The organism is Pseudomonas sp. BF-RE-25, assembly GCF_019956105.1.
GTDB lineage: Bacteria > Pseudomonadota > Gammaproteobacteria > Pseudomonadales > Pseudomonadaceae > Aquipseudomonas > Aquipseudomonas migulae.
On the sequence record NZ_JAHBDB010000066.1, the window covers coordinates 1 to 54942 of the forward strand.

The following is a 54942-nucleotide window of genomic DNA, read 5'->3' on the forward strand; positions in this document are numbered from 1 at the left end:
ACTTGCGCTTCCGATCTCTCGTTAGCGGGAGGCGAATTCTACAGCGTTACTCGCTGCTGTCAACACCTCTTTTTCTCCGCTTTCGACCGAGAAGATCGAACCGTCAAAAGAGCCAAACAACACCGCTCTTTCAACTCCTTCTGGGCTTCGATAACCTGAAGCAACTCGCTGTCGAAAACTGCGTAACTCTTTGTTTGCCAAGGAGTTTTCCGTTTCGACTGCGCCGGAAGTGGGGCGAATTATAGACTTCCAGAATCTGCCGTCAACCCCTAATTTAGCCTTTCTATCAATAACTTGCAGAAAGCCTGAAAACAGCGAGCTTTCCTCTATATAGAAGAGCAAAACCACGCCCTCTATATAGAAGGACTCCTCAAAGCACTCCAGCGTCCTTTAATGCAGTCACCGCACAAGCGTCCAGTCCCAACACCCGCTGCAGCACCGCCATCGTATGCTCGCCCAGTAAAGGAGGCGCATTGCGGTACTCCACCGGCGTCTCGGACAGACGAATTGGGCTCGCCACCTGCGGCACCATCCCTGCCAAGGCGTGAGGCAGCTCAATCGCCAATCCGCGCGCCTTTACCTGAGGGTCGGCAAACACCTGAGCCAGATCATTGATCGGACCACACGGTACGCCTGCCCGCTCCAACTGCGACACCCACTCAGCAGTAGTCTTGAACACCGTAGCCTGGCGAATCAACGGAATCAGCACCGCACGGTTCGCCACCCGCAGCTTGTTGGTGGCAAAGCGCGGATCATCCGCCCACTGCGGCTGCCCGGCCACTTCCGCAAATTTGCGGAACTGCCCGTCATTACCCACGGTGAGGATGAAATCGCCATCTGCCGTCGGAAAGTCCTGATACGGCACGATGTTCGGATGTGCATTACCCAGCCGCTTCGGCGCATTGCCTGTCGTCAGGTAGTTCATCGCCTGGTTAGCCAGACACGCAACCTGGACATCCAGCAACGCCATATCGATATGCTGACCGCCACCGTCATGATCCCGATGCGCAAGCGCTGCGAGAATCGCCACGGTCGAGTAAAGCCCGGTCAAAATGTCCGTCAGCGCCACGCCGACTTTCACCGGCCCGGCACCATCGTCCCCTTCTGGTCGCCCCGTCAAACTCATCAGGCCGCCCAAGCCCTGGATCATGAAGTCATAACCCGCGCGCTTGGCGTAAGGACCCGTCTGGCCAAATCCGGTGATCGAGCAGTAAATCAGATTCGGATTGGCCTCCTTGAGTGATTCATAGTCCAGCCCATAAGCCGCCAGACCACCGACCTTGAAGTTCTCGATCAGGATGTCTGACTTCGCCGCCAGCTCACGCACCAACTTCTGCCCCTCCGGGCGAGTGAAGTCGATGGTCACCGATTGCTTGTTGCGATTGGCCGACAAGTAGTAGGCGGCCTCGCTGGTGTTCTCGCCATAGGCGTCCTTCAGAAAAGGAGGCCCCCAGGCGCGCGTGTCATCGCCATTGCCCGGACGCTCGACCTTGATCACCTCGGCGCCAAGGTCCGCCAGTATCTGACCGGACCACGGCCCGGCCAGCACCCGCGACAAATCCAGTACCCGTAGATGCGAAAGCGCGCCCATGGCCGTTCTCCTATTAATAGAACGCCTGGAGGCCGGTCTGCGCACGACCAAGGATCAGCGCATGGACGTCATGCGTACCTTCATAGGTATTCACCACTTCCAGGTTGACCAGGTGACGCGCCACGCCGAATTCATCGGAGATACCGTTACCACCCAACATGTCACGCGCCATACGAGCAATGTCCAGGGACTTGCCGCAAGAGTTGCGCTTCATCATCGAGGTGATTTCGACCGCAGCGGTGCCTTCATCTTTCATGCGACCCAGGCGCAGGCAGCCTTGCAGAGCCAAGGTGATTTCGGTCTGCATGTCAGCCAGTTTCTTCTGGATCAATTGAGTAGCAGCCAATGGACGACCGAACTGCTGACGATCCAGGGTGTATTGGCGAGCGGTGTGCCAGCAGAACTCGGCCGCACCCAGCGCACCCCAGGAAATGCCATAACGTGCCGAGTTCAGGCAAGTAAACGGGCCTTTCAAACCACGGACGTCAGGGAAGATGTTCTCTTCAGGGACAAACACGTTGTCCATGACGATCTCACCGGTGATGGATGCACGCAGCCCCACTTTGCCGTGAATGGCCGGCGCGCTCAGGCCTTTCCAGCCTTTCTCCAGAACGAAGCCACGGATGTCGCCCTCGTCGTCCTTACCCCAGACCACGAATACATCGGCGATCGGGCTGTTGGTGATCCACATCTTGCTGCCGGTCAGGCTGTAGCCGCCTTCCACTTTGCGTGCACGGGTAATCATCGCGCCCGGGTCGGAACCGTGGTTAGGCTCGGTCAGACCGAAACAGCCAATCCACTCGCCCGAGGCCAGTTTCGGCAGATACTTCTGCTTCTGGGCCTCAGTACCGAATTCATTGATCGGCACCATCACCAAAGAGGACTGCACGCTCATCATCGAGCGATAACCCGAATCGACGCGCTCAACTTCACGAGCAATCAGACCGTAGCTGACATAGTTCAGACCGCTGCCGCCATATTGCTCAGGGATAGTTGCACCCAGCAGGCCGACTTCACCCATTTCACGAAAGATCGCCGGGTCAGTCTTTTCATGACGGAAAGCTTCAAGAACACGTGGCGCGAGCTTCTGCTGAGCGAATTGCTCGGCAGTGTCGCGGATCATGCGCTCTTCTTCGGTGAGCTGTTGATCCAGCAGCAGGGGATCGATCCAGTTGAAGCTAGCTTTACCGCCCATGAGTGTGTCCTCTCGAATCGGGTCAAATAACGTGGACTGATCCTAGGCCGGGTTCGGCGTTACCACAAACGAGGATTTTGCATACTGTTGTGCTAATTTCTCACTCCGAAATATCGCGAAGCAGTTTTTTGTACGATGTATTAGTGAGGTTGACGTACATGCGCAGGAAGATCCCCAGCACAACCGCCCTGGTCAGCTTTGAAGCAGCGGCACGCCACGAGAGCTTTACAAAGGCAGCCCAGGAACTTTCCCTCACTCAGGGAGCGATCTGCCGACAGATCGCCAGCCTTGAGGAGTTCTTGAGTGTGGAATTGTTCCGACGCTCGCGACGTGGAGTGAAGCTGACTGAAGCCGGACTTTCCTACAGCCGTCGGGTAGCAACACAGTTGGACGCCGTAGAGCGCGACACCCTGTCAGTGATGGGCCAACAGGGTACCAACGTGATTGAGCTGGCGGTCGTACCAACCTTCGGCACCCAATGGCTACTGCCAAGACTCAAAGACTTCCAGCAAAAACATCCGGAAGTGACGGTCAACCTTACTAACCGCACACGCCCGTTCCTGTTTGCCGACACAGACTTCGATGCCGCCATTTACTTTGGCGATGCGGACTGGTCAGGCACTGAATCCCACAGGCTGATGGGCGAAAATCCCATGCCTGTGTGCAGCCCCAACCTACTGGGCAATAGGACAAGCCTCACACCCGCAGAAATCGCCGAACTGCCCTTGCTGCAACAGACCACCCGCCCCTATGCCTGGCGCCAATGGTTCAACTCGCAAAACCTTAATATCCCCCGCGACATGACAGGGCCGCGCTACGAGCTATTCTCCATGCTTGCCCAAGCGGCGATGCATGACATGGGGATCGCCTTGATCCCGCCGTTCCTGATTCAGCGCGAACTGGCGGAGAAGCGCCTGGTGATTGCCAACGCTCAGGCGCTGTCCAGCATCAAGGCGTATTACCTGATGATTCCTGATCGAAAGGTCGAATCTGCGTCTTTGAAGGCATTTCGCGACTGGCTGGTAAATCAGGCACAAAGCTACAGCCTAGAAGGATAAAGGCTTAGCCCCATTAGCTGACCCCGTAGTCAATAAACTGAAAGCCCTACAGATATAAGTATTTGTCGCATATTCGCAGACTGTACCGAGAAGCTGTACAAACGTCCCACAAGCGCCTGAAAACGTGGCCTTGAGCCGCTATTGGATGGCAATAACACTGCATTCACCGTACCGATGTGTAATTTCTTGAATTTTGGCGAAAAGCCTTACAAGGCACGGCCTGCAAGGGATTGAAGCGGTTGGTTGCGACATTCGGTCACGGGGTGACTTGTAGTTAATTTTCCGTCACCCGTCATAATCCCTTGAAGGGCACAAAGTTCGCCTGCAAAATGCCGCGCCCCGCCCTGATTTGGCGGGATCGTGCTGATCGGCCGCCCCAGCCGCACCATCCGAAGTGCCTGGGTTTACTCAATAAGATCACGCAGGAGATTTGACGTGCACATTGGTGTTCCTCTCGAAACCCAGACGGGTGAAACACGGGTTGCTGCAACCCCGGAAACCATCAAGAAGCTGATCGGCCAGGGTCATAAGGTCACTGTGCAAAGCGGCGCCGGCATTAATGCCAGCGTTGTCGACAGTGCTTATGAAGCGGCAGGCGCAACCATTGGCAGCGCCAACGATGCGTTTGGTGCCGAGCTGATTCTCAAGGTGGTCGCACCCAGCGACAGCGAACTCGCTCTGATCAAGAGCGGCACCGTTGTGGTGGGCATGCTCAACCCGTTCAGCAATGAAACCATCGCCAAGCTGGCCGAGTGCGGAATCACCGCGTTTGCGCTGGAAGCCGCGCCACGCACCTCCCGCGCCCAGAGCCTGGATGTGCTGTCTTCGCAAGCCAACATCGCCGGCTATAAAGCCGTATTGCTGGCCGCTCACCATTACCCTCGCTTCATGCCGATGCTGATGACCGCTGCGGGCACCGTGAAAGCGGCGCGCGTGCTGATTCTTGGCGCCGGGGTAGCCGGTTTGCAGGCGATCGCTACGGCGAAACGTCTGGGTGCGGTGATTGAGGCGTCTGATGTGCGACCTGCGGTTAAAGAGCAGATCGAATCCCTCGGTGCCAAGTTCGTCGACGTGCCTTATGAGACCGATGAAGAGCGCGAATGCGCCGTCGGGGTCGGCGGTTACGCACGTCCAATGCCGGCGAGCTGGATGCAGCGTCAGGCCCTGGCCGTGCACGAGCGCGCCAAGCAGGCTGACATTGTCATCACCACGGCACTGATTCCGGGCCGCAAGGCACCGACGCTGTTGAGTGCGGAAACCGTGGCGCAGATGAAGCCAGGCTCGGTGGTCATCGACCTCGCCGCAGCCCAGGGCGGCAACTGCCCGCTGACCGTGGCCGATCAGGTTGTGGTCGAGAATGGCGTAACCATTTGCGGTCCTACCAATCTGGCCGGCGCAGTCGCGGCAGACGCTTCGGCCCTGTACGCACGCAACCTGCTGGACTTCCTGAAGCTGGTCTTCAACAAAGAAGGCCAGTTCGAAGTGAACCTAGAAGACGACATCGTCGCCGCGTGCCTGATGTGCCGCGACGGCCAAGTCATCCGCAAAAACGCCTAAGCAGGGATTCAGACGATGGAAGAGCTTATCTCCCCCGGTATCTACAACCTGATCATCTTCGTGCTGGCGATTTATGTCGGTTATCACGTGGTCTGGAACGTTACACCTGCGCTGCACACGCCGTTGATGGCGGTTACCAACGCCATTTCGGCGATCGTGATCGTCGGCGCCATGCTCGCCGCGGCGCTGACCGTTACGCCACTGGGCAAAACCATGGGCACGCTGGCCGTGGCCCTGGCGGCAGTGAACGTATTCGGTGGCTTCCTGGTGACCCGCAGGATGCTTGAGATGTTCAAGAAAAAAGCCCCGAAAGCCGTAAAAGAAGAGGCGCCTAAGTAATGAGCATGAACCTCGTAACGACGCTCTACTTGATCGCGTCCATCTGCTTCATCCAGGCCTTGAAAGGCCTGTCGCACCCGACCACGTCGCGTCGCGGCAACCTGTACGGCATGCTCGGCATGGCGTTGGCGATCCTCACCACCGTGGGCCTCATCTATAAGCTGGGCGCTGAGCTGGCCACCGCCGGTATCGGTTACGTCATCGTCGGCCTGCTGGTCGGCGGCACCGCCGGTTCGATCATGGCCAAGCGCGTTGAAATGACCAAGATGCCGGAACTGGTCGCCTTCATGCACAGCATGATCGGTATGGCCGCGGTGTTCATCGCGATCGCCGCTGTTGTTGAGCCGCAATCGCTGGGCATCGTCAAGCAATTGGGTGATTCGATTCCTGCGGGCAACCGTCTGGAGCTGTTCCTGGGTGCTGCCATCGGTGCAATCACCTTCTCCGGTTCGGTGATCGCGTTCGGCAAGCTCTCGGGCAAGTACAAGTTCCGCCTGTTCCAGGGTGCACCAGTACAGTTCGGCGGCCAGCACAAGCTGAACCTGCTGCTGGGTCTGGCGACACTGGCGCTGGGCATCACCTTCATGCTGACCGGCAATCTCAGTGCCTTCGCGCTGATGCTGGTGCTGGCCTTCGTGATGGGCGTCCTGATCATCATCCCGATTGGCGGCGCAGACATGCCGGTTGTGGTGTCGATGCTTAACAGTTACTCCGGTTGGGCAGCAGCGGGTATCGGCTTCTCGCTGAACAACTCGATGCTGATCATCGCGGGCTCGCTGGTGGGGTCCTCCGGTGCGATCCTCTCGTACATCATGTGCAAGGCGATGAACCGCTCCTTCTTTAATGTACTGCTCGGTGGTTTCGGCAATACGGCCGATGCCGGCCCGGCTGGCGCCAAGGAAGCCCGCCCGGTGAAATCCGGTTCGGCCGACGACGCGACCTTCCTGCTGACCAACGCCGATACCGTGATCATCGTTCCAGGCTACGGCCTGGCGGTAGCACGGGCGCAGCACGCACTGAAAGAGCTGACCGAGAAGCTGAGCCATCGTGGCGTGACCGTGAAATACGCGATCCACCCGGTGGCGGGTCGTATGCCTGGTCACATGAACGTGCTGCTGGCCGAGGCTGAAGTGCCTTACGACCAGGTGTTCGAGATGGAAGACATCAACTCCGAGTTCGGTCAGGCCGACGTGGTGCTGGTGCTCGGCGCCAACGACGTGGTCAACCCGGCGGCGAAGAACGATCCGAAATCGCCGATTGCCGGGATGCCGATTCTCGAAGCGTTCAAGGCCAAGACGATCATCGTCAACAAGCGTTCGATGGCCAGCGGTTATGCCGGCCTGGACAACGAACTGTTCTACCTCGACAAAACCATGATGGTCTTCGGCGACGCCAAGAAAGTCATCGAAGATATGGTCAAAGCCGTCGAGTAAAAACTGCTCCAGCGCAATACCCAAAACCTCAGCCTTTAGTAGGCTGGGGTTTTTTTATTCCCCGTGAAACCCGACCAAAGGCTCTAAATCAGGGGTCTGCATTCGACCATGGTAGCGGGAGGATTTTTTTTGAAATCACTAGACTGCACACCTTGCTTCCGTTGCCCGAGATAACAATCCATGTACCGTGATCGTATTCGCTTGCCTTCGTTGTTGGATAAGGTGATGAGCGCCGCTGACGCTGCCGCTCTGATTGAGGACGGCATGACCGTCGGCATGAGTGGTTTCACGCGCGCCGGCGAAGCCAAAGCCGTGCCTCATGCATTGGCCGAACGCGCCAAAGTCACCCCGCTGAAAATCACACTGATGACCGGCGCCAGCCTGGGCAACGACCTTGATAAACAGCTCACCGAAGCCGGCGTCCTGTCGCGACGCATGCCGTTCCAGGTCGACAGCACATTGCGCAAGGCGATCAACGCCGGCGAAGTGATGTTTATTGACCAGCATCTTTCAGAAACCGTGGAGTCGCTGCGCAACCAGCAGCTGAAACTGCCGGACATCGCCGTCATCGAGGCCGTGGCGATCACTGAGCAAGGCCACATCGTGCCGACCACTTCGGTGGGCAACTCGGCCAGCTTCGCGATTTTCGCCAAACAGGTGATCGTCGAGATCAACCTGGCGCACAACCCGAACCTCGAGGGTTTGCACGACATCTATATCCCGACGTATCGCCCGACCCGCACGCCGATTCCGCTGGTGAAGGTCGACGATCGCATTGGCAGCACCGCCATTCCGATCCCGCCTGAAAAGATCGTCGCGATTGTCATCACCAATCAGTCCGACTCGCCGTCGACGGTGCTGCCACCAGACGTTGATACCCAGGCCATTGCCGACCACCTGATCGACTTCTTCAAGCAGGAAGTGGCGGCTGGGCGCATGACCAACAAGCTTGGCCCATTGCAGGCCGGCATCGGCACCATTGCCAACTCGGTGATGTGCGGACTGATCGATTCTCCGTTCGAAGACCTGACCATGTATTCCGAGGTGTTGCAGGACTCGACCTTCGACCTGATCGACGCCGGCAAGCTGAGCTTTGCGTCTGGTAGTTCGATCACCTTGTCGAGCCGCCGCAACGCTGATGTGTTCGGCAACCTGGAGCGCTACAAGGACAAGCTGGTCCTGCGTCCGCAGGAAATCTCCAACCACCCGGAAGTGGTGCGCCGCCTTGGGATCATCGGCATCAACACTGCGTTGGAGTTCGACCTGTACGGCAACGTCAACTCTACCCACGTCTGCGGCACGCGAATGATGAACGGCATCGGTGGCTCGGGCGACTTCGCGCGCAACGCGCACCTGGCGATCTTCGTGACCAAGTCGATTGCCAAGGGCGGCGCGATCTCGAGCGTGGTGCCGATGGTCAGCCACGTCGATCACACGGAACATGACGTCGACATCCTCGTGACCGAGGTCGGTCTGGCGGACTTGCGCGGGCTGGCACCGCGGGAGCGGGCTCGCGTCATCATCGATAACTGCGTACACCCGGACTATCGCCAGGCGCTGGATGACTACTTCACCGCTGCTTGCGCCATCGGCGGGCACACGCCACATATCCTGCGTGACGCCCTGAGCTGGCACATCAACCTGGAAGAAACCGGTCGAATGCTGACGGTGTAATTGATACAGATAGCCGCTGTCGCAAACACAGTTTCGACAGCGGACTATTGCCAGGCAGAAATGTGTTTAAAACTGTACTGCTGTACTGGTCTTTTCCTACCGTAATGGCCTACCTTTTCGACCTGAATCACCAAAAATGCACCATATTGGTGCTGATAGGTACAGTTGCCTCAATTTAGACCAGTACACCACCCTTTAACAGTTAACTGGTCCCTCACAATACAGGTGAACTGTATCTAGAGAGACTGGTCAAACAAGAGGATCATTGGCATCAGTTAAACCACTACCTAATCCCGCCACAAGCGGAAGGATGAAAACCATGGAACGTACACTCAGTTCCGATCTGTTCTTCGAAGACACCGCTGCAAAAACCCAGGCTTCCATGCCTCTGCGCGTTATCGCCAACCTGATGCTGTGGCAGCGCCGCATCTCCAGCCGCCACCAACTGGCTCGCCTGGATTCGCGTCTGCTGGCTGACGCCGGGATTAGCGAAGCACAACGCTACGAAGAGCTGAGCAAGCCGTTCTGGCGCTAAGTAAGCGTCGCTGGCTCTGATCTTTAAGGTCAACCGCCAGCACCCGAATTGAACAAACAAGACCCGTCGTGGGAAACCACGACGGGTTTTGTCGTTTTGGGGTGATGAAATCCTCAAAACAATAAGCACACTCAAACACAGGTACAGTTTCACTTTAATCAAAACTGAACCAGTACAATTTCAGGCGTGTGTGTCTGTCTTGGCGAACCGGGCGGGATCATCATGAAATCCCGACCTGCCAGCAAAAGGACTGCACCATGGATCATCCACTGGATCTCCCCGCGACCACTTCGCAATCCAAGCCTCGGTTTACCTGGCTTGGAAGATTGTTCAGAGGCCTCGCCAGCAGCCTCGAAAGAGCCAGAACCCGGCGTTTACTGGCGCAACTCGACGGCAGGCAACTGTCTGACCTGGGCATCAGTCATTCAGATCGTGTCAAAGAATTGGATAAGCCGTTCTGGCGCTGATGTCCGCCTGAACAGACGGGACTGTGCGAATCGACACCTACAGGCCTAATATCAAGCCAGAACGTGGCGATGACTGCGCGACAGGCGTCTGACTCAACAGACACCGCGCCACCTCTCAATCGGTTTACCAAAAGGAGTTACACCATGTCCCGTCTTCGTCTGCTCAGCGCTGCAGCCCTGCTTGCCGTGGCTGCCAATTCCCATGCCACCAGCTTCGTCGTGACCACCGATGCCGTCGTCGGTGCACTCAAGGCTACGTCCGATGCCACTTCCGATGTCACCTCGTCCTTTCGCGATGACAAGATCGTGCGCGCGGCCCGTGACGACGCCGCCAGCTTCGTCGCCAGCGAAGGCGCCATTCGTGGCGTGAAACTGGAAAGCGCACTCGACCACATTCGCCACCAGGCCCCTCAACTGAACGCGACTGACGCACAACTGGCTCAGGCCATCCTGACGATCTAACCAGGCATCATCCATATCCGGGACACGCCCGACGTGTCCCGATGTTTCGGCGCTGGCTCTAAACCGGGCGTTGCGCTAGCCTTTGGACTCGCTTTCAACTGTCGAGTCTCATGCGTTTTCTTACCTGTCTGTTGATCACTCCGGTACTCATGGCGGCCAGTTGGGCAAGCCTGGCCCATGCCTTCGACCTGACGACGCAAGGCGTCGTAGCTACGGGCTATGCCACAAGCATGGTGACCTCCGCCCCCTTCGACCGTAAGCTTCTGCTCGCCGCCAGGGATGACGCCGCTTCATTTATCGCCAGTGACGGCCAACTGCGAGGCGCACAACTGGAGTCGGCCCTGATTTACCTGCGCCAGACCCAGCCAAAACTTCATGCAAGCGACCTTGAACTGGCACACGCTATTCTCGTCCAATAGTTATCCTCGTTCCTCCGGAGTCGTTCCATGCGTAGCCCGCTGATTGTCGCCACCCTTGGCCTGCTGCTGTTGGCCGATGTAACCCAGGCGCACACCCTGGTTGCCACCAGCAACATCCTCATCAATGCCACTCGCCGGACCCTTGATTTCACTTCCGATACCACGACGTCCATCCGTGACGCGAAAATCGTTCGAGAAGCCCATGACGATGCCGCCAGTTTCGTCGCCAGTGATGGTGATATCCGGGGCGCGCACCTGGAAGCAGCGCTCAACCTATTGCGCACCCGCGTGCCGGAAGCTCGGGACGCCAGTGATCAGGTCATCGCCGAAGCCATCCTCGCACTGTGAGGTCGCTAAATGCCTGGCTTCTGATGGGGGCCATGTTGCTGCTCGGCAACACGGCTCAGGCCGGACTGCAATTACAGCTCAAGACCGAAGGCCTGAGTCCCGCGCAACAGCAGGCCAGCCAGGCGCTGCTTGATGAAGCCATGCAGGCGTTGCCGCCGCGGTTCATCGAGCAGCTCGACCGACGCATCGACGTTGGCTGGACCGATGACATGCCGAGCAATGCCTACGGCCAGGCGTCGCTGGTGTCCGAACTCGACCTGAACCGCAACCTGCTCGCCAGCCTCACCGACGGCAGCGCCGCAACCAAGAAGACTTATCGCCCCCACGGCACCGTGCGCAGGGAAATGCTGGCCACGGTGCTGCACGAACTCACCCACATCTATGACCGCTCGCGTTTTTGGCCAGCCGCCGAACGCACGCTGATCCAGCACTGCACCCGGCGCACCAACAGCTCCGGCCTGATCGGCATTCCGGATGAATGCCGTGGCCAATCCGACCGACGCTTTACCCTCAGCGATGACCCGCGCCTGCTCGACCTCGCAGGCTGGCCGCAATACGTGGGCCGTCGCGGCGAGCGCGAACAGTACAACCGCCAGATCGCCCGCAGCCCGGACATCTACGAGACCAGCAGCCCCAAAGAGTTCGTCGCGGTGAACATGGAGTATTTCCTCCTCGACCCGAGCTACGTCTGTCGCCGCCCAGCGCTCTACCGCTACTACAAAGAACATTTCGGCTGGGCTCCCGCCGCCAAAGACACCTGCGGCAAATCGTTCGCCTTCCTCAATGCCGGTAACGACTTCGCCAAACAGCCTTTGGGCCAGGTCGATCCGGAGCGGGTGTATGCCGTGGATTATCTGTTGGCCGAAGCCAACCAGAACTGGGTCAGCCGCTGGGGCCACAGCATGTTGCGCCTGGTGATCTGTGCTCCCGGCCGGCCAAGAGGGCCGGATTGCCGGCTGGATCTGGATCAACACCTGGTGTTGTCCTACCGCGCCTTCGTCGGTGATGTACAGCTGTCGAGCTGGGATGGATTGGTCGGCAAATACCCGTCGCGCCTGTTCGTCCTGCCGCTGGCCCAGGTCATCGATGAGTACACCAAGACCGAATTGCGCAGCCTCGCCTCGGTGCCGCTGAACCTGTCGCGCAACGAGATCGAAGACGTGGTGGAACACGCCGCCGAGATGCACTGGAGCTACGACGGCAATTACTTCTTCCTGTCCAACAACTGCGCGGTAGAAGGCCTGAAGTTGCTGCGCAGCGGCACCAACAACGCGAAGCTGGTCGGGCTGGACAACATCATGCCCAACGGCTTGCTGGAAGTGCTCAAGGGTCGCGGCCTGGCGGATACCAGCGTGCTGGACGATCCTCGCGAAGCGCTGCGGCTTGGCTATCGCTTCGACTCTTTCCGAGATCGCTATCAAGCGATGTTCGAGGTGCTGAAAAAGCACCTGCCGATCAAACAGGACAAGGTCGAAGACTGGCTGGCCTTAAAGGCCGAAGAGCGTCGTCAATGGATTGATCAGGCTGACCTGCGCACCAGCGCGGCTTTGCTGCTACTGGAGCAGGCCGCTTTCCGGCAACAACTGGTGCTGGCCCAGGACGAAGTGAAGCAACGCTATCTCGGTGCCCGGGAATTGAAGAGCGGCGGTATGGACAAGGCCAATGCGACGTTGAAGCAGATTCTCGCCAACAGCGGCTTCCTCAGTCGTCCGGCGGAGCTGCTCGGTACCGGCGGTTATGGCTTGCCGCAACCCAGCGAGTGGCAACGCCTGGAATCGGAAAGCAGCCTGAGGCAAAAGCAGCTCCAGGCGCTGACTGGCGACCTGGACAAGGAAGTGAGAGCGTTGCTCGACCCGAGTCGCGCGGCGGAGATGGCTGCCAACGAAGCCAACCTGAAGCAGGTTGGCGAGCATTTGCGTAAATTGCACAAAGCGGCGGGCGGATTGGAATTGCCGTAGTGATTGCAGCCCACTGTAGGAGCGAGCCTGCTCGCGATGGACTTGAAAGCGACGGGTTCCGTCGGGAAACACGCGTTATCGTTAACAACCATCGCGAGCAGGCTCGCTCCTACAGTTTCATCACATCAGAGCACCCCTTCCAGAATTTCATAGACGATCCCGGTACCCACGGCGATCAGCACAATGTCGCCACCCGCGCGGCGCCATTCGTAACCCTGGTAATACGGCAGCCGGCTCAGCGCGCGATTATCCAGGCGCTCACCGTAATAACCGTGCGGCAACGGCCGACCACGCTCCAGATGAATGCCTGGAGGTGGCGGCGCCCCCCGTACGAAGTAGCCATGATTGTCATGAATCGTCTGGCGCACCGGACCAAAGTCCCGTGGCGGAGGGCCGCCGCGATGGTTGTCCTGGGGGCCGCGATGGTCATCGCCACGGTTATCGTAATGGCCCTGTTGCTGACCGCCGCGGTCGTGATCGTCGCGCTGATCGGCGCTGGCGTGCAGCAACGGGGTGGCACTGAGCATCAGCACGCCCAGGCTGGCAATCAGACGTTTCGGCATTTTCATCGGGTCTTTCCTCACGGCACACACAGCAAAAAGGGCTTCAGAACGTAGTCCTGAAGCCCTCGGTCTTGCTGTTTAGTCTGTACCGCTAGGCTCTAATTCCTCTGTATCAGGAACTTTACCTTCAGCTGACGCGGGCCTGACGCACGCCATCGGCCAGCGCCGCGCAAAGGCTCAGTACACCATCGACCGCCTGATCCGGCGTCGAGGCGTTGGCGATGTGATCGATCAACGCCGAACCCACCACCACACCGTCGGCCAGACGCGCGATTGACGCCGCTTGCTCCGGTGTACGAATACCGAAACCGATGCTGATCGGCAGATCAGTGTGGCGGCGCAGACGGGCCACCGCTTCTTCAACGTGCTCCAGCGTCGCCGCGCCGGCACCAGTCACACCGGCCACAGACACGTAGTAAACGAAACCGGAGCTACCGTTCAAGACCGTCGGCAAACGCACATCATCGGTCGTCGGGGTAGTCAGACGGATGAAGTCCAGACCGGCAGCCTGGGCCGGGTCGCACAGTTCGCCGTTGTGCTCGGGCGGCAGGTCGACAACGATCAGGCCATCCACGCCGGCCTCTTTGGCATCGGCGATGAAGCGCGGTACGCCGTACATGTGGATCGGGTTGAAGTAACCCATCAGCACCAGCGGCGTATCGCTGTTGCCTTCGCGGAACTCGCGAACCATTTGCAGGGTTTTCGCCAGGTTCTGTTTGGCGCCCAAGGCGCGGATGTTGGCCAGCTGGATCGCCGGGCCGTCAGCCATTGGGTCGGTGAAAGGCATGCCCAACTCGATCACGTCGGCGCCCGCACCAGGCAAACCTTTGAGGATCGCCAGGGAAGTGTCATAGCTCGGGTCGCCGGCGGTGACGAAGGTCACCAGGGCGGCGCGGTTTTGTTCCTTGAGTTCGGCAAAACGCGTTTGCAGGCGGCTCATCAGTGTTTCTCCTGCTGGGACTGCACTTGTTGAGAGTTTTCCATGTGGTGCATGACGGTCTGCATGTCTTTGTCCCCGCGACCGGACAGGTTGACCACCATCAGGTGATCTTTCGGCAGGGTCGGTGCGCGTTTGAACACTTCGGCCAAGGCATGGGCGCTTTCCAGTGCAGGAATAATCCCTTCCAGGCGGCAGCATTTGTGGAACGCTTCGAGGGCTTCGTCGTCGGTCACCGAGGTGTATTGAACGCGACCGATGTCATGCAACCAGGCGTGTTCCGGGCCGATGCCTGGGTAGTCGAGGCCGGCGGAGATCGAGTGGGCGTCGATGATCTGGCCGTCGTCATCCTGCAGCAGGAAAGTGCGGTTGCCGTGCAATACGCCCGGTACGCCGCCATTCAGGCTGGCCGCGTGCTTGCCGGTCTCGATGCCGTAACCGGCCGCTTCGACACCAATGATTTCGACGCTCTTGTCGTCAAGGAACGGGTGGAACAGGCCCATGGCGTTGGAGCCACCGCCGATGCACGCCACCAGGCTGTCTGGCAGACGGCCTTCCTGGGCTTGCAATTGGTCACGGGTTTCCTTGCCGATGACGGCCTGGAAGTCGCGAACCATCGCAGGGTAAGGGTGCGGACCGGCCACGGTGCCGATCAGGTAGAAGGTGCTGTCGACGTTGGTCACCCAGTCACGCAGCGCTTCGTTCATCGCGTCTTTCAGGGTGCCGGTGCCGGCCACGACCGGGATCACCTCGGCGCCCAGCAGTTTCATGCGGAACACGTTGGCTTGCTGACGCTCGATGTCGGTGGTGCCCATGTAGATCACGCAGTCGAGGCCAAAACGCGCCGCCACGGTGGCCGTCGCCACGCCGTGCATGCCGGCGCCGGTCTCGGCGATGATGCGTTTCTTGCCCATGCGCCGCGCCAGCAGGATCTGGCCGATGCAGTTGTTGATCTTGTGCGCGCCGGTGTGGTTCAGCTCTTCACGCTTGAGATAAATCTTCGCGCCGCCACAGAACTCGGTCAGGCGTTCAGCGAAATAGAGTGGGCTTGGACGTCCGACATAGTCGCGCTGGAAGTAGGCCAATTCTTCTTTGAATGCCGGATCTTCCTTGGCCGCTTCGTACTCGCGGGCCAGATCGAGGATCAACGGCATCAGGGTTTCGGCGACGTAGCGGCCGCCGAACGAGCCAAACAGGCCGTTGGCGTCGGGGCCGTTGCGCAGATTAGTCTGGGTCATGGGTCGCTCCGGTTGAATGGGTGAGATGAAGCTTTTGAAAAGAGAGTGGGCTTAACTCTACCCCTGACGCCTCAGGCTGAAAACCGATAAGATCGCCGCAACCTGTCAGGAAAACTCACAGATCCCATGAGCCACGACCTTCCCCCGCTGAACGCGCTTCGCGCCTTCGAAGCCACTGCCCGCCTGAACAGCGTCAGCCAGGCCGCCGAACAGCTGCACGTCACCCATGGCGCAGTCAGCCGGCAATTGAAAGTGCTCGAAGAGCATCTCGGGGTGAGTCTGTTCATCAAGGAGGGTCGCGGCCTTAAACTCACAGATGCCGGCGTGCGTTTGCGCGATGCCAGCGCTGAAGCCTTTGAGCGCTTGCGCACGGTCTGCGCCGAGCTGACCCAAAGCACCGCCGACGCGCCGTTCGTGCTCGGCTGTTCGGGCAGTCTGCTGGCGCGCTGGTTTATTCCGCGTTTGGGTCGGTTGAATGCTGATCTACCGGACCTGCGCCTGCACTTGTCCGCCGGAGAAGGCGATCTCGATCCCCGTCGTCCGGGGCTGGACGCTTTGCTGGTGTTCGCCGAGCCGCCATGGCCTGCGGACATGCAGGTTTACGAATTGGCCAGCGAACGCATCGGCCCGGTCATGAGCCCACGCTTCGCCGATTACGAACTGCTTCAACAGGCGCCAGCAAGCGCTCTGTTGAAGCAGCCGTTGCTGCACACCACTTCCCGTCCGCAGGCCTGGCCAAGCTGGGCGCAGCAAAGTGGCCTCGACGCCAAAGCGTTGAAGTACGGACAGGGTTTCGAGCATTTGTATTATTTGCTGGAGGCGGCAGTGGCCGGTCTCGGTGTCGCGATTGCCCCTGAACCTTTAGTCGCCGAGGACTTGAAGGCAGGGCGCCTGGTTGCGCCGTGGGGTTTCAGCGAAACCCCGGCGCAACTGGCGTTGTGGCTACCCAAACGCGCCGCGGACGGACGCGCTCGGCAACTGGCGCAGTGGCTCAAAAACGAACTGCGCCAAACAGATTAGTCACCGCGTTTGCACAGCAAGTAAGCCGCAAGCAGACCCAGTGCGCCCACCGCGACACCGGCTGTAGTCCAAGGGTGTTCCTGGGCGTAGTCCCGAGTGGCGATCCCGGTTTCACGGGTTTTGACTTTGACTTCTTCGTACGCATCGCCGAGCAAATGACGCGAATGCTTGAGGGCGCTCTCGGCGTTGGCTTTCAACGCCTTGAGGGTTTTACGCGACTCGTCCGAGGCGTCGTCCTTCAGGTTCTCCAAAGACTTCAACAGACTCTCGATCTCGGCTTCCATGCTTTGCAATGAGGCTTTACGTAAAGAGGTATTGGCCATGGTGGCTCTCCTGCATTGATGATGAGTGACGTGTGTTGGTTGGGACTTCAGAGGTTCAAGAAAGTGCAGTAAATCTGAACTTCTGCCTCTTGAAGGCCGGCAGAAGTAATACGAAAAATCACTGCTAGGCTGTATTTCACACCCTGAGGAGAACGCCCATGACTGACCATCACACTTACAAGAAAGTCGAACTTGTCGGCTCATCCACCAGCAGCATTGAAGACGCCATCAACAACGCGCTGGCCGAAGCCAGTAAAAGTCTCAAGTACATGGAATGGTTCGAAGTGACCGAAACCCGCGGACACATCAAGGACGGCAAGGCAGCGCACTTCCAGGTGACGCTCAAGGTCGGGTTCCGGATTGCCAGCAGCTAAGATTGAGCTAGTCTTCTGAACTTGCGCGCTGGCCGAGTGCCATAGGGAATGGCAAAGCGCTACATGAGTGCATCCGGCTGATGGCTGGATGCTCCCTTTGATCCGACCAGGGAATGCGACCGATGAAGAAGTTTATGTTGGCGGTAGGTTTGTTGAGCCTTGCGGGCGCGGCGTTTGCTGACGGCAAGCCATGCGAAGAGCTGAAAGCCGAAATCGCAGCGAAGCTGGATGCCAGAGGTGTGTCGAACTACTCACTGGAAATTGTAGATAAAGGCGCTGCTGCTGGCGGAAAAGTCGTCGGCACCTGTGAGAAAGGCACCAAGGAAATCGTCTACAAACGCGGATGATCCCCCTTCAATTCACTGTAGGAGCGAGCTTGCTCGCGATGGACCATAACGATAGCGCGTGTTTTCTGAATAAACCCGGGCGCTCTCTCGTCCATCGCGAGCAAGCTCGCTCCTACAGGTCTCAGCCCTTCATGACTTGCGCCAGCAACTCATAGGAATGCACGCGATCGGCATGTTCATACAGGTCGCAGGTAAAAATCAGCTCGTCTGCCTGGGTCTGCTCGATCAATACGTCCAGTTTGGCGCGGATCTTCTGTGGGCTGCCCACCATCGCCAGTCCCAGGAAATCATGCACCGCGTCTTTCTCATGGGGCAGCCACAGGCCATCCATGGTTTTCACCGGTGGACGCTGGACCAGGCTTTGACCACGCATCAACGCGAGGATGCGCTGGTAAACCGATGTCGCCAGATACTCGGCCTGCTCGTCGGTGTCAGCCGCTACCAGCGGAACGCCAAGCATCACGTAGGGCTTGTCCAGTACCGCTGAAGGCTTGAAGTGATTGCGATAGACGCGAATCGCCTCATGCATGAAGCGCGGTGCGAAATGGGAAGCGAACGCGTAGGGCAAACCGCGCTCACCTGCCAGTTGTGCACTGAACAGGCTCGACCCCAACAACCAGACCGGGACGTTGGTGCCGGTGCCCGGCATGGCGATGATTCGCTGGTCTGGCGTGCGTGGACCGAGGTAGCGCACCAGCTCCGCCACATCTTCGGGGAAATCATCGGCACTGCCGGAACGCTCGCGACGCAAGGCGCGTGCAGTCATCTGATCGGAACCGGGGGCGCGGCCCAGGCCCAGGTCGATCCGGCCCGGATACAGGCTTTCGAGGGTGCCGAACTGCTCGGCGATCACCAATGGCGCGTGGTTGGGCAACATTACGCCACCTGAACCGACCCGAATGGTCGACGTGCCGCCGGCCAGATAGCCCAGCAACACCGAAGTCGCGGAGCTGGCGATGCCGTCCATGTTGTGGTGCTCGGCCACCCAGAAGCGGTTGTAGCCAAATTTTTCGACGTGCTGCGCCAGGTCCAGGGAGTTGCGCAGCGACTGGGCCGCGCTGCCGTTCTCGCGCACGGGCACCAGATCAAGGGTCGAGAATTTGATATCGGACAGTCGTTTCATAAACCTGCTTCTCCAGTTGAGGTCGCAGGTTTTTTCTTGCAAACGAAAACCTGCCGAATCCATAAGCGTGCTTCATGCAATGAGGGCATATACCCGAGTTTCAATAGTCGAGACAAAAAAACCTACGAAAACGGTAGGACTAATGAATTCAGGTGAACTTTGCACCGCCGTCTATCCTCAGAACCCTGGCAACCGAAAACCACGAAGGCGCGATGCTTCGCGCCGGATCTTGAGGAGGCAGACATGGCTATTACCAAGAAAGCATCGGCGCATTGGGAAGGTGACCTGAAAACCGGCATCGGCTCGATTTCCACCGAAACCGGTGTTCTCAGAGAAGCGCCCTACGGCTTCAAGGCACGTTTCGAAGGCGGTAAAGGCACCAATCCGGAAGAGCTGATCGGCGCGGCCCACGCCGGTTGTTTCTCCATGGCTTTTTCGATGATTCTCGGCGACGCCGGTCTCAAGGCTGACAGCATCGATACGAATGCCGAGGTCACGCTGGACCAGGTCGACGGAGGGTTTTCGATCACTGCGGTGAAGTTGATCCTGAAGGCGAAAATCCCTGGGGCGACCCAGGCGCAGTTCGAGGAATTGAGCAATAAAGCCAAAGAAGGCTGCCCGGTGTCCAAAGTGCTGAATGCGAAAATCAGCCTGGATGCGACGCTGCTCTAGACCCGTCTTATCGGGCAAAAAAAATCGCAGCCTTCGACAGGCTGCGATTTTTTTGCGCTGAAACAAAACCCGGCTGGCGTCCCTGTGGTCGAATAAATGACAGTAGTGAAAACGCATCAACCTGCGTGCTGCTTCAAAGGAGCTTCAACCATGAAACGTTTTGCCCTGGCGATTATCTGCAGTGTGCTGGCCACTTCGGCACTCGCTGCGCCCAAGGATTGCGAAGAACTCAAGAATGAGATCGAAGTGAAGATTCAGGCGAATGCCGTGCCCTCCTACACGCTGGAAATCGTGTCGAAGGAAGAGGCCGCCCAGCATGACGCCGCGATGGTCGTCGGCACTTGCGACAACGGCACCAAAGCCATCATTTACCAGAAGAACGACAGTTGATCCGCCTCACATGAGGCAATAGGACTCTCGGTCTTCAGCGACGATTTCCCGCTTGGAGTTGTACAAACGAGCGCCGGGAGTGAACGCTATCGAACGGCCTTCCAGCACATAACGCTGGCCTGCTTCGAAATGATCGTAGTTGATGGTCAGGTAGCACAACCGTTCCGTGGGACCGCTCATCACACCAAAGCCCCCGCCACCGGGCACTTCAAAGTCGAATCGAACGACCAGCTCATGGCTGCCGGGCGTCACCTGGAAGAAACGCCCGTCGCGCAGTCGCTGCTTGTCCAGTCGTTCCGCCATCAGCAACTTATCGTTCGGGAATGGCGTAGAAAACTCGACCCAGGCCATCTGAGGATTGACCGCTGGTAACGGGCTCTGGCAACCGGCAAAGGCGCTTGCCGCGAGCAATAGCAATAACCTGCGCATGACGAATGTCCCGATGTTTGGTCATTCAGCATAACGCCGATCAGGTCCGTTGACAGCCTGCCGGTGTGCCTTGGCCTATCACTTTTCGCTGTTGGTCATAGAGCTTGGCCCACGGCCGAAAACCGATATTCCCTGCTTGCAGCTGATATTTCTCACCCGCGTTGAAATTGTTGAATTTCACATTCAGTTGGCAATCGCGCCATAGCGGCTCGGCGTCCGGCCCGATGTTGCTCGGATCGACCGGGAACAGATAACGCACCGTCAATTCATGACTGCCGGGCTGGACCTCGAAATAGCGCTTGTCGGTGGAGGCCTTGTCATCGACTTCCAGCGCTTGCAGTGCGGTGTCTTCCTGCGGTGTATCGAGATCGATCCACGCTTGAGACGGATCATGGTGAGGTAATCCGAATCCTGCACAGCCTGTCAGCAACAACAGGCCTCCCGTCAGCATCATCTTGCGCATAGCGGAGCTCCAGTCAGGCGGGATAGTCTTGCGGGAAGACTCTCCAGGGATGATTTTATTTTGATCAGGCCGCTTCCAAGCCTTGGGTTACTTGATCGCGTTTTGCGTGTTTTGTTTCCGGGTGTGTTGTTTTTGTTGCTCAACGGTTGCGCCAGCGTCAGCTATTACGGCCAATTGGCCAGTGGTCAGCTGCAATTGCTGCGGGCTCGGGAGCCGGTTTCCGACGTGATTGCCGACCCCTCCCGCGATCAAAAGCTGCGTGCGCATCTGGCCCAGTCGCAAAAGGCCCGGGCGTTTGCCAGCCAGCAGCTGCATCTGCCGGATAACCAGAGCTACCGTTTGTACGCCGACATTGGCCGACCGTTCGTAGTCTGGAACGTGTTCGCCACGCCGGAATTTTCCCTGACGCCGCAAAACCACTGCTTTCCCGTCGCCGGTTGCGTCGCCTACCGCGGCTATTACAACCAGAGCGCGGCCCGTGGTGAGGCGGCGTTGCTGCGACTGCAAGGTATGGACGTGTCGATCGGCGGCGTCGAGGCCTATTCGACGCTCGGCTGGTTCAACGATCCGATTATCAGTTCGATGATGGGTTGGGGCGATGAACGGTTGGCAACGTTGATCTTCCATGAACTGGCGCATCAGCGCCTTTATGTGAAGGACGACACGGAGTTCAACGAGTCTTTCGCCACGTTCGTTGAACAGGAAGGCACTCGGCAGTGGCGTGCCCATCGCGGTTTGGCGCCGGACAACGGCGCCCAGGCGCAGCGACGGGATCAGTTCATTCAGTTGGTTCTGGATACGCGCTCGCGACTGGAAAAACTCTACGCCCTGCCGCTGCCAACCGAGCAGGTGAGGCAACGCAAAGCAGCAGAATTCGAGCAATTACGCGCCGAATACCGGCAGATACGCGACAACCAGTGGGCTGGAGATAAACGCTATGACGCGTGGATCAACGCGCCGATGAACAATGCGCGGTTGTTGCCGTTCGGTTTGTACGATCAGTGGGTGCCGGCGTTTGCGGCGTTGTTCCGGCAAGCGGGTGGGGATTGGGTGAAGTTTTATGCGGCGGTGGAGAAGCTTGGTGCTTTGGAGGTTACTGAGCGCAAGGCGGCATTGAAGGCGTTGGCGGAATCGAACACTTCCGGTGATTGAACGGCCCCCTTCGCGGGCAAGCCTCGCTCCTACGGATGTTCATCAGCCCTTGTAGGAGCGAGGCTTGCCCGCGAAGAGGCCCTTAAAGGTCACAACCAGATTGCATCCCACAGTGGATAATTCCCTACCTTCTCAACCAAACCCGCACGCAACGGGTTAGCGACGATGTAGCGAGCAACCGCCTGCAAGTCCTCTTCCTTTCGAATGGCGCGATCATGATAACCGTGTTGCCAAACCGGACCTTGGCGGCCAACTGAACGATTAAGCGTCACTGCAATGCGTGATTTGGTCCGAGCCATCAACTTGGGCAGCTGAGTATTTTGTAGCTCGATCAACCAATGGAAATGATCAGGCATGACGACCCAAGCTAGCGACGTCGCAAACTCTTCTCGCTCTACCGTTCGAAAAGCATCAACCACCAAACGCCCATTGTAGAAGTCGCGGAACAACGGTTCTCGATTCAAAAGCACCGCTGTCAGTAGGTAAATCTGCCCGGACTCCGAATATCGTCCTGTGCGCAATCGGTGAGCGTGTTTTAACTCCGGCAATGATGATCCTCCTTGATCGTGGCATGCCTCTTCAGGCTAGAACGACAAGCAGGATTTTGAGTAAGAACAGTTGATCAGGATGTGTATCGGAGGACGCCTTCGCGGGCAAGCCTCGCTCCTACAGGTTCAGCGTCGTTCACGATATGGGCGAACGACGCTGAACCTGTAGGAGCGAGGCTTGCCCGCGAAGGCGTACTTGCTAGCGCTGCAAAAACGCCCGATGCATCTCATCCAGCGTTTCAAAATGATAGGTCGGCGCTTCTGCGCTCAGCTCTTCGCGACTGCCAAACCCGTAACCCACCGCCGCCGCATCCAGCCCATTGCTGCGCGCGCCGATCAGGTCGTGTTTGCGGTCGCCGATCATCAAGGTGTTGGCCCGGTCCAGGCCTTCTTCCGCCATCAGGTGGGCGATCAACTCGACTTTGTTGGTCCGCGTGCCATCCAGCTCGCTGCCGTAAATCACCTTGAAGTGTTTGCCAAAGTCGAAGTGCCGGGCGATTTCCCGGGCGAAGATCCACGGCTTGGAGGTCGCGATGTACAGCTGACGCCCTTGCCCGCCGAGGGTTTCGAGCAGCGGCGTGACGCCATCGAATACGCGGTTTTCGTAAAGGCCGGTGACCTTGAAGCGCTCGCGATAGAAATTCACCGCCTCCCACGCCTTGGGCTCGTCGAAGTCGTAGAACTGCATGAACGCCTGCAACAACGGCGGGCCGATGAAGTGTTCAAGCTTGGTCAGGTCGGGTTCTTCGATACCGAGTTTGCTCAGGGCGAACTGGATCGAACGGGTGATGCCCTCGCGCGGGTCGGTCAGGGTGCCATCGAGGTCGAACAAAACGGTTTGGTAATGCATGTTGAATCCTGAATAAGGGCGCGGGGTCAGAGCTGATCGTAGCCTTCGGCCAGATGCAGGTCCTTGAGCTTCACGTAATTCGCCGCGCTGTAGGTGAAAAAGGCTTTTTCCTTGTCCGTCAGCGGGCGGACCTGTTTCACCGGACTCCCCACATAGAGAAAACCACTGTCCAGGCGCTTGCCCGGTGGCACCAGGCTACCGGCGCCGATGATCACATCATCCGCGACCACCGCACCGTCCATGACGATGCTGCCCATGCCGATCAACACCCGGCTACCCACGCTGCACCCATGAAGCATGACTTTGTGCGCGATGGTCACGTCGTCGCCGATCAGCAACGGAAAGCCATCGGGGTTGAACGGCCCGGCGTGGGTGATGTGCAGTACACAGCCGTCCTGCACACTGGTGCGCGCACCGATGCGGATGCGGTGCATGTCGCCGCGGATCACCGTCAGCGGCCAAACGGAGCTGTCATCGCCGATTTCGACGTCGCCGATCACCACCGCCGAACTGTCGACAAAAGCGCCTTTGCCCAGCAGCGGCGTGTGGTTCTGATACTTGCGAAGGGTCACGATAGGGTTTCTCTCTGTTGCCGATAGCTGCGGTGAGCGTCGATTGTAATTAAGATGGCCGCATGTTTCTTCCAGCCAAGGTGCCAAACGTGAGCGTGAACAACCCTCTTTTGCAGTCCTACGACCTGCCGCCGTTCTCGGCGATCCGGGCCGAACACGTGCAACCGGCCATTGAACAGATCCTGGCTGACAACCGCGCCGCGATTATCGAGATCCTCAAAACCCAGGGCAAACAACCGACCTGGGCCGGCCTGGTGCTGGCGATGGACGAGCTCAACGATCGTCTCGGCGCAGCCTGGAGCCCGGTCAGTCACCTGAACGCCGTGTGCAACAGCCCCGAGTTGCGCGAAGCCTACGAATCCTGCCTGCCAGCGCTCAGCGCCTACTCCACCGAGCTGGGCCAGAACCGCGAACTGTTCGAGGCCTTCGAAGCCTTGGCCAACAGCCCGGAAGCCGCCGGTTTCGACGTCGCGCAGAAAACTATCCTGGAACACTCCCTGCGTGACTTCCGCCTGTCGGGTATCGACCTGCCAGAAGCCGAGCAGAAACGTTACGCCGAAGTACAAAGCAAGCTCTCCGAACTGGGCAGCCGCTTCTCCAACCAACTGCTCGACGCGACTCAAGCCTGGACCAAGCACGTTACCGACGAAGCCGCCCTCGCCGGCCTGACCGATTCGGCCAAGGCACAAATGGCTGCGGCAGCGCAGGCCAAAGATCTGGAAGGCTTCCTGATCACCCTGGAATTCCCGAACTACTACGCGGTGATGACCTACGCCCAGGACCGTGCCCTGCGCGAAGAAGTCTACGCCGCCTACTGCACCCGTGCGTCGGACCAAGGCCCGAATGCCGGTCAGAACGATAACGGGCCGGTGATGGAAGAAATCCTCGACCTGCGTCAGGAGCTGGCAAAGCTGCTGGGTTTCGCCAGTTTCTCGGAGCTGAGCCTGGCCACCAAGATGGCCGAATCCAGCGATCAGGTGCTCAGCTTCCTGCGCGATCTGGCCAAGCGCAGCAAGCCGTTCGCCGCTCAGGATCTGGACCAGCTCAAGGCTTACGCCGCCGAACAAGGCTGCCCGGACCTGCAAAGCTGGGACAGCGGTTTCTACGGTGAAAAACTCCGCGAACAACGTTACAGCGTTGCCCAGGAAGCCCTGCGCGCTTACTTCCCGATCGACAAAGTGCTGGGCGGTTTGTTCGCCATCGTTCAACGTTTGTACGGCATCGAGATCGCCGAACAGAAAGGCTTCGACACCTGGCACCCTGACGTTCGCCTGTTCGAGATCAAGGAAAACGGCCAGCACGTCGGCCGCTTCTTCTTTGACCTCTACGCCCGCGCCAACAAGCGCGGCGGCGCATGGATGGACGGCGCCCGCGACCGTCGTCGCACGGCTGAGGGCGTGTTGCAAAGCCCGGTGGCCAACCTGGTGTGCAACTTCACCCCGGCCGACAGCGGCAAACCGGCGCTGCTGACCCACGACGAAGTGACCACCCTGTTCCACGAATTCGGCCACGGCCTGCATCACCTGCTGACCCGCGTCGAACACGCCGGCGTATCCGGCATCAACGGCGTAGCGTGGGACGCGGTCGAGTTGCCAAGCCAGTTCATGGAAAACTGGTGCTGGGAGCCGGAAGGCCTGGCGCTGATCTCCGGTCACTACGAAACCGGTGAGCCGCTGCCGCAGGACCTGCTGGGCAAGATGCTCGCCGCGAAAAACTTCCAGTCCGGCCTGATGATGGTGCGTCAGCTCGAATTTTCGCTGTTCGACTTCGAACTGCACGCCACACACGGCGATGGCCGCAGCGTGCTGCAAGTGCTCGAAGGCATACGCGACGAGGTCTCGGTCATGCGTCCGCCGGCTTACAACCGCTTCCCGAACAGCTTTGCGCACATCTTCGCTGGCGGTTATGCGGCGGGTTACTACAGCTACAAATGGGCTGAAGTACTCTCGGCAGACGCCTTCTCGAAATTCGAAGAGGACGGCGTGCTCAACGCCGAAACCGGCCGCGCCTTCCGCGAAGCGATCCTCGCGCGCGGTGGTTCGCAGGAGCCGATGGTGCTGTTCGTCGACTTCCGTGGCCGTGCCCCGTCGATTGACGCACTCTTGCGCCACAGCGGCCTGAGTGAGGACGCAGCAGCATGAGCGAGGGACCTGTGAAAACGAAAAAACGCTTTATCGCCGGGGCGGTCTGCCCGGCCTGCAGCGAGCCGGACAAATTGATGATGTGGAGCGAGGACGATGTCCCGCATCGTGAGTGCGTGGGCTGCGGTTATTCCGACACGTTGAATGAACAAGGCCTGTCCGTGCCCAAGGAATTGGGCACACGGGTCAACACATCGGCGCTGAAGGCGCCGGACGCCAAGGTTCAGGCCGTGCAGTTTTTCCCAAACCCGAAGCTGAAGAAAAAGCCTGACGAACACTGAGTGCAGCAATGACCTCCCGCAGTGCAATGCTGTGGGAGGTGCTGTTACTCAACGTGGGCCGATTTGAACCAGCTTTTCATCGAGCAGGCCGCGAACGGGCTTGTACTGCATTCCCCGTTGGCCAGGGCCGTGCGCAGCTTCTCGGCATCCGCCTGCATCATGTAACGAATACCGTCCTTGAAATGGGTGCTGTCGCCAAAGCCACCTTGAGTCATCTCGTTCAGGGCGTCTTCCTTGCTCCAACCCTGCACCACTACCCGGTACATGGCGGCCATCAGGCCGGTCCGGTCCGAACCATGCTTGCAGTGCATCAACACCGGGCCCTTGGCTTCGGCGGCTTGAATGGTGCGAAGGGCCTTGAGCACATCCGCGTCATCCACGTGGTTGGTGCGATAGGGCAACTGCACCTGGTCTATACCGGGCGTGGCCAGCCAGCTTGAATCCGACTCGGGCAGGAAGTTGATCACGGTGGCGACCTTGAGTTTTTCCAGCAACGGGACGGCTCCGCGGTCAGGCAATGCACTGCGGTAGAGCGTTGGAGACATCTGGAAGAGGTTGTACTGCACCTCGACCGATTGAGCCCACTCCGCAGGACGGGGTGCGACCGCATCGTCAGCGTGGGCGAGCGTCAGATTGAGGAATGCGACCAGCGACAGGCACATCGCAGGGATAAGACGTAGGGACATGCTCGGCGACCGTATGCAAAAAGGCGGGATGACGACGCCAGATTGAGCCCTGATCAGTCAAAGACCTGTGAGCCGTCTGTCAAAGAATCGTGAATCATCCATTTATATACGATTGATCAACCATGGACGACGGTAGTTTCATGCCCCATTGCAACTAAGCCTGTATGAATCTCACACAGGCTTAGTTAATAAACAGGCTTAAGGGTTGACGATACTGGAATACGCTTTCGCCAAGGCCAACAGTTTCTCCTTATCATCACTGTCGATATCGCCGTCACCGTCCACATCGCTATTGACTGCTTTGATAGTGAAGGACCGGCCACCATCACTGGAGACCGCCGTCACGTAGGCGGAGTCCACCAGGGACTCGGTCGACAGCTCATTCACGGCGTCCCACCCCAGCTCCTTGCGAGCCAGTTGCATCGATACCTGAGCTTCTCGCGGGTTGACAATACTTGGCGCCAGCAATTGTAAAAAGATACCGCGCTGATTAAATAACGACATTTATTAATTCCATTTAATAAGTAAATACACGAAACTTCGTGCGAAGCGAATACTACTTATCAAGTTAGCATCGGGGCTATTCGATATTTGTTTCCCGGCGTTGCACCAAGTTGTACTTATCAATCAATTCCATAACAAATGGTCATCCTGCTTTGCCAGAGCGCCAAACGGCACTGGCCGGTTCGCTCAACCTTCGATACTGTATGCACATACAGCTACGAGTATCGTCCGATGAGCACTCCCTTGCCACCCCGCGGTCGCGGCACCGCCACCAACCCGCACAACCGCTTCGCGCCAAACCGCTCGGTGGCGGAGGACGATGGCTGGTATCAGGAGGCGCCGATGACCCAGGGCACCGAGGTGCGCATCGAGACCGCTAAAACCATCATCACCCGCAACAACTCGCCAGACTTGCCCTTCGATCGCTCGATCAATCCCTATCGCGGTTGCGAGCATGGCTGCATTTATTGCTACGCACGGCCCAGCCACGCCTATTGGGACATGTCGCCGGGGCTGGATTTCGAAACCCGATTGATCGCCAAGACCAACGCCGCCGATGTGCTGGAAGAACAGCTGTCCAAACGCGGCTATCAATGCGCGCCGATCAACCTGGGCTCCAACACGGATCCTTATCAGCCGATCGAACGCGAACACAAAATCACCCGCAAAACCCTGGAGGTGCTGCTGCGTTACCGTCACCCGGTGACCATCATCACCAAGGGCTCGCTGATTCTTCGCGACCTGGACCTGCTGGCCGAACTTGCCGAGCAAAGGCTGGTGGCGGTGATGATCAGCCTCACCACGCTGGACGATGAACTCAAACGCATCCTCGAACCGCGTGCCGCAGCGCCCAAGGCCCGTCTCCGGGCGATCCGGGTGATGCGTGAAGCCGGGATTCCGGTGGGGGTGTTGTGTTCGCCGATGATTCCGATGATCAACGACAGCGAGCTCGAAAGCCTGTTGACCGAGGCACAGGCGGCCGGCGCGCAAAGTGCGGCCTACATGATGCTGCGCCTGCCACTGGAAGTGGCGCCGTTGTTCGAAGAATGGCTGGCGGCCCACTATCCTCAGCGGGCGGCCCATGTGTTGAGCCTGATCCGCCAGAGCCGCGGTGGCGAGCTCTACGACAGTCGATTTGGTAGCCGGATGCGGGGCGAAGGTCCATTTGCCGACCTGCTGGCGCAACGCTTTGCCAAAACCATCAAACGCCTGGGGCTCAATCAGCGAGAAGGTTTCAATCTGGATTGCGAAGCCTTCTGTCCGCCGGGTCGCCAGATGTCGCTGATTTAAGGACAATTGGCCTATGGTGAGTAATGGAAAACGTGCGACGCATTTAGGCTGGTCACGTTTTTTGTGATCTGGAACACACGTTATAGAGCGGTTCATTCAGTTTCAGTTAAGATTCGGCCGCTACCTTGTTCATCGAGTGACTGACGGGTCGAGATTTCCGGCCTGGATGTTTTTTATACAGCCACTGGCTTCACACCGGACAAAACGGGAAAATTCCCTGACTCCGCCAATGAGGATGAATTCATGAGTGACAAGGATAAACAGCCGTTGGCTGCGTCGGCTTCAGCCCAAACCGAGGCAGAAACCGCCGATGCAGCGTTGAAGCATATTGTTGACGGCTTTTTGCATTTTCATCATGAGATCTTTCCGCAGCAGGAAGAGCTCTTCAAAAAACTCGCCACGGCTCAACAGCCAAGGGCGATGTTCATTACCTGCGCCGACTCGCGCATCGTGCCTGAACTGATCACTCATAGTTCGCCGGGCGATCTGTTCGTGACCCGTAACGTCGGCAACGTCGTACCGCCTTACGGTCAGATGAACGGTGGCGTATCCACGGCCATCGAGTACGCGGTGCTGGCGCTGGGCGTGCAACACATCATCATCTGCGGCCACTCCGATTGTGGCGCGATGCGTGCGGTGCTCAATCCCGACAGCCTGGAAAAGATGCCCACAGTCAAAGCCTGGCTGCGGCATGCGGAAGTCGCGAAAACCATGGTGCACGACAACTGCAACTGCACCGACGAAAACGAGACCATGCACATCCTCACCGAAGAGAATGTCATCGCCCAATTGCAACACTTGCGTACCCACCCCTCGGTAGCCTCGCGCATGGCGAACGGTCATCTGTTCATCCATGGCTGGGTCTACGACATCGAGACCAGCGCCATCAAAGCTTATGACGCCGATCAGGGTCGTTTCCTGCCGCTCGATGGCAGCCATCCGATACCCGTGGCGACGCCCAAAGCGCGCTTCTAAATCTTCCTAAAAATCTGTGTGGTTTGACCCCGGCCGCTGTTTCAGCGGTCCGGCCTTGCCATGCCTGAAGAAAACTTCGGGAGAATCACCATGCGTGCAGCGCAACTCAAAGCTGTTCTGCCACGGGAGCTGCTCGCTTCAGTGGTCGTGTTTCTGGTCGCCCTGCCCTTGTGCATGGGCATCGCCATCGCCTCGGGCCTGCCACCCGCCAAAGGCCTTATCACCGGGATCGTCGGTGGTCTGGTGGTGGGCTGGCTTGCCGGCTCGCCACTACAAGTCAGTGGCCCGGCGGCCGGGTTGGCCGTTCTGGTATTCGAACTGGTGCGCCAGCACGGCATCGCCATGCTTGGGCCGATCCTGCTACTGGCGGGTTTCCTGCAACTGGTGGCCGGGCGCTTGAAGCTGGGCTGCTGGTTTCGAGTGACGGCGCCGGCGGTGGTCTACGGCATGCTGGCCGGGATTGGCGTGTTGATCGTGTTGTCGCAGGTGCATGTGATGCTCGACTCGGTGCCGAAACCTTCCGGGCTGGATAACCTGGCCGCCTTCCCCGCTGCCGTGGCTCAAGCCCTGCCTTCTTTTGGATGGCAAGCCGGTTTGCTCGGGCTCGCAACGATAGCGGTGATGTGGCTGTGGGAAAAACTCCGCCCACATTCCCTGCGCTTCATTCCGGGAGCGCTACTGGGCGTAGGTCTGGCGACGGTCGCCAGCCTGATGCTCGCCTTGCAGGTCAAACGCGTGGAAGCCCCGGCCAATCTGGCGGAAGCCATCGACTGGCTGAAACCCGAAGACTTGCTCAACCTGGCCGACCCGACCTTGCTGATCGCCGCTTTCGCCGTGGCCTTCATCGCCAGCGCCGAAACCCTGCTCTCGGCCGCAGCGGTAGACCGTATGCACAGCGGTCAACGCTCGGACTTTGACCGGGAGTTGTCGGCTCAGGGTGTCGGCAACATGCTCTGCGGCCTGCTCGGTGCGCTGCCGATGACCGGCGTGATCGTGCGCAGTTCGGCCAACGTGCAGGCCGGCGCCACCACACGAATGTCGACGATATTCCATGGCCTGTGGTTGCTGGCGTTCGTGTTGCTGCTGTCGAGCGTGCTGCAAAGCATTCCCGTGGCGAGCCTGGCGGGTGTGTTGGTTTACACCGGTTTCAAATTGGTGGACCTGAAAGCCTTTCGCAGCCTGGGCCGATACGGCCGGATGCCGATGTTCACTTACGCGGCGACAGCGCTGGCGATCATCTTTACCGATCTGTTGACGGGCGTGCTGATCGGCTTCGGTCTGACGCTGGCGAAACTGGCGTCGAAGGCCTCACGGTTGAAAATCAGCCTGATCGATCTGCCCAAGGACGGCGAAATGGAATTGCGACTGATCGGGGCGGCGACCTTTCTCAAGGTGCCGGCACTGACTCAGGTGCTGGGGACCATCCCCGCCGGCGCGACGGTGCACGTGCCGCTCAATAACCTGAGCTACATCGATCATTCGTGCCTGGAATTGCTTGAGGAATGGGGGCGGGCCAATGCGGCCAAGGGTTCGACGCTGCTGATTGAGGCGCGGGGGTTGAAGCGCAGGCTGGAAGGGCGGTTGCGGACCACCACCGGAGTAGGCTCCACCGCATAACCTTGTAGGAGCCAGCTTGCTGGCGATGAACGATAACGTGGTCTGTCAGATAAACCGCGTTTTCGTTCATCGCCAGCAAGCTGGCTCCTACAGAAGAGGGTTATGCGGCAGGTTGGTCCAGTTCGAGACCTACGCCCAGCCGGCGCGACATGCATGGCCAGCGTTTCCACGCAGCGCCGGTATCCGGGCTGCTGAGCTTCGCGCGGTAGGCTTCGACCGACTCCAGCGCAAAGCTTTCATCGTCGAGCATGTTATCCACCGCGTGGTGCACCACTTCGTCCAGTTGGTTGGCAAATTCCTCACCGATCAGTTGGTGAGCGATCAGGTTGGCGACAGTCATGTCCAAGGGGATCAGTGGCTGGCCAAAATGCTTGATGTACAGGTCGTTGACCTCTTCGACAAACCGATGAGCCAGATAGGCTTCGTCCAGCAGGCTGTCCAGTCCGACGTGCCCTGCCATGATTTCTGGCGGCTGAAGGAAGTATTGCTCGGCAATTTTCAGCACCGGTTTGATCTGTGACTCGATACCCGCTTCCCTGGCGACTTCATTGGCTGCATCCAGCAGATCAGGAACTTCATCGATATAGGCGGCGACAAAACGCGTCAGCACGCCATTGGCATCCGCCTCCGGCAGTTGGATCGATGGGTGTAGATGAGGCAGTTTGCTTTCCAGCTGACGTGTCAGCAGGCCGGTCTCGGCTTCATGTTGTTGGGCTTTTTGGATCTGCTCGCGCAATGCGGCGGTGTTCATGAAAACTCCAGGAAACAAAGGCAATGAAATAGGGAAGACATAACTTAGCTGGCATCCAAAATCTGCTAAGACGCATTTGTCATAAATATTTCATCCTTGAGACGTCAAAGTTATATCGATGTGCCACCACTCATCTGCATCCTTCTCCATTCGTGACCTAGAACGCAAGTCCCAGCTGTTTCAGATGATTTACGCCCTCACATTGCGAGGTAGCAGTCGCTGTCTATACTCGGGTTGGAATGGAGTTAGCTGATGACGTCCGACTGCACACGCAGCAAGACCCGGCGATTCAAGTTCGTAGTCTGAAAAAGCCGCTCCCTTGCCGCAGGTGAAAGCCGGCGGGATAACAAGAACGATAAGGGGAACCCGCAATGATGCGACATCCACACGTCTGGATGGGCCTCCTGTTGTGGTCGATTTTCAGTCAGGCACAAGCGGCCTGGACTGTGAATATGGCGCCGGGAGCGACTGAAATCAGTCACGCAGTATTTGACCTGCACATGACCATTTTCTGGATCTGTGTAGTGATCGGCATCATCGTCTTCGGCGCCATGTTCTGGTCGATGATCCTCCACCGCCGCTCGACCGGGCAGGTGGCCGCCAAGTTTCATGAAAGCACTACCGTCGAAATCCTCTGGACCATCGTGCCCTTCATCATTTTGGTGGCCATGGCGGTACCGGCGACGGCGACCCTGATCAAGATGTACGACGCCAGTGAGCCGGATATCGATATCCAGGTCACCGGCTATCAGTGGAAGTGGCACTACAAATACCTGGGCCAGGACGTCGAGTTCTTCAGCAACCTGGCCACTCCCGCCGACCAGATCCACAACAAGGAAGCCAAGGGCGAGCACTACTTGCTCGAGGTCGACAAGCCGCTGGTGCTGCCGATCGGCGCCAAGGTGCGCTTCCTGGTGACCTCCGCCGACGTCATCCACTCCTGGTGGGTGCCGGCCTTCGCGGTCAAGCGCGATGCGATCCCGGGGTTCGTCAACGAAGCCTGGACCCGCGTAGACAAGCCCGGTCTCTATCGTGGCCAGTGCGCCGAGTTGTGCGGCAAGGACCACGGCTTCATGCCGATCGTGGTCGAGGTCAAGGAAAAGGCCGATTACGAAAAATGGCTGGGCGAGCGCAAGGCCGAAGCTGCGCAACTCAAAGAACTGACCAGCAAGGAATGGACCCTCGACGAGCTCAAGGAGCGCGGCGACAAGGTCTATCACACCACTTGCGTGGCCTGTCACCAGGCCGAAGGCCAGGGCCTGCCGCCGATGTTCCCGGCGCTCAAGGGCTCGAAAATCGCCACCGGACCGATCAAGGATCACTTGGGCATTGTCTTCCACGGCAAGCCTGGCACCGCCATGGCGGCGTTCGGCAAGCAGCTGTCGGAAGTCGATATCGCAGCGGTCGTGACCTACGAACGTAACGCCTGGGGCAACAACAAGGGCGACATGGTCACGCCTAAAGAAGTGCTGGAGCTGAAACAGGCGGAAAGCAAATGACCCGGTCTATTGCGTACACCAGCAACCGGCCGGGGCACTGCGCCCCGGCCCGCCCAGCCTCTCTGTTTGCAGGAGACATGAAATGACGGCTGTCATCGATGACCCTGTCCATACCCATACCGAGCACGCCCATGGCCCTGCCAAAGGCCTGATGCGCTGGGTGCTGACCACCAACCACAAGGATATCGGCACGCTGTACCTGTGGTTCGCGTTCTCCATGTTCCTCTTGGGCGGTTCGTTCGCGATGGTAATTCGCGCCGAACTGTTCCAGCCGGGATTGCAGATCGTCCAGCCGGAATTCTTCAACCAGATGACCACCATGCACGGTCTGGTGATGGTCTTCGGTGCGGTGATGCCGGCCTTCGTCGGCCTCGCCAACTGGATGGTCCCGCTGATGATCGGCGCGCCAGACATGGCGCTGCCACGGATGAACAACTTCAGCTTCTGGCTGTTGCCGGCGGCGTTCCTGCTGTTGGTGTCGACCCTGTTCACCCCTGGTGGCGGGCCGAACTTCGGCTGGACGTTCTACGCGCCGCTATCAACGACCTATGCGCCGGAAAGCGTGACGTTCTTCATCTTTGCCATCCACTTGATGGGGATCAGTTCGATCATGGGCGCGATCAACGTGATCGCCACCATCCTCAACCTGCGCGCCCCCGGCATGACGCTGATGAAAATGCCGCTGTTCGTCTGGACCTGGCTGATCACCGCGTTCCTGCTGATCGCGGTGATGCCGGTACTGGCCGGTTGCGTGACGATGATGCTGATGGACATCCACTTCGGCACCAGCTTCTTCAGTGCTGCCGGTGGCGGTGATCCGGTGTTGTTCCAGCATGTGTTCTGGTTCTTTGGTCACCCGGAGGTGTACATCATGATCCTGCCGGCCTTCGGTGCCGTCAGCTCGATCATCCCGGCGTTCTCGCGCAAGCCGCTGTTTGGCTACACCTCGATGGTCTATGCCACGGCATCTATTGCGTTCCTGTCCTTTATCGTCTGGGCGCACCACATGTTCGTGGTGGGCATACCGCTGGTGGGCGAGCTGTTCTTCATGTACGCCACGCTGCTGATCGCGGTGCCGACCGGGGTGAAGGTGTTCAACTGGGCCAGCACCATGTGGCAAGGCTCGCTGACCTTCGAGACACCGATGCTGTTTGCCGTGGCGTTCGTGATCCTGTTCTCCATCGGCGGCTTCTCCGGGTTGATGCTGGCCATCGCCCCGGCGGACTTCCAGTACCAGGACACCTACTTCGTGGTCGCGCATTTCCACTACGTACTGGTGCCGGGGGCAATCTTCGGGATCTTCGCGTCAGCCTACTACTGGATGCCGAAATGGACCGGCCACATGTACGACGAAACCCTCGGCAAGCTGCACTTCTGGCTGTCGTTCATCGGCATGAACATGGCCTTCTTCCCGATGCACTTCGTGGGACTGGCAGGCATGCCGCGACGGATTCCGGACTACAACCTGCAGTTCGCCGACTTCAACATGGTGTCGTCGATCGGTGCGTTCATGTTCGGCGCCACGCAGATCTTCTTCCTGTTCATCGTGATCAAGACCATCCGCGGCGGCCCGCCAGCACCGGCCAAACCGTGGGATGGCGCGGAAGGCCTGGAGTGGAGCATCCCGTCACCGGCGCCGTACCACACGTTCACCACGCCGCCGGAAGTGAAATGAACACCGTCCTTGTAGGAGCCAGCTTGCTGGCGATGAATTCCACGCGGTGTGCCAGACACACCGCCATCGCTGGCAAGCCAGCTCCTACAGGGGTTTGTGTGGGGATTGGAAACCATGGCTGATTCTGTTTCGATGAAAAAACTGGTCACCCGCCTGTTGCTGGTGGTGGTGGCGATGTTTGTCTTCGGCTTTGCCCTGGTGCCGATCTACGACGTGATGTGCAAGGCGTTCGGCATCAACGGGAAGACCGCCGGGCAATACGAAGGCGAACAAACCGTCGATACCTCGCGGCAGGTCCGCGTGCAGTTTCTGTCGACCAACTCTGCTGACATGTCCTGGGATTTCTACCCCAAGAGCGATGAGTTGACGGCCAACCCTGGGGCGGTCAACGAGATGATCTTCATCGCCCACAACCCGACCGACCGGCCGATGAGCGCGCAAGCGGTGCCGAGCATCGCGCCGAGCAACGCGGCGGCGTATTTCCACAAGACCGAATGTTTCTGCTTTACCCAGCAAGTGCTGCAGCCCGGTCAACGGATCGAGATGCCGGTACGTTTCATCGTTGACCGCGACATGCCCAAGGAAGTGAAGCACCTGACGCTGTCCTACACGCTGTTCGATATCACCGCCCGACATCCACCGGTGGCTGTAAATACTGGCGGCTGAGCGTGCCCGATAAGGAGAACAATAAATGGCAACTCATGAGCACTATTACGTACCGGCCCAAAGCAAATGGCCGATCATCGCCACGGTCGGGATGTTCATCACCGTGTATGGCCTGGCCACCTGGTTCAACGATCTGAAAGCGGCGCGGCCGGAATCCCACGGCCCGTTGATCTTTTTCGTCGGTGGCCTGCTGCTGGCGTACATGCTGTTCGGTTGGTTTGGCACGGTGATCAAGGAAAGTCGCAGCGGTTTGTACAGCGCGCAGATGGATCGCTCGTTCCGCTGGGGCATGAGCTGGTTCATTTTCTCGGAGGTGATGTTCTTCATCGCCTTTTTCGGCGCGTTGTTTTATGTGCGCCATGTGTCCGGTCCCGCCTTGGGTGGCGAAGGCACCAAAGGCCTCGCCCACATGCTGTGGCCTGCCTTCCAGTGGACCTGGCCGCTGCTGAACAACCCGGACTCAAAACTCTTTGTGCCCCCGAAGGAAGTCATCAGCCCCTGGGGTCTGCCGTTGCTCAATACCGTGTTGCTGGTGAGCTCCAGCGTCACGATAACCATCGCCCACCACGCCTTGAGAAAGGGCCATCGCGGTGCGTTGAAAATCTGGCTGGCGATCACCGTGTTGCTGGGCTGCGCGTTCCTCGGCTTCCAGGCCGAAGAGTACATCCACGCCTATCACGAACTGGGCCTGACTCTGGGTTCGGGCATCTATGGCGCGACGTTCTTCATGCTCACCGGATTCCACGGCGCCCACGTAACCATCGGCACCATCATTTTGTTTGTGATGCTGATGCGAATCCTGCGCGGACACTTCGATAACGAGCACCAATTCGGATTCGAGGCAGCGAGCTGGTATTGGCACTTCGTGGACGTGGTTTGGATCGGGTTGTTCATTTTCGTCTACGTGTTGTAGGAGCGAGCTTGCTCGCGAAGGTATTTCAGTCGAAATCAACGTGTCTGACACACCTTCGCCAGCAAGCTGGCTCCTACAAGTTACCAAGGCGCAGTAGAGACCAACTGGCCGCTGAAAAAACCCCAGGCGATCAAGCCGACGGTAACAGCGGCCAGGGCAACACGGACACTCAAGGCAATGACGAGGCGGTTCGAGCTGCTGTCGTCCTTGACCAGAAAAAACAGGCCGCTGAACAGGCTGACAACCGTGGCAATCAGCATCAGGACGATGGCTGCTTTGAGCATGGTGGGACTCCGGGGGACAGGCGATGCACTTGAGTATAGCTATCGCGACCAATGACTTTCTGGCGACGCCATGAAGCGCTTTCGGCCGGGCATCGTGCCGACGCTGGTGGTCGCCCTCCTGCTGCCGCTGCTGGTATCGCTCGGCTTCTGGCAACTGGGCCGTGGCGCGGAGAAAAGCGCGCTGCTGCACACCTACGCCGAGCGCCGTGCCGCCGAACCGATGGCCAGCACCGAACTGCCACACACCGAAGATCCGGCCTTTCGCCGGGTTCGCCTGCACGGCCAGTTCGATGCCGCGCACAGCCTGTTGCTGGATAACCGTCAACGTGACGGCAAGGTTGGCGTCGAGCTGCTGCAACCGTTTCAGGACCAGGCGACCGGGCTCTGGCTGCTGGTCAATCGCGGCTGGCTGCCATGGCCGGACCGGCGCACACCGCCGCAATTCACCACACCCGCCCAGGCATTGAGTCTCGATGCCTGGGTCTACGTTTCCCCCGGCGCAACGTTTCAATTACACGCTGACCCGGACAGCACAACCTGGCCGCAGCTGATCACAGCGGTCGAGCCGACCAGGCTCTGGTCCGCGTTGGGCCGTGAAGGGTTTGCCTACGAATTACGCGCAGAAAACAGCCTTGCGACCTACCGCGCCGACTGGCCGATCGTTGCCACAGGGCCGGAAAAACACATCGCTTATGCCGTGCAGTGGTTCGCCATGTCGATCGCCCTGCTCGGCCTTTTTATCTACCTCGGCTGGCACAACGCAAAGGAGAAACACCATGGGAGCGGCCATGAATCCACCCAGCATGTCTGAAGCGAAAACGCCGGCGAACCGGCGCAAGGGTCGCTTGCAGCTGTTACTGATCCTGCTCGTGGTGATCGGCCCGATGATCCTCGCCACCGGCATGTACAAACTGAATTTCTGGGTGCCGGAAGGCCGCAGCTATCACGGCGAACTGATCGGCAACGGCCAGACCCGCGCCGACCTTGGCGTGCAGGCGCAGGAAGAGCGCTGGCAGCTACTGGTCACGGCACCGAAGGCGTGTGCGGTGGACTGCCAGCAACTGGTGTATCTGGCACGGCAAATCCAGATCGGCCTCGGTCGCGATGCGTCCCGCGCCAGTCATGCCATCGCCACCGCGCAGCCGCTGAACAGTGATTACGAGACTAAACTTCAACGCGAGTACCCGCAGTTGCAGCGTTATCCACTGGACCTGCCGACCTACACCAAAGGCGCTCAGAGCAATGACACGCCGCACCTGTGGATCATCGACCCCCACGGCAATCTGGTGCTGCGCTACGACCCGACGGTGAAGGGTAAGGACTTGCTCAACGACCTGCGCCATCTGCTGAAACTGTCGAACATCGGATAAGGGCATCGTCATGGCCAAACCTGGATTTCGCCTCGCGCTGTTTGCCACCTTGCTGGCACTGATTGTGGTGCTGCTCGGCGCCTACACCCGCCTGACCCACGCCGGTCTCGGCTGCCCGGACTGGCCGGGCTGCTACGGCTTTATCAGCGTGCCGAAAAGCGAAGCCCAGCTGGCGCATGCCGAACTGCACTTTCCCGATGCACCCGTCGAAGCGCACAAGGGCTGGAACGAGATGGTCCACCGTTACTTCGCCGGCACGCTGGGGCTGTTGATCTCGGTGCTGGCCGGTCGCGCGTGGGTGCATCGTCGTCATCCGGGGCAACCGGTGAAGCTGCCGTTGTTTCTGTTGGCGGTGGTGATTGCCCAAGCGGCGTTCGGCATGTGGACGGTGACGCTCAAGCTTTGGCCGCAAGTGGTGACGGGGCATTTGCTCGGTGGGTTCGCGACGTTGAGCCTGTTGTTTCTGCTGACCCTGCGCCTGTCCGGCGTGCTACCTGCGCTGACCGTACCCCGGCGCTTGCAGTACTGGGCGACGGCCGGGTTGTTGCTGGTCATCCTGCAAATCGCCCTCGGCGGATGGGTCAGCTCCAACTACGCGGCGGTGGCCTGCATCGACTTCCCGACCTGCCACGGGCAATGGCTGCCACCGGCGGACTTCGCCAACGGCTTTCACCTGACCCAGCACATCGGCCCCAATTATCTCGGCGGGCAGCTCGACAGCGATGCTCGCACGGCGATTCACCTGACTCACCGTATCGGCGCGCTGTTGGTGACAGTGGTGCTGCTCGGCCTTGCATGGCAACTGAAAGTCGTCGGCATGACGCGCCTGGCCGGGCTGGTGCTGATTGCCCTCGCCGCACAAATCACCCTCGGCATCAGTAACGTGCTGTTCCACCTGCCGCTGCCGGTGGCCGTCGCGCATAACGCCGGCGGCGCAGCGCTGCTGCTGACGATGGTGCTGGTCAATTATCACGCGCGAACCAGTCTGGTTCGGGTCAAGCAACCGACACGCTGGCGGTTCAGCCCGCGTAAACATTCAGCCGGGCCCATAACAATAAAAGGAGAAATGCCATGGCGACTCTGATCGGCGCACGTCACAACCAGGCGATCTGGCGTGACTACCTGGAGCTGACCAAGCCGAAAGTGGTGGTGCTGATGCTCATCACCTCGCTGGTCGGCATGTTCCTCGCGACCCGCGCCGGGGTGCCATGGACCGTGCTGGTGTTCGGCAATCTGGGGATCGCCTTGTGTGCCGGCGGTGCGGCGGCGGTGAATCATGTGGTGGACCGACGCATCGACGCGGTGATGGCCCGAACCCACAAACGCCCCTTGGCCGAAGGCAGGGTCTCACCGACGGCGGCGCTGACGTTCGCATTGGTGCTGGCGGTGCTGGGCCAGGCATTGCTGCTGGCCTTCACCAACCCGCTGACCGCTTGGCTGACCCTCGCCTCCTTGCTCGGTTACGCCGTGGTCTACACCGGTTTCCTCAAACGCGCGACGCCGCAGAACATTGTCATCGGCGGCCTCGCCGGTGCCGCCCCGCCATTGCTCGGCTGGACCGCCGCCACCGGCCACATCAGCGCCGAACCGTTGTTGCTGGTGCTGATCATCTTCGCCTGGACCCCGCCGCACTTCTGGGCGCTGGCGATTCACCGCAAAGAGGAATACGCCAAGGCCGACATTCCGATGCTGCCGGTGACCCACGGCGAGCACTACACCAAGATTCACATCCTGCTCTATACCTTCGCGCTGCTGGCCGTGAGCCTGATGCCGTATGTGATCCACATGAGCGGCATGCTTTACCTGATTTGTGCGTTGGGACTGGGCGCAAGGTTTCTGCAATGGGCCGTGGTGCTGTACCGTGGCACTCGACCGCACGCGGCGATCAACACGTTCAAGTACTCTATTTACTACTTGTTCCTGTTGTTTATCGCGCTGCTCGTAGACCACTACCTACTGTTGAACCTATGACTCGAACCCAGAAAACCGTCTTCATCCTTGTTGCCCTGATCGCACTGGTTCTGGGCCTGACCATCAATAAAGTGCTGTCCGGCAAAGGCCAGGGCGACCCGACCGCGTTGATCGACGCCGGGATCATCCTGTTGCCGCAAAGCCGCAACCTGCCGGACGTGACGATGACCGATCAGGACGGCAAACCGGTGGCGGTCAACGCGCTGAAAGACAAGTGGAGCCTGCTGTTCTTCGGCTACACCTTCTGCCCGGACATCTGCCCCACCACCCTCGCCCAACTGCGCCAGATCAAGAGCGAACTGCCGCCGGAGGCTGTGGATAAATTGCAGATCGTGCTGGTCAGCGTCGACCCGAACCGCGACACACCCAAGCAGCTCAAGCAATACCTGGGCTACTTCGATCCGCAGTTCCAGGGCCTGACGGCGACGTCGGTGGAAGACATTCAGAAACTGGCCAACGCGGTGAGCATTCCGTTCATTCCGGCGGACACCAGCAAACCGAATTACACGGTTGATCACAGCGGCAACCTGGCGGTGATCGGGCCGGACGGGACACAGCGCGGGTTTATCCGGGCGCCGTTGAACAACGCGAAGCTGGTGGCGCAGTTGCCGGTGATGCTCAACCGTAAATAAACCCCTTGTAGGAGCCGGCTTGCCGGCGATGGCGATCTCACGGACGTCATCGCCGGCAAGCCGGCTCCTACAAGATCCGTGTTTCAGGCAAAAAAATGGGGCGCATTCAATGCGCCCCATTTTTCGTTACAGCGTCAGATCAGAACGCCGGCACCACAGCGCCTTTGTACTTCTCAAGGATGAAGGCTTTCACTTCCGGGCTGTGCAGCGCGGCAACCAGTTTCTTCATGTCTTCGCTGTCCTTGTCGTCCGGGCGGGCAACGAGGATGTTCACGTACGGCGAGTCGCTGCCTTCGATGACCAGAGCATCCTTGGCCGGATCGAGCTTGGCTTCCAGCGCATAGTTAGTGTTGATCAGCGCCAGGTCGACCTGGGTCAGCACGCGCGGGATGGTCGCGGCTTCCAGTTCGCGGAATTTCAGGTCCTTGGCGTTCTCGGTGATGTCCTTGACGGTCGACAGGATGTTGTTCGAATCCTTCAACTTGATCAGGCCAGCCTTGGCCAGCAACAGCAAGGCGCGGCCGCCGTTGGTGGCGTCGTTCGGGATCACCACGGTGGCGCCGCCCGGCAGTTCGGTCAGTGCCTTGTACTTGCTGGAATAAGCGCCCAGCGGTTCCAGGTGCACACCGGCTACGGAAACCAGATTAGTGCCCTTGGCCTTGTTGAACTCATCGAGGTATGGCTGGTGCTGGAAGAAGTTGGCGTCCAGACGCTTTTCCGCCACTTGCACGTTCGGCTGAATGTAATCGGTGAAGACTTTGACCTTCAGGTCCACGCCTTCTTTGGCCAGGGCCGGTTTCACGAATTCGAGGATTTCTGCGTGCGGAACCGGGGTGGCCGCAACGGTCAGGGTGTCGGCGTGGGCAGAAAAGGCTGCAACGACAGCGAACGCGACGAGTAGTTTTTTCATTCAGCTAACTCCTTGTGAATATCCGCTTGCGGCGCCTGTTTGCGGCGCCCGCCAGCGAATGGCCTGCTCATAAATTATTTGCGCGAGAAGTGTACGACCAACTTGTCGCCAACCGTTTGCAGCACTTGAACCAATACCAGCAGCAACACCACCGTGACGACCATCACGTCAGTCTGGAAACGCTGGTATCCGAAACGGATCGCCAGGTCACCCAGACCACCGGCGCCCACCACACCGGCCATCGCCGTGTAGGACACCAGTGTAATAGCTGTCACCGTAATCGCCGCGAAGATGCCCGGGCGGGCTTCCGGCAGCAAGGCATTGGTGATGATCTGACGTGTCGTCGCGCCCATGGCCTGGGTCGCTTCGATGATGCCGCGATCCACTTCACGCAAGGCGGTTTCCACCAGACGCGCGAAGAACGGTGTGGCACCGACCACCAGCGGCGGAATCGCACCGGCGACACCCAGCGAAGTGCCGGTGATCAACACGGTGAACGGGATCATCACAATCAGCAAAATGATGAAGGGCAGTGAACGCAGGATGTTCACCACCAGCGACAACATCGCGTATACGCCTTTGGCTTCCAGCAACTGACGCGGGCTGCAGAGAAACAACAGCACGCCCAGCGGCAGGCCCAGCAAAACAGTGAACAACAGCGAACCGCCGAGCATCAGCAGGGTGTCGCCGGTGGCCAGCCAGATTTCGAACCAATCGATGTTGGCGAAAAACGTTGTCAGAGCTTCCATTAACGAAGCACCTCCATATGAACGTCAGCCGCGGTGAAGCGGGCAAACGCCGCCTCCATGTCGCCACCGGTGACCGCCAGGGTCAGTTGCCCATAGGGGATGTCTTTGATGCGGTCGATACGACCGGCCAGGATGCTGTAGTCCACGCCCGTTTCCCGAGCGACGGTTCCCAGCAATGGCGCGTAGGTCGCTTCGCCCTGGAAGGTCAGACGCACGATACGGCCCGGCACGTGAGCAAAGTCGTCGCGCTGTTCGCTTTCGTCGATCTGCTCGTCTTCTTGCACGAAGCGTTTGGTGGTCGGGTGTTTCGGGTGCAGGAACACTTCAGCGACCGAACCTTGCTCGACGATCACGCCAGCGTCCATCACGGCCACCTGGTCGCACACGCGACGAATCACATCCATCTCGTGGGTGATCAGGACAATGGTCAGTTTCAGCTCGCGGTTGATCTCGGCCAGCAATTGCAGGACCGACGCCGTGGTCTGCGGGTCCAGTGCGCTGGTGGCTTCATCGCACAGCAGGATTTTCGGCTTGGTCGCCAGTGCGCGGGCAATGCCGACACGCTGCTTCTGGCCGCCCGACAACTGCGCCGGGTACTTTTTGGCGTGGTCGGACAAACCTACCCGCGCCAGCAACTCGGCGACACGCTGGTCGATCTCGCCACGCGACAGTTCACCGGCGAGGGTCAACGGCAGTGCGACGTTGTCGGCCACGGTCTTGGAAGCCAGCAGGTTGAAGTGCTGGAAAATCATCCCGACCTGCTGACGGAAGCGCCGCAAGCCGCTGGCGTCGAGCGCCGTGACTTCTTCGCCGTCGACGATGATCTTGCCGCCACTGGAGTTCTCCAGGCGATTGATCAGACGCAGCAGGGTACTTTTTCCCGCACCGGAATGACCGATCAGGCCGAAAACCTGGCCGTTCTCAATCGACAGACTGGTCGGGTGCAGGGCGGGAATATCCTTACCGGCGACGCGGTAGGTTTTGTGGACGTTTTGAAACTCGATCACGTAGCGAACCTTGTGGGGCGCGTTGAATAAGGATCAGCGGTTAGCCGGGCGCGCATTTTAGCCTGTCCGTATAGAGGTTATTAGCATTTATTCCGCATTCAACCTTTCATTTGGCAATAACGAATGCGCGGCAGACGCCTTCGCGAGCGGGCTCGCTCCCACAGGAACAGCAACCAACCTGTGGGAGCGAGCCTGCTCGCGATGCTTTTTAAGGTTTACGCGGACTCAAGACCATCTGCGCCGGAACATTACGCAGGATCTGCTTCTCCAGATTCAGGTCAAACCCCGAATCCAGCTTCTTTACCCGCTTGGTCAATAACGTCGCCAGCCACGGATAGTCCTGCGTACGCGGCGCCTGAATGCTCACGTCACATTGGTAATTCACCACATCGGCGGCGATCGCATCCAGTTGCCGGCGAAGTTTGCTCATATCGGTGAGGTTCAACGCGACGGTGGTGCTTTCAGCGGTCGGATCAATCACTTTTGCCTGAGGTTTTGCCTCGGCCGCCAACAGCGCCGCTTCAGCTTTGTCGAGCTCTGCCTTGCGTGCGTTGACGATGGCGTTGTTGACCCCACCGGTCAACGCCGGCGCCTTGGGCATCAACGCCCGCGCACGGCTCAGTGCGGTCGCCGCAGCATTCACATCGCCTTTTTGCAGCACGATCTGGCTGCGTTGCAGATAGGCCTCGGCGAGTTGCCGTTGGTATTGCACAAGGGACGGGTCGTTTGGCGACTCAGCCTGCAAGGCAGCCAATTGATCTTCGGCAGTGGCCAGTTCGCTGCTGGCGAGGCTTTGCTCGAGCTGTGCGATGGCCGTGGCCCGCGCATCAGTGGCCTCGGTGGCCGCCGGTGGCGTGCTTTGGCATGCACCCAGTAGCAGCGAAAATGCGACAAGGAGCAGATAACGGGAGGCGAACGGCTTCATTCCTGCGACTCTCTATTTGCGCAAAAAACGAGCAAGTCTACACCCCTCGACGGGGCAGGACAAAACTCAGCAGAAACAGTGCGGCGGCCGTCACAACAATCGATGGGCCCGCCGGGGTGTCCTTGAACCAGGACAACGCCAACCCGCCACACACGGCGAGCATGCCCAACAGGCTCGCGCCCAGCGCCATCTGTTCCGGCGACTTGGCGTGACGTTGTGCCGCAGCCGCAGGGATGATCAACAGCGACGTAATCAGCAACACACCGACGATTTTCATCGCCACCGCGATCACCACGGCGATCAGCAACATCAGGGTCAAGCGCAGCGCTGGCACGGGCAGACCTTCCACCCTCGCCAGCTCTTCATGCACCGTGATCGCCAGCAATGGCCGCCACAATGTCACCAGCAAGGCCATGACAGCGGCGCTGCCACCGAGAATCCAGGCCAGATCGGTCGGGCTGATCGCCAGCAAGTCGCCGAACAGATAGGCCATCAGGTCGATCCGCACTTCGTGCATGAAGCTTAGTACGACAAGGCCCAAAGAGAGCGTGCTCGGTGCGAGAATTCCCAAAAGCGTGTCGGACGCCAGCGGCTGACGCTGTTGCAACGTCACCAGCAACACGGCCAACAGCAAACAGCCGACGGTGACCGCCACCGTCGGACTGACATCCAGCAGGAAGCCCAACGCCACGCCGAGCAAGGCGGCGTGGGACAAGGTGTCGCCGAAATAGGCCATGCGCCGCCAGACCACGAACGAACCCAACGGGCCCGCCACCAGCGCCAGAGCCAGACCTGCAAGCAGGGCGTAGAGCAGAAAATCAGCCATGCTTGCAGCTATCTCCGTGAACGTGAGGTTGGGCCAACGGGGCCGCGCTGACGACCGAACCATGCAGATCATGGGCGTGGTCGTGATGGTGGTGATAAATCGCCAGGCTTTGTGCGTTCTTTCCGAACAGCTCGACGAAAGCGGGATCACCGCTGACTTGCTCGGGATGGCCGGAACAGCAGACGTGACGATTGAGGCAGACCACTTGATCGGTGGTGCTCATGACCAGATGCAAATCGTGGGAAACCATCAACACGCCGCAGCCGTGACGATCACGCAGACGGGTAATCAGGCTATAGAGTTCGGCCTGCCCCGCTACGTCGACGCCTTGCACCGGCTCATCAAGGACCAGCAGTTCCGGCTCGCGCAATAGCGCCCGAGCCAGCAGCACGCGCTGCATTTCACCGCCGGAAACACTTTGCACCGGGCTGTCGATCACCTGTTCGGCGCCGACCTCCTTGAGGGCCGCCAAGGCGCGAGCACGGTCCACGCCGGGCACCAGACGCAGAAAGCGCAGCACCGACAGCGGCAGCGTCGGATCGACGTGAAGTTTTTGCGGCATGTAGCCAACGCGCAGTTTCGGCTTGCGCCACACGCTGCCGCTGTCCGGCTTCAACAGACCGAGCACCGCCCGCACAAGGGTGGTCTTGCCGGCGCCATTGGGGCCGATCAGGGTGACGATCTGCCCCGGCTCGACGCTCAGCTCAATGTTATCCAGCACGCTTTGCCCGGCAAATGTGACGGCAACCTGCTCAAGGCGGATCAACGCGTTGCTCATCAAGCCCCCTGGCAACCCGAGCAGAGGCCGACCACTTCGACCGTCTGACCTTCGACAACGAACCCGACATCCTTGGCGCTGGTGATAATCGCGTCGCTGATGGATTTTTGTTCAAGCTCGATGGCGGCATGGCATTCGCGGCAGATCAGGAACTGGCCCTGGTGCGCGTGTTCCGGGTGATTGCAGCCGACGAAGGCGTTCAGCGAGGAGATGCGGTGCACGAGGCCGTTTTCCAGCAGGAAATCCAGCGCGCGGTACACGGTCGGCGGCGCAGCGCGGCGGCCGTCCTGCTCGCTGAGTACCGCAAGAATGTCGTAGGCACCCAGCGGTTTATGGCTTTGCCACACCAGTTCCAGCACCCGCCGACGCAAGGCAGTCAGGCGCAGGCCTTGCCGAGCGCACAGGGCATCGGCCTCAGACAGTGCGCTATGCACGCAATGAGAGTGGTCGTGAGGACGGCTGGCAATCGGTGTTTTAGGCATGAGCGGCGACGAGTTTTGTGAGAGACGTTATTATGTTACCCGTTCTCGCCTCTTTGAGTGGTCATCGTGTCCCGACTTTTTTCTATCTTTGTCGCATTTGTCGCCAGTTTCCTGTTGATCAGTTCTGCCCAGGCCGAAGTCAAAGTCCTCACCAGCATCAAGCCGCTGCAGTTGATTGCCGCTGCGGTGCAGGACGGTGTGGCGATTCCGGAAGTGCTGCTGCCGCCGGGAGCCTCGCCGCATAACTATGCGTTGCGCCCGTCCGACGTACGGAAGGTGCAATCGGTGGATTTGGTTTACTGGATCGGACCGGACATGGAAGGTTTCCTGCCTCGCGTGCTGAACGGTCGTACGCTACCGAGCGTTGCCGTGCAGGACCTGCCGGGGCTGAAATTGCGTCGTTTCGCCGAAGACAGTCACTCCCACGCCGAAGAAGCCGACGAGCATGATCACGATCACCGTCCGGGCAGCCTGGATGCGCATTTGTGGTTATCGCCGATCAATGCTCGCGTGATCGCGACGAAAATGGCCGCCGATTTGAGCGCTGCCGATCCGGCCAACGCAGCGCGCTATCAGAGCAATCTGAAGGCGTTCGATGAACGTCTCGACGCGCTGGACCTGCGCTTGAAGGCACGACTGGCGGGCATCGCGGGCAAACCGTACTTTGTGTTCCATGAAGCGTTCGACTACTTCGAAGAGGCTTACGGCCTGAAGCACGCTGGCGTATTCAGCGTCGCCGCCGAAGTCCAGCCGGGTGCCCAGCATGTGTCGGCAATGCGCACGCGGTTGCAGGAAGTGGGCAAGACCTGCGTGTTCAGCGAGCCGCCATTGCGGCCGCGACTGGCGGAAACACTGGTGGCGGGCTTGCCGGTGAAACTGGCGGAGCTGGATGCGCTGGGCGGGTACACACCGGCGACTGCTCAGGGGTATGAGCAGGTGCTGGAGAAGTTGGGGAATGATTTGGCGGGGTGTCTGGAGTCGTTGTAATCCAGACATTTGTGTCGATCCCAATCGCGAGCAGGCTCGCTCCCACATTAGATCTCCTGTGCACACAAATCCTGTGAACGACTGAGATAACTGTGGGAGCGAGCCTGCTCGCGATGCTTTTTAGAGGGCGAAAGGCAACGGGGTGTTGACCTTCTGCCGCTGCGCCAACCGCAACTGAAACTCCATCGGATCGTGAATCAACACGTCCTGCCCGGCGAAAGACTCCGCGGCAATCAACCGCGACAGCCAGAATCGCACACACGCCACGCGCAGCATGGTCGGCCACAACTCCGCCTCGGCAGAAGTGAACGGTCGCAACGCTGCATACGCCCCCAGCAACGCCCGCGCCCGCGGTCCGTCAATCAGCCCGTCGTCATCCGAACACCAGTCATTCAAGGCAATCGCTACGTCGTAGAGCATCGGCCCCGAGCACGCGTTGTAGAAGTCGATCAACCCGGTCAGGTGCGTGCCTTCGAACATCGCGTTATCGCGGAACAGATCCGCGTGGATGTTGGCCCGTGGCAGCGCCAGAATTTTCTCTTTTTGCTGTGTGATTTCATCCAGCGCCCGTTGCAGCAGATCACTCTGCTCGGCATTCAGGTGCGACAGCAGTTGCGTGCCCTCTTCCAGCATCCAGTCCAGGCCGCGATCGGTTTTGCGCTTGATCATGTTGGCTTGGGTCGCCAGGTGCAGATGGCCGAGCAATTCGCCCACCTGAGCGCAATGTTGCGCATTGGCTTCCTTGATGTGCTTGCCCGCCAGACGCGGTTGCAGCAGCGCAGGCTTGCCGGCCAGTTCGCGCAGGGCGACGCCATCGGTGGTGCGCAAGGCGTAAGGCACCGGCAGGTCGGCTTCATGCAGCACGTCCAGCAGCTCGATGAAGAACGGCATCTCCTGAACCGGACCGCGCTCGACCAGGGTCAGGACAAATTCACCCTGCTCCAGGCTGATAAAGAAGTTGGTGTTTTCGCTACCGGCAGCAATCCCCTGAAAATCAAGCAGGCGGCCGAGCCCGTAAGGGGCGAGAAAGGTTTCCAGCTCAGGCCGAGCCAGCGGGGTGAACACAGACATGTTTTAACTGCCAGTACGGGCGCCGCAAATGGCGGCACCGATTAAAATTAAGGACGACTTACCACTTAAATATTTCCCACGCCGGGATCAGCATATCCGGGTAGTCCGAGCGAATGAAGTTACCTTCCGAGCCATCCGCGCGCACCAGGAAATAAGGTTTGCCACCTTTCGGCGTGACCTTGATGGCATACAAAAAACCATTTTGCCGATATTCCTGAATGGTTTTATCCCCTTCAGTGCGGATCGTGACATCCGGGTCTGGCGAAGGTGCGTCATCCGCCGCCATCACGGCCAATGGTGCAATTGCAAACAAGCCAGCCAGCAACAGGCGATTTAGTGTGCGCATGATAACCTTGTCCCTTTGTCGTCAACGGTCCCGCTATTCTAGCGCCGGACCCGCCGAAAAGGTTGATCCTGCTCATGAGCCAAGCCCCCCTCGTCCTGGTGGACGGTTCTTCTTACCTGTACCGCGCCTTTCACGCCCTGCCGCCGCTGACCACTTCCAAAGGTCTGCCGACCGGAGCGGTCAAAGGCGTGCTGAACATGCTCAAGAGTCTGCGCAAGCAGTACCCGGACAGTCCGTTCGCCGTGGTGTTCGACGCCAAGGGTGGGACGTTTCGCGATGACATGTACGCCGAATACAAGGCCAATCGCCCGAGCATGCCCGACGACATGCGCGTACAGATCGAGCCGTTGCACCAAAGCGTGATCGCACTGGGCTTCCCGCTGCTGTGCGTCGAAGGCGTCGAGGCCGATGACGTGATCGGCACCCTGGCTCGCAGCAGCGCAGCAGCCGACCGCCCGGTGATCATCTCCACCGGCGACAAGGACATGGCGCAACTGGTCGACGGCCACATTACCTTGGTCAACACCATGACCGGTAGCAGCATGGACGTGGAGGGCGTGAAGGAGAAATTCGGCGTCGCTCCCGAGCAGATCATCGATTATCTGGCACTGATGGGCGATTCTTCCGACAACATCCCGGGCGTTCCGGGCATTGGTCCGAAGACGGCTTCCGGCCTGCTCGTAGGCGTAAACGGCGGCCTGACCGAGCTGTACGCACAGCTCGACATCGTCCCGACCCTGCCGATTCGCGGTGCGAAAACCCTGCCGGCCAAGCTCGAAGAGCACAAGGACATGGCCTTCCTCTCCTATCAGTTGGCGACGATCAAGATCGACGTGCCGCTGGACATCGGCCTTGATGACCTGCAAATGGGCAAGCCGGATCACGACAAACTCGCCGAGCTCTACACCCTGCTCGAGTTCAAAAGCTGGTTTGAAGAAAACCAGCGCGACGCCAAGCGCTCCGGTCAGGAAGTCACCGCACCGGTGGCTGAGGAAGCCGCCGTCGAGAGCGAGCTCAAATACACCACGATCCTCACCCAGGCCGATTTCGACCTGTGGCTGAAGAAGCTCAACGACGCCAAGCTGATCGCCTTCGATACCGAAACCACCGGCATCGATGCGCAGCAGGCGCAACTGGTCGGCCTGTCGTTCGCCGTACAGGCCAACGAAGCGGCCTACATTCCACTGACCCATTCCTACATGGGCGTGCCGGATCAGCTGGATCGCGACACCGTGCTGCGCGCACTGAAGCCGATCCTGGAAGACCCGAAAAAACTCAAGGTCGGCCAGCACGCCAAGTTCGACATGAACATCCTGGCCAACTGCGCCATCGGTGGCGATCAGAGCTGCGGCATCACCGTGCAAGGCATCGCCTTCGACACCATGCTCGAATCCTACGTCCTGGACTCGACCGCGACCCGCCACGACATGGACAGCCTGGCGCTCAAGTACCTGAATCACACCACCACCAGCTTCCAGGACATCGCCGGCAAAGGCGCCAAGCAGCTGACCTTTGACCAGATATCCCTGGAACTGGCCGGACCGTACGCAGCCGAGGACGCCGACGTAACGCTGCGCCTGCATCAAACCCTGCAGGAAAAGCTCAACGCGATTCCGAGCCTGAGCAAAGTCCTGAGCGACATCGAAATGCCGCTGGTGCCGGTGCTCGCACGGATCGAGCGTCAGGGCGCGCTGGTCGACGCCAACCTGCTGGGCATCCAGAGCGTGGAGCTGGGCGAGAAGATGGTCGCGCTGGAGCGTGAGGCATTTGCCATCGCCGGTGAGGAATTCAACCTCGGTTCGCCGAAGCAATTGGGCGTGATCCTGTACGAAAAACTCGGCTTGCCGATCCTCAGCAAAACCGCCAAGGGGCAGGCGTCCACTGCCGAAGCGGTGCTGGCGGAACTGGCCGAGCAGGATTACCCGCTGCCCAAAGTGCTGATGCAGTACCGCTCGATGAGCAAACTGAAAAGCACTTACACCGACCGCCTGCCGGAGCAAATCAACCCGCGCACCGGGCGGATTCACACGTCTTATCATCAGGCCGTTGCGGCGACCGGGCGTTTGTCGTCCAGCGATCCGAACCTGCAGAACATTCCGATCCGCACCGCCGAAGGTCGGCGGATCCGTCAGGCGTTCGTGGCGCCTAAAGGCTACAAGCTGCTGGCCGCCGACTACTCGCAAATCGAACTGCGCATCATGGCTCACCTGGCCAAGGACGAAGGTTTGCTGCACGCCTTCCGCAATGACCTGGACGTGCACAAAGCCACGGCCGCCGAAGTGTTCGGCGTCGAGTTGGCAGAGGTCACCACTGATCAGCGTCGTAGCGCCAAGGCCATCAACTTCGGTTTGATCTACGGCATGAGCGCGTTTGGCCTGGCCAAGCAGATCGGCGTGGATCGCAAACAGTCCCAGGCGTACATCGACCGCTATTTCGCCCGCTACCCAGGCGTCCTGGAATACATGGAGCGCACCCGCGCCCAGGCGGCCGAGCAAGGTTTTGTCGAGACCATCTTCGGTCGTCGTCTGTACCTGCCGGAAATCAACGCGAAAAACCCGGCCCTGCGCAAAGGCGCCGAGCGCACGGCGATCAACGCGCCGATGCAAGGCACTGCGGCAGACATCATCAAAAAAGCCATGGTGGCTGTGGATAACTGGCTGACGTCGTCAGGCCTCGACGCCAAAGTCATCCTGCAGGTGCACGATGAATTGGTGCTTGAGGTACGTGAAGACCTGGTTGACCAGGTTCGTGAGGAAATTCGCGTGCACATGAGCGACGCTGCGAAGCTGGATGTACCGCTTCTGGTCGAGGTGGGCGTGGGAAATAACTGGGATGAGGCGCACTGATTCACTGTAGGAGCGAGCCTGCTCGCGATGAGCTGACAAGCAACGCGTTCATTCAGGATGAACGCGTTATCGTTAACGACCATCGCGAGCAGGCTCGCTCCTACAGGGTATTTCACTGCGGCATAGTGTCGCGATGAAAGGGCTTATTTCTGATAGCGATCCAGCTTATTTCAAATGGTTTTGGAAACACCGGAACTAAACCTGTGAAGCGCCACTCAGAGTTACTGAATGGCTGGTGAAGCCCTTCGATGCTCCTATGTTGTGTTAAGTGTTGGCAGATAATCTGGACCCCGCCCTAGCGGTCCGGAACTTGAACCCCGGAACTTCCCCCTCCCCATAAGAAGTCCGGGGTTTTTTTTGCCTGCGATTTATTGCGCGACGGGTTCAGCGCCCTTGTCCGCCAGCTCCATCCAGCCTGCCAGTACTGTGTAGGCCTCTTCCAGACCGAGGCGTTTTGGCGCCGAGAACAGCTGAATGGTGATCGCATCGCCCCAGCCTTTGCGGATATCCGACTGCACCTTGAGCAGGACGTTCTTCGCTGCGCCGTAGGTCAATTTGTCCGCTTTGGTCAGCAGAATGTGCATCGGCATGCCGCTGGCCACCGCCCAATCGAGCATCAACAGGTCGAAGTCGGTCATTGGATGACGGATGTCCATCATCAGAATCAGGCCTTTCAAACTCTCGCGACCACCCAGATAAGCTTCCAGGTGACGCTGCCAGTGCAGCTTCAACGGGATAGGTACTTTCGCGTAACCGTACCCCGGCAGGTCGACCAGACGCCGATCATCGTCTAGCTTGAAGAAGTTCAAGAGTTGCGTGCGACCCGGGGTTTTCGAGGTCCGCGCCAGGCTGGCATGCGTCAGGGTGTTCAAAGCGCTGGATTTACCGGCGTTGGAACGCCCGGCGAAGGCCACTTCAAAGCCTTCGTCGTCGGGACATTGGTCGACTTTGGCAGCGCTGAGCATGAAGGTGGACTGTTGGCACAGGCCGAGGATGGGGTTCTTGAGTTGCATGGGATTTCCGATGTGGGCGGCGCCGGGAATGGACGCGGCAAGCGGTGTCGTTTCCGTTTCAGTGACGCCAGTATATAATGCCGCAGATTTTGTGTGCGCTTTGTCCCAGCGTAGGATGAAGTTCACGAGAGCGATTGACCTTGATTGCGCATTAGAACGCAGAACGCTCTCAACCCTGAAAAGGTCGTTTTATGACGAAATGGCTGCTAGCTGCCGGTGTCTTGATACCGCTTTACAGCGCTCAGGCTACACAGGATCCGGAAGCTGTGTACAACCGTGTTTGTGGTGCCTGTCATTCCGGCCAACTACCCATGGCGCCCAAAAAGGGCGATCAGGAAGCTTGGACGCCGAGGTTGGCGAAAGGTATGGAGACGCTGGTGCAACACGTGACCCAGGGTTTCAAGGCGATGCCGCCGCGTGGTTTGTGCATGGACTGCAGTGCCGAGGATTACCAAGTCATCATCCAGTGGATGAGCGAGTGATCCCGGTCCATAACTCTTTAACCCTTAGCCGTAGTTGGATTAGCTGATGAACAAATTGATCGTGAGTCTGCTGTTGACCGTGGGCATCTCCGGCATGGCCCATGCTGCAGGTGAGGCAGTACAACCGGGTGATGCAAAAGCCGGTCAGGCCAAAGCCGCCGTATGTGGCGCCTGCCACGGCCCGGATGGCAACAGCATGGCGCCAAACTTTCCAAAACTGGCGGGGCAAGGTGAACGCTACCTGACCAAGCAATTGCACGACATCAAGTCGGGCAAGCGCACCGTTCTGGAAATGACCGGCCTGCTGACCAACCTGAGCGATCAGGACCTGGCTGATATCTCCGCCTACTTCGCCAGTCAGAAAGGCAGCGTTGGCGCCGCCGACCCGAAAGTCGTGGCTCGCGGTGAAGCACTGTTCCGTGGTGGCGACCTGGCCAAGGGCCTGCCAGCCTGCACCGGCTGCCACTCACCTAATGGTGCCGGCAACGCCGCCGCCGGTTTCCCGCACCTGGGTGGCCAACACGCTCAATACGTCGCCAAGCAACTGACCGATTTCCGCAAGGAAGAAGGCGGTCGCAACAACGACGGCGACACCAAAACCATGCAGACCATTGCCAAACGCCTGAGCGACGAAGACATCGCAGCGGTGTCCAGCTACATTCAAGGCCTGCACTAAGACGGCGAAGCGGGCGCCGCGCGGGACGTACATCTCCTGCAACGTTAACGCTCTATTAATCCGTCGTAGCAAGTATAAAAAGGGTGGCTCAGGCCGCCCTTTTTTGTGCCTGCTGCCGTTACACTACAGAACTCAAGCCCGCCATGACCTGTCTGAAAACAGGTCGCGCGAGGCGACCCAAATTGTCCAGGAGTAAAGCATGCGTAATCTGATCATCAGCGCCGCACTCGTCGCTGCCAGCCTGTTCGGCATGACTGCACAAGCCGCCGAAGCCCCCGCCGCCCCTTATGTCGAACTGAGCAATCCGGTTCCGGTTGCAGTGCCTGGCAAGATCGAAGTGGTGGAGCTGTTCTGGTACGGCTGCCCGCATTGCTACGCGTTCGAGCCAGTGATCAATCCCTGGGTTGAGAAGCTGCCGTCCGACGTGAATTTCGTGCGTATTCCTGCAATGTTCGGCGGCCCGTGGGACGCACACGGCCAGATGTTCCTGACCCTGGAAGCCATGGGCGTCGAGAGCAAGGTTCACGCTGCGGTGTTCAACGCGATTCAGAA

63 protein-coding genes (1 of these 63 only partly in view) are annotated in these 54942 nt (G+C 59.2%); 36 read left to right on the forward strand and 27 right to left on the reverse strand.

Annotated elements, in window-relative coordinates; genetic code table 11:
- Positions 1–21 precede the first annotated feature (21 nt).
- The 3 genes from KGB24_RS24440 to KGB24_RS24450 are packed head-to-tail and all read right to left on the reverse strand — an operon-like array spanning position 22 to position 2786.
- Positions 22–342: a hypothetical protein gene (locus KGB24_RS24440; RefSeq protein ID WP_223415761.1), complete on the reverse strand. Its 321-nt coding sequence runs from the start codon at positions 340–342 to the stop codon at positions 22–24.
- Positions 343–370: 28 nt separating this feature from the next.
- Positions 371–1591, reverse strand: a complete 1221-nt coding sequence (locus KGB24_RS24445) for a CaiB/BaiF CoA transferase family protein (protein WP_223415762.1) — start codon at positions 1589–1591, stop codon at positions 371–373.
- A 13-nt stretch (positions 1592–1604) separates the two neighbouring features.
- Entirely contained in the window at positions 1605–2786 is a 1182-nt protein-coding gene (locus KGB24_RS24450) for an acyl-CoA dehydrogenase (protein ID WP_008027768.1), read from the reverse strand.
- A gap of 158 nt (positions 2787–2944) precedes the next feature.
- On the opposite strand from KGB24_RS24450, the gene KGB24_RS24455 reads away from it, so the two are divergent.
- The 11 genes from KGB24_RS24455 (at position 2945) to KGB24_RS24505 (ending at position 13036) form a co-directional block, all read left to right on the forward strand.
- Positions 2945–3844, forward strand: coding sequence for a LysR family transcriptional regulator (locus KGB24_RS24455; RefSeq protein ID WP_008027766.1), 900 nt, complete (start codon positions 2945–2947; stop codon positions 3842–3844).
- A gap of 435 nt (positions 3845–4279) precedes the next feature.
- A complete protein-coding gene (locus KGB24_RS24460; RefSeq protein ID WP_008027764.1) occupies positions 4280–5401 on the forward strand; it encodes a Re/Si-specific NAD(P)(+) transhydrogenase subunit alpha in 1122 nt (373 codons plus the stop codon).
- Positions 5402–5416: 15 nt separating this feature from the next.
- On the forward strand, positions 5417–5740 hold the full coding sequence (locus tag KGB24_RS24465) for an NAD(P) transhydrogenase subunit alpha (protein WP_003187010.1): 324 nt from the start codon (positions 5417–5419) through the stop codon (positions 5738–5740).
- The gene (locus KGB24_RS24470) at positions 5740–7173 is read left to right on the forward strand and encodes an NAD(P)(+) transhydrogenase (Re/Si-specific) subunit beta (protein WP_008027761.1); all 1434 of its coding nucleotides are present in this window, start codon (positions 5740–5742) and stop codon (positions 7171–7173) included. Before KGB24_RS24465 ends, KGB24_RS24470 begins: the two co-directional genes overlap by 1 nt.
- Positions 7174–7353: 180 nt before the next feature.
- Positions 7354–8847, forward strand: a complete 1494-nt coding sequence (locus KGB24_RS24475; RefSeq protein ID WP_008027760.1) for an acetyl-CoA hydrolase/transferase family protein — start codon at positions 7354–7356, stop codon at positions 8845–8847.
- A gap of 319 nt (positions 8848–9166) precedes the next feature.
- A complete protein-coding gene (locus KGB24_RS24480) occupies positions 9167–9382 on the forward strand; it encodes a DUF1127 domain-containing protein (protein ID WP_007947887.1) in 216 nt (71 codons plus the stop codon).
- Between the two features lie 257 nt (positions 9383–9639).
- Positions 9640–9849: a DUF1127 domain-containing protein gene (locus tag KGB24_RS24485; protein ID WP_223415763.1), complete on the forward strand. Its 210-nt coding sequence runs from the start codon at positions 9640–9642 to the stop codon at positions 9847–9849.
- 144 nt (positions 9850–9993) lie between these two features.
- Positions 9994–10311 (forward strand): DUF2388 domain-containing protein, encoded by a 318-nt coding sequence (locus KGB24_RS24490; RefSeq protein ID WP_008027756.1) that lies wholly within the window; start codon positions 9994–9996, stop codon positions 10309–10311.
- A gap of 110 nt (positions 10312–10421) precedes the next feature.
- Positions 10422–10730 carry a DUF2388 domain-containing protein gene (locus KGB24_RS24495; protein WP_008044658.1) on the forward strand — a complete coding sequence of 103 codons (309 nt, stop codon included), beginning with the start codon at positions 10422–10424 and terminating at the stop codon, positions 10728–10730.
- A 27-nt stretch (positions 10731–10757) separates the two neighbouring features.
- Positions 10758–11078, forward strand: a complete 321-nt coding sequence (locus KGB24_RS24500) for a DUF2388 domain-containing protein (protein WP_008027752.1) — start codon at positions 10758–10760, stop codon at positions 11076–11078.
- Positions 11075–13036, forward strand: a complete 1962-nt coding sequence (locus KGB24_RS24505) for a DUF4105 domain-containing protein (protein ID WP_223415764.1) — start codon at positions 11075–11077, stop codon at positions 13034–13036. The genes KGB24_RS24500 and KGB24_RS24505 overlap by 4 nt, the downstream gene beginning before the upstream one ends.
- Positions 13037–13161: 125 nt before the next feature.
- On the opposite strand, the gene KGB24_RS24510 is transcribed toward KGB24_RS24505, so the two are convergent.
- The 3 genes from KGB24_RS24510 to trpB form a co-directional block, all read right to left on the reverse strand.
- A complete protein-coding gene (locus KGB24_RS24510; protein WP_008027748.1) occupies positions 13162–13605 on the reverse strand; it encodes an anti-virulence regulator CigR family protein in 444 nt (147 codons plus the stop codon).
- A gap of 121 nt (positions 13606–13726) precedes the next feature.
- Positions 13727–14539, reverse strand: a complete 813-nt coding sequence (gene trpA / locus KGB24_RS24515) for a tryptophan synthase subunit alpha (protein WP_008027744.1) — start codon at positions 14537–14539, stop codon at positions 13727–13729.
- Positions 14539–15774, reverse strand: coding sequence for a tryptophan synthase subunit beta (gene trpB, locus KGB24_RS24520; RefSeq protein ID WP_223415765.1), 1236 nt, complete (start codon positions 15772–15774; stop codon positions 14539–14541). The genes trpA and trpB overlap by 1 nt, the downstream gene beginning before the upstream one ends.
- Before the next feature lie 126 nt (positions 15775–15900).
- On the opposite strand from trpB, the gene KGB24_RS24525 reads away from it, so the two are divergent.
- The gene (locus KGB24_RS24525; protein ID WP_008027740.1) at positions 15901–16794 is read left to right on the forward strand and encodes a LysR family transcriptional regulator; all 894 of its coding nucleotides are present in this window, start codon (positions 15901–15903) and stop codon (positions 16792–16794) included.
- On the opposite strand, the gene KGB24_RS24530 is transcribed toward KGB24_RS24525, so the two are convergent.
- Positions 16791–17117, reverse strand: a complete 327-nt coding sequence (locus KGB24_RS24530) for a YqjD family protein (protein ID WP_223415766.1) — start codon at positions 17115–17117, stop codon at positions 16791–16793. The two genes, KGB24_RS24525 and KGB24_RS24530, sit on opposite strands and share 4 nt — an antisense overlap.
- Before the next feature lie 158 nt (positions 17118–17275).
- On the opposite strand from KGB24_RS24530, the gene KGB24_RS24535 reads away from it, so the two are divergent.
- Both KGB24_RS24535 and KGB24_RS24540 read left to right on the forward strand, forming a co-directional pair.
- Positions 17276–17491 (forward strand): dodecin, encoded by a 216-nt coding sequence (locus KGB24_RS24535; protein ID WP_008027736.1) that lies wholly within the window; start codon positions 17276–17278, stop codon positions 17489–17491.
- A 122-nt stretch (positions 17492–17613) separates the two neighbouring features.
- Positions 17614–17838 (forward strand): DUF1161 domain-containing protein, encoded by a 225-nt coding sequence (locus KGB24_RS24540; RefSeq protein WP_008027735.1) that lies wholly within the window; start codon positions 17614–17616, stop codon positions 17836–17838.
- 121 nt (positions 17839–17959) lie between these two features.
- On the opposite strand, the gene KGB24_RS24545 is transcribed toward KGB24_RS24540, so the two are convergent.
- Positions 17960–18961 (reverse strand): LLM class flavin-dependent oxidoreductase, encoded by a 1002-nt coding sequence (locus tag KGB24_RS24545; RefSeq protein ID WP_008027732.1) that lies wholly within the window; start codon positions 18959–18961, stop codon positions 17960–17962.
- Positions 18962–19204: 243 nt separating this feature from the next.
- Here KGB24_RS24545 and KGB24_RS24550 point away from each other — a divergent pair, with 243 nt between their 5' ends.
- Positions 19205–19633, forward strand: a complete 429-nt coding sequence (locus KGB24_RS24550) for an OsmC family protein (protein ID WP_008027730.1) — start codon at positions 19205–19207, stop codon at positions 19631–19633.
- Positions 19634–19783: 150 nt separating this feature from the next.
- Complete coding sequence (locus tag KGB24_RS24555) at positions 19784–20023, forward strand: DUF1161 domain-containing protein (RefSeq protein WP_008044665.1); 240 nt, start codon at positions 19784–19786, stop codon at positions 20021–20023.
- Positions 20024–20029: 6 nt separating this feature from the next.
- Here the strand turns inward: KGB24_RS24555 and KGB24_RS24560 are convergent, their stop codons facing one another.
- Complete coding sequence (locus KGB24_RS24560) at positions 20030–20452, reverse strand: hypothetical protein (RefSeq protein WP_223415767.1); 423 nt, start codon at positions 20450–20452, stop codon at positions 20030–20032.
- Positions 20453–20492: 40 nt separating this feature from the next.
- Entirely contained in the window at positions 20493–20915 is a 423-nt protein-coding gene (locus tag KGB24_RS24565) for a hypothetical protein (protein ID WP_008027723.1), read from the reverse strand.
- A gap of 60 nt (positions 20916–20975) precedes the next feature.
- On the opposite strand from KGB24_RS24565, the gene KGB24_RS24570 reads away from it, so the two are divergent.
- Positions 20976–22067 carry an aminopeptidase gene (locus tag KGB24_RS24570; protein WP_223415768.1) on the forward strand — a complete coding sequence of 364 codons (1092 nt, stop codon included), beginning with the start codon at positions 20976–20978 and terminating at the stop codon, positions 22065–22067.
- Positions 22068–22156: 89 nt separating this feature from the next.
- Here the strand turns inward: KGB24_RS24570 and KGB24_RS24575 are convergent, their stop codons facing one another.
- The 3 genes from KGB24_RS24575 to KGB24_RS24585 all read right to left on the reverse strand — a co-directional run bounded on the left by KGB24_RS24575 (position 22157) and on the right by KGB24_RS24585 (position 24037).
- Positions 22157–22615, reverse strand: a complete 459-nt coding sequence (locus tag KGB24_RS24575; RefSeq protein WP_223415769.1) for an REP-associated tyrosine transposase — start codon at positions 22613–22615, stop codon at positions 22157–22159.
- 199 nt (positions 22616–22814) lie between these two features.
- Positions 22815–23465 (reverse strand): HAD family hydrolase, encoded by a 651-nt coding sequence (locus KGB24_RS24580; RefSeq protein WP_223474883.1) that lies wholly within the window; start codon positions 23463–23465, stop codon positions 22815–22817.
- Positions 23466–23491: 26 nt separating this feature from the next.
- On the reverse strand, positions 23492–24037 hold the full coding sequence (locus KGB24_RS24585) for a gamma carbonic anhydrase family protein (protein WP_223415770.1): 546 nt from the start codon (positions 24035–24037) through the stop codon (positions 23492–23494).
- Between the two features lie 62 nt (positions 24038–24099).
- On the opposite strand from KGB24_RS24585, the gene prlC reads away from it, so the two are divergent.
- Both prlC and KGB24_RS24595 read left to right on the forward strand, forming a co-directional pair.
- Positions 24100–26178: an oligopeptidase A gene (prlC, locus tag KGB24_RS24590; protein WP_223415771.1), complete on the forward strand. Its 2079-nt coding sequence runs from the start codon at positions 24100–24102 to the stop codon at positions 26176–26178.
- The gene (locus tag KGB24_RS24595) at positions 26175–26459 is read left to right on the forward strand and encodes a YheV family putative zinc ribbon protein (protein WP_008027712.1); all 285 of its coding nucleotides are present in this window, start codon (positions 26175–26177) and stop codon (positions 26457–26459) included. Before prlC ends, KGB24_RS24595 begins: the two co-directional genes overlap by 4 nt.
- A 44-nt stretch (positions 26460–26503) precedes the next feature.
- On the opposite strand, the gene KGB24_RS24600 is transcribed toward KGB24_RS24595, so the two are convergent.
- Both KGB24_RS24600 and KGB24_RS24605 read right to left on the reverse strand, forming a co-directional pair.
- Entirely contained in the window at positions 26504–27145 is a 642-nt protein-coding gene (locus KGB24_RS24600) for a dual specificity protein phosphatase family protein (protein WP_008027710.1), read from the reverse strand.
- A 198-nt stretch (positions 27146–27343) separates the two neighbouring features.
- A complete protein-coding gene (locus KGB24_RS24605) occupies positions 27344–27649 on the reverse strand; it encodes a hypothetical protein (protein ID WP_223415772.1) in 306 nt (101 codons plus the stop codon).
- Between the two features lie 231 nt (positions 27650–27880).
- Between KGB24_RS24605 and KGB24_RS24610 the strand changes: the two genes are divergently transcribed.
- The 3 genes from KGB24_RS24610 to KGB24_RS24620 all read left to right on the forward strand — a co-directional run bounded on the left by KGB24_RS24610 (position 27881) and on the right by KGB24_RS24620 (position 31531).
- Positions 27881–28939 (forward strand): PA0069 family radical SAM protein, encoded by a 1059-nt coding sequence (locus KGB24_RS24610; protein ID WP_008027708.1) that lies wholly within the window; start codon positions 27881–27883, stop codon positions 28937–28939.
- 243 nt (positions 28940–29182) lie between these two features.
- A complete protein-coding gene (locus KGB24_RS24615) occupies positions 29183–29914 on the forward strand; it encodes a carbonic anhydrase (RefSeq protein WP_008044681.1) in 732 nt (243 codons plus the stop codon).
- A 90-nt stretch (positions 29915–30004) separates the two neighbouring features.
- Positions 30005–31531, forward strand: a complete 1527-nt coding sequence (locus KGB24_RS24620; RefSeq protein ID WP_223415773.1) for a SulP family inorganic anion transporter — start codon at positions 30005–30007, stop codon at positions 31529–31531.
- Between the two features lie 100 nt (positions 31532–31631).
- On the opposite strand, the gene KGB24_RS24625 is transcribed toward KGB24_RS24620, so the two are convergent.
- The gene (locus KGB24_RS24625) at positions 31632–32282 is read right to left on the reverse strand and encodes a hypothetical protein (RefSeq protein ID WP_008027703.1); all 651 of its coding nucleotides are present in this window, start codon (positions 32280–32282) and stop codon (positions 31632–31634) included.
- Positions 32283–32653: 371 nt separating this feature from the next.
- On the opposite strand from KGB24_RS24625, the gene coxB reads away from it, so the two are divergent.
- The 4 genes from coxB to KGB24_RS24645 all read left to right on the forward strand — a co-directional run bounded on the left by coxB (position 32654) and on the right by KGB24_RS24645 (position 37035).
- Positions 32654–33781: a cytochrome c oxidase subunit II gene (coxB, locus tag KGB24_RS24630; RefSeq protein WP_008027701.1), complete on the forward strand. Its 1128-nt coding sequence runs from the start codon at positions 32654–32656 to the stop codon at positions 33779–33781.
- Positions 33782–33863: 82 nt separating this feature from the next.
- The gene (ctaD, locus tag KGB24_RS24635) at positions 33864–35456 is read left to right on the forward strand and encodes a cytochrome c oxidase subunit I (protein ID WP_008044690.1); all 1593 of its coding nucleotides are present in this window, start codon (positions 33864–33866) and stop codon (positions 35454–35456) included.
- A gap of 114 nt (positions 35457–35570) precedes the next feature.
- The gene (locus tag KGB24_RS24640) at positions 35571–36122 is read left to right on the forward strand and encodes a cytochrome c oxidase assembly protein (protein WP_008027696.1); all 552 of its coding nucleotides are present in this window, start codon (positions 35571–35573) and stop codon (positions 36120–36122) included.
- Between the two features lie 25 nt (positions 36123–36147).
- On the forward strand, positions 36148–37035 hold the full coding sequence (locus KGB24_RS24645; RefSeq protein WP_008027694.1) for a cytochrome c oxidase subunit 3: 888 nt from the start codon (positions 36148–36150) through the stop codon (positions 37033–37035).
- An 80-nt stretch (positions 37036–37115) separates the two neighbouring features.
- On the opposite strand, the gene KGB24_RS24650 is transcribed toward KGB24_RS24645, so the two are convergent.
- Positions 37116–37319 (reverse strand): twin transmembrane helix small protein, encoded by a 204-nt coding sequence (locus tag KGB24_RS24650; RefSeq protein WP_008027692.1) that lies wholly within the window; start codon positions 37317–37319, stop codon positions 37116–37118.
- 70 nt (positions 37320–37389) lie between these two features.
- Between KGB24_RS24650 and KGB24_RS24655 the strand changes: the two genes are divergently transcribed.
- From KGB24_RS24655 to KGB24_RS24675, 5 genes are read left to right on the forward strand one after another with little or no spacing between them, the layout of a single operon-like run.
- Positions 37390–38130: an SURF1 family protein gene (locus KGB24_RS24655; protein WP_223415774.1), complete on the forward strand. Its 741-nt coding sequence runs from the start codon at positions 37390–37392 to the stop codon at positions 38128–38130.
- Positions 38096–38689, forward strand: a complete 594-nt coding sequence (locus tag KGB24_RS24660) for a hypothetical protein (RefSeq protein WP_223415775.1) — start codon at positions 38096–38098, stop codon at positions 38687–38689. Before KGB24_RS24655 ends, KGB24_RS24660 begins: the two co-directional genes overlap by 35 nt.
- A 10-nt stretch (positions 38690–38699) precedes the next feature.
- Positions 38700–39773: a COX15/CtaA family protein gene (locus KGB24_RS24665; RefSeq protein ID WP_192417858.1), complete on the forward strand. Its 1074-nt coding sequence runs from the start codon at positions 38700–38702 to the stop codon at positions 39771–39773.
- Positions 39761–40660, forward strand: coding sequence for a heme o synthase (gene cyoE, locus KGB24_RS24670; RefSeq protein WP_008027686.1), 900 nt, complete (start codon positions 39761–39763; stop codon positions 40658–40660). The genes KGB24_RS24665 and cyoE overlap by 13 nt, the downstream gene beginning before the upstream one ends.
- Positions 40657–41292, forward strand: a complete 636-nt coding sequence (locus KGB24_RS24675) for an SCO family protein (RefSeq protein ID WP_008027684.1) — start codon at positions 40657–40659, stop codon at positions 41290–41292. The genes cyoE and KGB24_RS24675 overlap by 4 nt, the downstream gene beginning before the upstream one ends.
- 139 nt (positions 41293–41431) lie before the next feature.
- Here KGB24_RS24675 and KGB24_RS24680 read toward each other — a convergent pair whose 3' ends face one another.
- From KGB24_RS24680 to zur, 7 genes are all read right to left on the reverse strand, one after another.
- Positions 41432–42202, reverse strand: a complete 771-nt coding sequence (locus KGB24_RS24680) for a MetQ/NlpA family ABC transporter substrate-binding protein (RefSeq protein ID WP_223413961.1) — start codon at positions 42200–42202, stop codon at positions 41432–41434.
- Positions 42203–42276: 74 nt separating this feature from the next.
- Positions 42277–42951, reverse strand: coding sequence for a methionine ABC transporter permease (locus KGB24_RS24685; protein WP_008027679.1), 675 nt, complete (start codon positions 42949–42951; stop codon positions 42277–42279).
- A complete protein-coding gene (locus tag KGB24_RS24690) occupies positions 42951–43958 on the reverse strand; it encodes a methionine ABC transporter ATP-binding protein (RefSeq protein ID WP_008027677.1) in 1008 nt (335 codons plus the stop codon). The genes KGB24_RS24685 and KGB24_RS24690 overlap by 1 nt, the downstream gene beginning before the upstream one ends.
- A gap of 208 nt (positions 43959–44166) precedes the next feature.
- On the reverse strand, positions 44167–44883 hold the full coding sequence (locus KGB24_RS24695; RefSeq protein ID WP_008027675.1) for a PA5502 family lipoprotein: 717 nt from the start codon (positions 44881–44883) through the stop codon (positions 44167–44169).
- Between the two features lie 37 nt (positions 44884–44920).
- Positions 44921–45709: a zinc ABC transporter permease subunit ZnuB gene (gene znuB, locus KGB24_RS24700; RefSeq protein WP_008027673.1), complete on the reverse strand. Its 789-nt coding sequence runs from the start codon at positions 45707–45709 to the stop codon at positions 44921–44923.
- Positions 45702–46487 carry a zinc ABC transporter ATP-binding protein ZnuC gene (gene znuC / locus KGB24_RS24705; RefSeq protein ID WP_223413962.1) on the reverse strand — a complete coding sequence of 262 codons (786 nt, stop codon included), beginning with the start codon at positions 46485–46487 and terminating at the stop codon, positions 45702–45704. Before znuC ends, znuB begins: the two co-directional genes overlap by 8 nt.
- Positions 46487–46969, reverse strand: a complete 483-nt coding sequence (zur, locus tag KGB24_RS24710; protein ID WP_008027669.1) for a zinc uptake transcriptional repressor Zur — start codon at positions 46967–46969, stop codon at positions 46487–46489. The genes znuC and zur overlap by 1 nt, the downstream gene beginning before the upstream one ends.
- Positions 46970–47035: 66 nt before the next feature.
- Between zur and KGB24_RS24715 the strand changes: the two genes are divergently transcribed.
- Positions 47036–47956, forward strand: a complete 921-nt coding sequence (locus tag KGB24_RS24715) for a zinc ABC transporter substrate-binding protein ZnuA (protein WP_008044699.1) — start codon at positions 47036–47038, stop codon at positions 47954–47956.
- Positions 47957–48076: 120 nt separating this feature from the next.
- Here the strand turns inward: KGB24_RS24715 and KGB24_RS24720 are convergent, their stop codons facing one another.
- Complete coding sequence (locus KGB24_RS24720; RefSeq protein ID WP_223413963.1) at positions 48077–49027, reverse strand: homoserine kinase; 951 nt, start codon at positions 49025–49027, stop codon at positions 48077–48079.
- 58 nt (positions 49028–49085) lie between these two features.
- Positions 49086–49373 carry a DUF2782 domain-containing protein gene (locus tag KGB24_RS24725; protein ID WP_008027663.1) on the reverse strand — a complete coding sequence of 96 codons (288 nt, stop codon included), beginning with the start codon at positions 49371–49373 and terminating at the stop codon, positions 49086–49088.
- A gap of 74 nt (positions 49374–49447) precedes the next feature.
- Between KGB24_RS24725 and polA the strand changes: the two genes are divergently transcribed.
- Positions 49448–52219, forward strand: a complete 2772-nt coding sequence (gene polA / locus KGB24_RS24730) for a DNA polymerase I (protein ID WP_223413964.1) — start codon at positions 49448–49450, stop codon at positions 52217–52219.
- Positions 52220–52587: 368 nt separating this feature from the next.
- Here the strand turns inward: polA and yihA are convergent, their stop codons facing one another.
- On the reverse strand, positions 52588–53232 hold the full coding sequence (gene yihA, locus KGB24_RS24735) for a ribosome biogenesis GTP-binding protein YihA/YsxC (RefSeq protein WP_223413965.1): 645 nt from the start codon (positions 53230–53232) through the stop codon (positions 52588–52590).
- A gap of 191 nt (positions 53233–53423) precedes the next feature.
- On the opposite strand from yihA, the gene KGB24_RS24740 reads away from it, so the two are divergent.
- The 3 genes from KGB24_RS24740 to KGB24_RS24750 all read left to right on the forward strand — a co-directional run.
- Positions 53424–53714, forward strand: a complete 291-nt coding sequence (locus tag KGB24_RS24740; protein WP_008027657.1) for a c-type cytochrome — start codon at positions 53424–53426, stop codon at positions 53712–53714.
- 46 nt (positions 53715–53760) lie between these two features.
- Positions 53761–54390 carry a c-type cytochrome gene (locus tag KGB24_RS24745; RefSeq protein WP_008027656.1) on the forward strand — a complete coding sequence of 210 codons (630 nt, stop codon included), beginning with the start codon at positions 53761–53763 and terminating at the stop codon, positions 54388–54390.
- 199 nt (positions 54391–54589) lie between these two features.
- Positions 54590–54942: the 5' portion of a thiol:disulfide interchange protein DsbA/DsbL gene (locus tag KGB24_RS24750; protein WP_223413966.1), read on the forward strand. It continues 289 nt past the right edge of the window; only the first 353 of its 642 coding nucleotides appear in the window; the start codon lies at positions 54590–54592; its stop codon lies off the right edge, out of view.

Bases quoted from the DNA above. Each gene is read 5' to 3' on its own strand.
- KGB24_RS24445 (WP_223415762.1), bottom strand. From the start codon at position 1,591: ATGGGCGCGCTTTCGCATCTACGGGTACTGGATTTGTCGCGGGTGCTG.
- KGB24_RS24450 (WP_008027768.1), bottom strand. From the start codon at position 2,786: ATGGGCGGTAAAGCTAGCTTCAACTGGATCGATCCCCTGCTGCTGGAT.
- KGB24_RS24455 (WP_008027766.1), top strand. From the start codon at position 2,945: ATGCGCAGGAAGATCCCCAGCACAACCGCCCTGGTCAGCTTTGAAGCA.
- KGB24_RS24465 (WP_003187010.1), top strand. From the start codon at position 5,417: ATGGAAGAGCTTATCTCCCCCGGTATCTACAACCTGATCATCTTCGTG.
- KGB24_RS24470 (WP_008027761.1), top strand. From the start codon at position 5,740: ATGAGCATGAACCTCGTAACGACGCTCTACTTGATCGCGTCCATCTGC.
- KGB24_RS24475 (WP_008027760.1), top strand. From the start codon at position 7,354: ATGTACCGTGATCGTATTCGCTTGCCTTCGTTGTTGGATAAGGTGATG.
- KGB24_RS24480 (WP_007947887.1), top strand. From the start codon at position 9,167: ATGGAACGTACACTCAGTTCCGATCTGTTCTTCGAAGACACCGCTGCA.
- KGB24_RS24485 (WP_223415763.1), top strand. From the start codon at position 9,640: ATGGATCATCCACTGGATCTCCCCGCGACCACTTCGCAATCCAAGCCT.
- KGB24_RS24490 (WP_008027756.1), top strand. From the start codon at position 9,994: ATGTCCCGTCTTCGTCTGCTCAGCGCTGCAGCCCTGCTTGCCGTGGCT.
- KGB24_RS24495 (WP_008044658.1), top strand. From the start codon at position 10,422: ATGCGTTTTCTTACCTGTCTGTTGATCACTCCGGTACTCATGGCGGCC.
- KGB24_RS24500 (WP_008027752.1), top strand. From the start codon at position 10,758: ATGCGTAGCCCGCTGATTGTCGCCACCCTTGGCCTGCTGCTGTTGGCC.
- KGB24_RS24510 (WP_008027748.1), bottom strand. From the start codon at position 13,605: ATGAAAATGCCGAAACGTCTGATTGCCAGCCTGGGCGTGCTGATGCTC.
- trpA (WP_008027744.1), bottom strand. From the start codon at position 14,539: ATGAGCCGCCTGCAAACGCGTTTTGCCGAACTCAAGGAACAAAACCGC.
- trpB (WP_223415765.1), bottom strand. From the start codon at position 15,774: ATGACCCAGACTAATCTGCGCAACGGCCCCGACGCCAACGGCCTGTTT.
- KGB24_RS24525 (WP_008027740.1), top strand. From the start codon at position 15,901: ATGAGCCACGACCTTCCCCCGCTGAACGCGCTTCGCGCCTTCGAAGCC.
- KGB24_RS24530 (WP_223415766.1), bottom strand. From the start codon at position 17,117: ATGGCCAATACCTCTTTACGTAAAGCCTCATTGCAAAGCATGGAAGCC.
- KGB24_RS24535 (WP_008027736.1), top strand. From the start codon at position 17,276: ATGACTGACCATCACACTTACAAGAAAGTCGAACTTGTCGGCTCATCC.
- KGB24_RS24540 (WP_008027735.1), top strand. From the start codon at position 17,614: ATGAAGAAGTTTATGTTGGCGGTAGGTTTGTTGAGCCTTGCGGGCGCG.
- KGB24_RS24545 (WP_008027732.1), bottom strand. From the start codon at position 18,961: ATGAAACGACTGTCCGATATCAAATTCTCGACCCTTGATCTGGTGCCC.
- KGB24_RS24550 (WP_008027730.1), top strand. From the start codon at position 19,205: ATGGCTATTACCAAGAAAGCATCGGCGCATTGGGAAGGTGACCTGAAA.
- KGB24_RS24555 (WP_008044665.1), top strand. From the start codon at position 19,784: ATGAAACGTTTTGCCCTGGCGATTATCTGCAGTGTGCTGGCCACTTCG.
- KGB24_RS24560 (WP_223415767.1), bottom strand. From the start codon at position 20,452: ATGCGCAGGTTATTGCTATTGCTCGCGGCAAGCGCCTTTGCCGGTTGC.
- KGB24_RS24565 (WP_008027723.1), bottom strand. From the start codon at position 20,915: ATGCGCAAGATGATGCTGACGGGAGGCCTGTTGTTGCTGACAGGCTGT.
- KGB24_RS24580 (WP_223474883.1), bottom strand. From the start codon at position 23,465: ATGCATTACCAAACCGTTTTGTTCGACCTCGATGGCACCCTGACCGAC.
- prlC (WP_223415771.1), top strand. From the start codon at position 24,100: ATGTTTCTTCCAGCCAAGGTGCCAAACGTGAGCGTGAACAACCCTCTT.
- KGB24_RS24595 (WP_008027712.1), top strand. From the start codon at position 26,175: ATGAGCGAGGGACCTGTGAAAACGAAAAAACGCTTTATCGCCGGGGCG.
- KGB24_RS24600 (WP_008027710.1), bottom strand. From the start codon at position 27,145: ATGTCCCTACGTCTTATCCCTGCGATGTGCCTGTCGCTGGTCGCATTC.
- KGB24_RS24605 (WP_223415772.1), bottom strand. From the start codon at position 27,649: ATGTCGTTATTTAATCAGCGCGGTATCTTTTTACAATTGCTGGCGCCA.
- KGB24_RS24610 (WP_008027708.1), top strand. From the start codon at position 27,881: ATGAGCACTCCCTTGCCACCCCGCGGTCGCGGCACCGCCACCAACCCG.
- KGB24_RS24615 (WP_008044681.1), top strand. From the start codon at position 29,183: ATGAGTGACAAGGATAAACAGCCGTTGGCTGCGTCGGCTTCAGCCCAA.
- KGB24_RS24620 (WP_223415773.1), top strand. From the start codon at position 30,005: ATGCGTGCAGCGCAACTCAAAGCTGTTCTGCCACGGGAGCTGCTCGCT.
- KGB24_RS24625 (WP_008027703.1), bottom strand. From the start codon at position 32,282: ATGAACACCGCCGCATTGCGCGAGCAGATCCAAAAAGCCCAACAACAT.
- coxB (WP_008027701.1), top strand. From the start codon at position 32,654: ATGATGCGACATCCACACGTCTGGATGGGCCTCCTGTTGTGGTCGATT.
- ctaD (WP_008044690.1), top strand. From the start codon at position 33,864: ATGACGGCTGTCATCGATGACCCTGTCCATACCCATACCGAGCACGCC.
- KGB24_RS24640 (WP_008027696.1), top strand. From the start codon at position 35,571: ATGGCTGATTCTGTTTCGATGAAAAAACTGGTCACCCGCCTGTTGCTG.
- KGB24_RS24645 (WP_008027694.1), top strand. From the start codon at position 36,148: ATGGCAACTCATGAGCACTATTACGTACCGGCCCAAAGCAAATGGCCG.
- KGB24_RS24650 (WP_008027692.1), bottom strand. From the start codon at position 37,319: ATGCTCAAAGCAGCCATCGTCCTGATGCTGATTGCCACGGTTGTCAGC.
- KGB24_RS24655 (WP_223415774.1), top strand. From the start codon at position 37,390: ATGAAGCGCTTTCGGCCGGGCATCGTGCCGACGCTGGTGGTCGCCCTC.
- KGB24_RS24660 (WP_223415775.1), top strand. From the start codon at position 38,096: ATGGGAGCGGCCATGAATCCACCCAGCATGTCTGAAGCGAAAACGCCG.
- KGB24_RS24665 (WP_192417858.1), top strand. From the start codon at position 38,700: ATGGCCAAACCTGGATTTCGCCTCGCGCTGTTTGCCACCTTGCTGGCA.
- cyoE (WP_008027686.1), top strand. From the start codon at position 39,761: ATGGCGACTCTGATCGGCGCACGTCACAACCAGGCGATCTGGCGTGAC.
- KGB24_RS24675 (WP_008027684.1), top strand. From the start codon at position 40,657: ATGACTCGAACCCAGAAAACCGTCTTCATCCTTGTTGCCCTGATCGCA.
- KGB24_RS24680 (WP_223413961.1), bottom strand. From the start codon at position 42,202: ATGAAAAAACTACTCGTCGCGTTCGCTGTCGTTGCAGCCTTTTCTGCC.
- KGB24_RS24685 (WP_008027679.1), bottom strand. From the start codon at position 42,951: ATGGAAGCTCTGACAACGTTTTTCGCCAACATCGATTGGTTCGAAATC.
- KGB24_RS24695 (WP_008027675.1), bottom strand. From the start codon at position 44,883: ATGAAGCCGTTCGCCTCCCGTTATCTGCTCCTTGTCGCATTTTCGCTG.
- znuB (WP_008027673.1), bottom strand. From the start codon at position 45,709: ATGGCTGATTTTCTGCTCTACGCCCTGCTTGCAGGTCTGGCTCTGGCG.
- znuC (WP_223413962.1), bottom strand. From the start codon at position 46,487: ATGAGCAACGCGTTGATCCGCCTTGAGCAGGTTGCCGTCACATTTGCC.
- zur (WP_008027669.1), bottom strand. From the start codon at position 46,969: ATGCCTAAAACACCGATTGCCAGCCGTCCTCACGACCACTCTCATTGC.
- KGB24_RS24720 (WP_223413963.1), bottom strand. From the start codon at position 49,027: ATGTCTGTGTTCACCCCGCTGGCTCGGCCTGAGCTGGAAACCTTTCTC.
- KGB24_RS24725 (WP_008027663.1), bottom strand. From the start codon at position 49,373: ATGCGCACACTAAATCGCCTGTTGCTGGCTGGCTTGTTTGCAATTGCA.
- polA (WP_223413964.1), top strand. From the start codon at position 49,448: ATGAGCCAAGCCCCCCTCGTCCTGGTGGACGGTTCTTCTTACCTGTAC.
- yihA (WP_223413965.1), bottom strand. From the start codon at position 53,232: ATGCAACTCAAGAACCCCATCCTCGGCCTGTGCCAACAGTCCACCTTC.
- KGB24_RS24740 (WP_008027657.1), top strand. From the start codon at position 53,424: ATGACGAAATGGCTGCTAGCTGCCGGTGTCTTGATACCGCTTTACAGC.
- KGB24_RS24745 (WP_008027656.1), top strand. From the start codon at position 53,761: ATGAACAAATTGATCGTGAGTCTGCTGTTGACCGTGGGCATCTCCGGC.